Below are 45,968 nucleotides of genomic sequence, written 5' to 3' on the forward strand. Positions count from 1 at the left end.
AGCGCCTGAGCGCCAGGCCCTACCAGTTCGACCTGATGCACAGCCTGCGCTACCTGCAGGCGCGCCACCCCGGCCTGCCGCGCCTGGGCCAGGCCACGCGCCCCAAGGACGAACCGCTGCGCCTGGGCCAGGACCCGTCGCTGGCCTTCGCGCCCGCCACCATCGCCGAGATCCTGCCCTCGCGCGCCGGCGAGCCCGAGCGCATGACGGTCTGGAACTTCGGCCTCTACGGCCCCAACGGACCGCTGCCCACGCACATCACCGAATACGTGCGCGAGCGCCTGCGCCAGCATGACGACGCCACGCTGGCGCGTTTTTCCGACATCTTTCACCACCGCATGCTGCTGCTGCTGTTCCGCGCCTGGTCGGACGCCCAGCCCACGGCATCGCTGGACCGCCCCGGCGAGGACCCCTTCGGCCGCTACATAGACAGCTTCATCGGCACCGGCCTGCCCAGCCAGCGCGCACGCGACGACGTGCCCGACCACGCCAAGCGCTTCATGGCCGGCCACCTGACCCGCTGGACACGCAATCCCGAAGGCCTGTGCCAAGCCCTGTCGCACTACTTCCAGATCCCCGTGCGGCTGGAAGAAAACTGCCTGCACCACCTGGAGCTGGAACCCGGGCAGCAGACCCGGCTGCAAAGCCGCCCCTGCAACTCGCGCCTGGGCGTGGATGCCGTCGTGGGCTCGCGCGTGCCCGATGCGCAAAGCAAGTTCCGCCTGGTGCTCGGCCCGCTGGGCCTGGAGCAATACCGTCAGCTGCTGCCCCAGGCCGCACTGTTCCAGACCCTGGTGGACTGGGTGCGCAACTACCTGGGCATCGAATACGCCTGGGACTATGTGCTGGTGCTGCGCCGCCAGGAAGTGCCTGCCGCCCGGCTGGGCAGCAGCACCCAGCTCGGCTGGACCACCTGGCTCACCCACGCCGAGCCCGCCCAGGACGCGCGCGACTTCCGCCTGGACCCCGAAGCCTGGCTGCGCCAGCGCCGCCAGCCCGTGCGGGGCCGGCGCCCCGGCCCCGGCACCGGCCCCTGCCCCAGTCCTCGAGCCACTGAATCACCGAACCACTGAATCACCACTTCCCTGCTCGCACACATGCCCACCGTACAGATCAAGTTCCCGCACAACGCACCGGTTCCTTCCACGCTGACGCTGGTCGAAGGCAACCGCCTGCGCGTCAAGATCGAGGCCGTCGCCAAGACCTACAAGCTGGGCGCCAGGATCGATGCGCCCAGCATTCTTGCGGCCCAGCCCCCCGTACACAACGCCCGCGCCGACAGCTGGCAATTCGACTTCGTGGCGCAGCAGCCCGGGCTCACCAAGCTCAGCATCGTGGCGGTGCAGGGAAGCGGGCTCAGCGTCATGCCCGCAGCCATCACCGTGCAGGTGGAGAAAAGCATTTCGCTGCCTGCAGAGAGCACGACGGAGGGGATGCTGGCAAGGCTGTTCCTGGCGGAGAACACCTCGCCCGCACTCGGTGGCTCAAGCTGGCGAATTGAAGACATTCGGACTTCCATGCAATGGATGCGGCGCGTGATCGAAAACCGCCTCAAGAGCCCGAATCCCGGGGATTTCATGGCACGTGGCGCCACCAGCGAAAAAGACATCGTCATGGCAAACGACCGTGGATCGGTCCAGTTCCACGGGTTCAACCTGTATCCCACGCTGCCATCCGAAATGGCAGGAAACCTTCAAAAGTATCTCCAGAACGCCAACAACGGCCTTCACCCGCAGCGCAAGGCCTATCTGGATTTTGTGCAGGCCGCCATCGACATCGCCCAGGCGCCAGTGCCCCCGGACCCCACATCCACAGGGCTCTTCGGTTGGAAAACCACTGAAGCCCCCCAGCCAGGCCCCGAATTCCGCGAACACAAGACCCTGTCCGGCAACACGTTCTACACCCATACCCGCTTGCGCAAGAAGGACTGAAGCCCATGCCTGAACTTCAACAAGCCCTCCAGCGACTGGGCTCCCCCAGCCACCACGGCCATTGCGCAATGCCTGCCCTTGCCAAGCCGGCCAGCGTCTCGGTCGGTCTCGCACGGGCAGCGTGCCTGACCCTCCTCGCAGTCGCAAGTTGGCACGCTGTCGCTGCAGCACCGGCAGACACAGCCGATGCCGCACCAAAACACGCCGCGGCCGCCGACTTCTCGCGCCCGGCCTCTCACTACGTGGCATCGGTTGCGGCCCTTCGCAACTATCTGCAAGCCAAGGACGAAGCCAACAACACCCAGAAAGCCCAGAGCAGGCAGCACTTTTGCTTCGTGCAGCAGCACAACCGCACCGTAACCCCTGCGCGCTCATCGGTCTGGATGGTCTGGCTGGAAGGCGGCCAGATCGCCAATCTGGGGCAGCGCCGCTTCACCGCCAAACCATCGCCGGATGAAGCGCAATGGGACGGAGATGCCTTGGCCGAAGCCAAGGCCATCCACCTCGCGACCGACGTTCGTGAAACGGCGCAGGAAACGACCGGCAGCAGCATCCTCGTCGAGCGTGCCTGGGTGGACCTGCTGCTGGCGCAGTGCAAGGCCAAGGGCCGCACCATCAAAGTGGCTCCTGCCCGATAGCCGAATGCCGCATCTCCACCAATCCTGGTTGCCGCCCAGCCGGATGTGCCGGATGGCCTGTCTGGTGGCTGCGCTGGCCCTGCCCGCAACAGTCCTGGCTCAGGCCAATGCTGCGGCAGACAACGGCAGCCCTGCGCCAGCAACCTCCCAGGGTCTCCCTCCTGACGACTTCTCACGTCCCGTCAAGGCCAGCATCCCTTCGCCTGCCGTACTGCGCGCCTACCTTCGACTCAAGCTGCAGTACGCAGACACCTCCTTGGCGGGAAGGCGTCAGCACTTTTGCTTTGTCCAGCAGCGCTCCGCGCCGCCCGAAGATCCAAGCCCCTTCGTCTGGATGATCTGGCAAGACGGCGGCGAGATTCTCAGCCTGGGCTCGCTGTTGGCCCCGGCACATGCAACGCCGCAGGAGGCCGAGGAGCACGGCGAAGGCATGGCGCGCAACAAATCCATCCGCCTGGCCACTGGCGTCCGTGAAACGGCGCAGGAAATCACCGGCAGCAGCTTCCTCGTCGAACGCGCCTGGGTCGACCGGCTGCTGGCGCAGTGCCAGGCCAAGGGCCGCAAGGTCGAAGTCCGCCCCCAACGCTAGCCGGCAATTCCTACCGCCCATTGATCCCTTCTTTTTAAGCACCCAAGACCCATGACAGAAATCAGCCGCCAATCCCTCTTCGGCAAGCTCAACCCGCTGCTGTTCAAGTCGCTGGAAGGCGCCACCGTGTTCTGCAAGCTGCGCGGCAATCCCTATGTGGAGCTGGTGCACTGGCTGCACCAGCTGCTGCAGGAAAACGATTGCGACCTGATCCGCATCCTGCGCCACTTCGACATCGCCTCCGACCGCCTGGCCGCCGATGTGCTGCGCCGCCTGGACCAGCTGCCGCGCGGCGCCACCTCGATCAGCGACTTCTCCGAGCACATAGAGACCGCCATCGAGCGCGGCTGGGTCTATGCCACGCTGATGTTCAACGACAGCCAGATCCGCAGCGCCTATCTGCTGTCGGGCATGGTGCGCACGCGCTCGCTGGCCAATGAGCTGCGCTCCATCTCGCGCGAATTCGACAAGATCTCCGAGCCCGCGCTCAGCGATGCCTTCGCCCGCCTGCTGCCCGACTCGCCCGAGGCACGCATGCGCGCGGCCGATGGCAGCGGGCTGGAAGGCACGCCGGGCGAAGCGAGCCAGGCCACGGGCGCCGCACCCGGCCAGGGCGGTGCGCTGCAGCAGTACACGGTGGACCTGACGGCCCGCGCCAAGGCGGGCGAACTGGACCCCGTCACCGGCCGCGACGACGAAGTGCGCCAGATGGTGGACATCCTGCTGCGCCGCCGCCAGAACAACCCCATCCTGGTGGGCGAGGCCGGCGTGGGCAAGACCGCCGTGGTCGAAGGCCTGGCCCTGCGCATCGCCCAGGGCGATGTGCCGCCGCCGCTGCAGGGCGTGGAGCTGCGCGTGCTGGACGTGGGCCTGCTGCAGGCCGGCGCCAGCATGAAGGGCGAGTTTGAGAACCGCCTGCGCGGCCTGCTGGACGCCGTGCAGTCCAGCACCACGCCCATCGTGCTCTTCATCGACGAAGTCCACACCCTGGTGGGCGCGGGCGGCCAGGCCGGCACCGGCGATGCCGCCAACCTGCTCAAGCCCGCCCTGGCGCGCGGCACGCTGCGCACCATCGGCGCCACCACCTGGGCCGAGTACAAGAAATACATCGAAAAAGACCCGGCCCTGACCCGCCGCTTCCAGCTGGTGCAGGTGCACGAGCCCGACGAGCCCCGCGCCGTGGACATGCTGCGCGGCGTGGCCGCCAAGCTGGAAAACCACCATCAGGTGCGCATTGCCGCAGACGCGGTGGCCGCGGCCGTCAGCCTGTCGCACCGCTACATTCCCTCTCGCCAGCTGCCCGACAAGGCCGTCAGCCTGCTGGACACGGCCTGCTCGCGCGTGGCCATGGCCCTGCATGCCACGCCCGCCCAGCTGGAAGCCGTGCAGCGCCGCATCGAGGCCCTGGGCGTGGAGCAGGAAGTGCTGCTGCGGGAGGCCGCCCTCGGCCTGCCCACGGCCGAGCGCCTGCAGGCGCTGGAAACCGACCTGGCCAGCCTGCGCGACCGCCAGGCCACGCTGGCCGAGCGCTTTGGCCAGGAAAGCGCGCTGGCCCGCCGCATCCTGGAAACCGAGGCCGCCCTCATGGGACTGAAGCCGCCCGTCTTCTCCACCGGTGCCGCCGCAGACCCGTCCGCTGCGGCGCCGGAAACGGCCGCCGAAGCCACCGCAACCGAACCTGCCGAGCCCCCCAGCGTGGCCTCGCTGGAAGCGCTGCGCCGCCAGCTCGCCGAGCTGCAGGGCGATTCCCCGCTGCTGCAGCCCGTGGTCGATGCCGGCGTGGTCGCCGCCGTCGTGGCCGAGTGGACCGGCATTCCCGTGGGCCGCATGGTGCGCGACGAGGTGCAGTCCGTGCTCTCGCTGGCAGACACGCTGGAGAAGCGCGTCATCGGCCAGCGCCACGGCCTGGAGGCCATCACGCGCCGCATCCAGACCTCCCGCGCGCGGCTGGACGATCCGGGCAAGCCCATCGGCGTCTTCCTGCTCGCCGGTCCCTCAGGCGTGGGCAAGACGGAAACCGCCCTCTCCCTGGCCGAAGCCCTGTATGGCGGCGAGCAAAACCTCATCACCATCAACATGAGCGAGTTCCAGGAGGCGCACACCGTCTCCACCCTCAAGGGCGCGCCGCCCGGCTACGTGGGCTACGGCGAAGGCGGCGTGCTCACCGAGGCCGTGCGCCGCCGCCCCTACAGCGTGGTCCTGCTCGACGAAATCGAGAAGGCCCACTCCGACGTGCACGAGATGTTCTTCCAGGTCTTCGACAAGGGCTGGATGGAAGACGGCGAGGGCCGCTACATCGACTTCAAGAACACCGTCATCATCCTGACCTCCAACGTGGGCTCGGACCTGATCGCCAGCATGTGCCGCGACCCGGACCTGGCGCCCACGCCCGAAGGCCTGGCCCAGGCCGTGCGCCAGCCGCTGCTGCAGACCTTCCCTGCCGCGCTGCTGGGCCGCCTGACGGTGGTGCCCTACTACCCCATCTCCGACGCCATGCTGGAGCAGATCATCCGGCTGCAGATGCTGCGCATCCAGCGGCGCATCGAGGAACGCCACGGCGCGCAGTTCAGCTTCGATGAAGCCGCCGTGGACCTGGTGCGCCGCCGCTGCAGCGAGGTCGAATCGGGCGCGCGCATGGTGGACGGCATCCTCACCCAGAACCTGCTGCCGCGCATGGCTGCCCACTTCCTGCAGGCCACCGTGCAAGGCCAGGAACTGCAAAGCCTGCATGCCGGCGCCAGCGGCGACGACTTCACGCTGGACGTGCGCACCCGCGCTGCGGAGCCGGCATGAGAAGGCACCGCCTGCCACGCGCCGCCACGGCAGTGATCGCAGCCGCGCTGCTGGCCGCCCCGGCTGCGCAGGCGCTGGACCTGGGCGCCATCGGCCAGGCGGCCGACACCGTGCAGCGGGCCTCGGGCGCCGCCACGGCCGGCCAACAGGCGCTGGAGGCCGGCCGCAGCGCGGCCAGCACGGCCACCAACGCGGCCACCGGTGCCGCCAACGAGGCCCGTGCCTGGTGGGACCGCAACCAGGCCCAGCCCGAGGCGGCACAGTCGCCGCCCTCCGGCGCCGCCCCCGTGCAGGACGACCAGGGCGGCCCACGCCGCGTCATGGCCGTGCTGGGCGACGCCTGGACGGACAGCGCCCGGCGCGGCCAGGCCGTGGTCGCGCTCATGGACCAGGGGCCGTACCTCGTGCAGCGCCAGGCCGCCCATGTGGCGCCGGCCAAGTCGCAATGGCTGGCCCTGCCGCGCGGCGACAGCACCGGCGTGGCCATCGAACTGCCCGGCGACCCCGACGGCACGACCTATGACCTGTCCACCGGCCGAGCCCGCCCCGGGGGCCGGGGCGTGCGCATCTTCGCCCTGTCCGTCCATGCCGACGTGCCCCAGCGCTCGGGCCGGCGCAGCCTGGACGCCATAGAGCAGCACGCCATGCTGCGCGCCAGCTCGGTGCGCACCGAATGGCCGCGCCAAAGCGGCGACATCCTGGAGCCCACGGGCGGCAAGCTGCTGGTCTGGGCCAGCGATGCCACGCAGCGCTTCCCTTCCGGCTTTGGCGCCGACGGACGCCTGTTCACCGCCGACGATCCCATGGTCACCCTGCCGCGCGGCTACACCGTGGTCACGCTGGAGCCGCAGGGCCTGCGCTTCGACCGTGCCCGGGAAATCGCCCTGGCCTTCCATGCCGTCCAGCCCGCGCAGGACATCGACCTGTCCCGCCTGGGCGCAGGCGATGCGGCCCAGGCCCTCATCGGCCTCATTGCCGAGCGCCACCCGCTGGCCGCTGCCAGCGGCTTTGATGCCGGCAAGCTGCGTGCCGACTACGGCCAGCGCCTGCAGACCGCCGCCGAGCGCGGCGACAGCGCCGCGCAGGCCCAGGCCCTGGCAGAAATGGGCCAGCGCCTGGGCGATGGCCAGTACCGCGTTCTGCTGCCCGGCGGCCAGGCCTGGCCTGCCCGCTCAGACCGGGGCCTGTCCCCGCAGCTGCTGGCACGCGGCAGCGTCAACCTGCCCATGCCACGCACCTGGCTGCGCGAGGACGGCCGCATCGCCATCACCAGCGTGGCGCCAGGCTCTGCCGCCGCCAAGGCGGGCCTGCAGCCCGGAAGCGACATCCTCGCCATCGAAGGGGAAAGCCCGGCACGCTACCTGGACCGCATTGCCCCCGCCTCGCTGCGCGCCGGTGCCGACGCCCGCCGCGCCGACCTGCTGGCGCTGGACCTGGGCACGCCCGCCACGCTGAGCCTGCGCACCGCAGCCGGCGCGCCTCCGGCCAGCCAGGAGCAGACCCTGCGCCTGGACGCCGCCCCCGCCGCAACCACGGCCCTGCCTGCGGCCGAGCCCGCCCTCGCCTCCTTCCTGCTGCGCAGCGCCCAGGGCGGCAACCTGGCCTACATCGCCCTCGACAGCTTTGCCGACGGCGCCACCGGCCAGCTCAGCCGCTGGGAGGGCGCCCTGGCCGCAGCCACCCAGGCCAGGGTCACGGGCCTGGTCATCGACCTGCGCGCCCACCGGGGCGACGACGCCTACCAGTTGCTGCCCCACATGCTGGCCTCGCTCTACACACGCGACAAGCCGCTGCGCATGAAGGACGCCGCCCAGCGCCTGTTCGACCCCGCCGCCCGCGTCTGGCGCAGCCGTGGCGGCCTGGGCCTGCCGGCCCAGCTGCCGCTGGCCGCCTCGGGCACGCCCTTCACGGCCCCCATCGCCGTGCTCACCGGCCCGGGCTGCGCAGGCCCCTGCGAACTGTTCGCCGCCTGGCTGCAGCACAGCCAGCGTGCCGACATCGTCGCCACCAGCGCCACGGCTGGCGCCACCGGCCCCGCCACGCGCGTGCACCTGCCGGCCGGCTTCATCGTGCAAGTCCCCCTGCTCGCAGAAACCGGCCCCTCTGGCGGCAACAACCCCGCCGCACAGGCCCAAGGCGTGACCCCGCGCCTGCGCGTGCCCGTGGACGCGGCCTTCACCGCCTCCATCCAGGCCGGCGGCGACCCGCTGCTGGACGCCGCCGTGCTCCACCTGGATCGCAGCCGCACCGCGCAGGCGTCGCGCTAGACCCACAAGCCCTTGCCGCCATGCCACCGCACCTGACCCCCGCCCGTTTCGTGACTTGTGCAGTCATGGCTGCCAGCGCGCTGGCAGCGGGCTGCTCGTCCAGCACCGACCAGATGCGGGTTGCCCTCGCTACGCCAGTTAAGGTCGAAGCCACCGGGGAGCTGCGGCTGTATGGCGCGGATGGCCGGCAGCCCCGGGCGTTGAACCAGGCGAGCCTGGCCGGCAGCGTGCTGGCCCGGAGCTGGCCAGGCTCGCTGGACCCGGACCAGCCCAGAACCGACAACGACTGGTTCAACGTAGCCCTGACGCCGGGCGGCCTGGCGGTTTTCACCGACCGGCGCGGCAACTACCAGTTCGTTGCGCTGGGCCAGTCCTTCGACAGCGCCCCTGTCATGGATGGCGCCCAGGATGACGCCGACGGCGCCCGTCCGGGACTGGTGTACGCAGCCCTATAGCAGCAAAGGACCTTCCAGCCACCCCATGCAAGCCCTTCATCGACCGGCGCACCCAGGCCCTGCCATCCAGGCCTGAAGCCCCGACCCCTCTTCCACCCCAAGCACCGCGAGATCCGACACCATGACACGCAGAGTCACCATCAACACCCCCCTGGCAGACCAGCTGCAGCTGCGCCGGCTGCAGGGTCGCGAGGAAATCAGCCATCTGTTCGCCCTGGAGATCGACCTGCTCAGCGAGGACGACAGCATCGACCCCAAGGCCCTGCTGGGCAAGGGCGCCACCGTGGTGGTGGAGACCCAGGACGGCGGCAAGCGCTACATCGACGGCCTGGTCACTGCCTTTGGCATGCGCGGCCAGGACGAGCACCGCAACTTCCTGTACCGCGCACGCCTGTCGCCCTGGCTGTGGCTGGCCACGCGCCGCAGCGACTTCCGCATCTTCCAGAACAAGACGGTGCCGGACATCATCAACGAGGTCCTGGGCATCTACGGCCACCCCATGCAGCAGCGCCTGACGCGCTCCTACCGCACCTGGGAGTACTGCGTGCAGTACAACGAGACGGACTTCCAGTTCGTCTCGCGCCTCATGGAGCACGAGGGCATCTGCTACTACCACCAGCACAGCGCGGGCCAGCATGTGCTGACATTGGGCGACGATGTCATCGCCTCGCACGACCCGCTGCAGGGCGGCGCCGTCATCCCCTTCCACCCGCCGGGCAAGGCCGCCGTGGCGCGCGAGGAATGCATACACGCCTGGGAACTGCACCAGCGCGTCAAGCCTGGCCGGCACTACAACGACGACTACGACTTCAAGAAGCCCCGCGCCGAGCTGTCCAACATGCGCCGCAACCCGCCCGGCCACGCGCACGACGCCTACGAGATCTACGAATGGCCGGGCGGCTACACCGAGACCGGCGACGGCGAGGACTACATCCGCGTGCGCCTGCAGCAAAGCCTCACGCGCCAGAGCACGGTGCAGGGCCGCTCCAACCACCGCGCCATGGCGCCGGGCTACACCTTCACGCTGGACAACTATCCGCGCGGCGACCAGAACCAGACCTACCTGGTCACGGCGGTCGACTATGCCTTCGAGGAGAACCCGCGCGTCAGCGACGGCGGCAGCGGCGAAGGCTCGGTGCAGAAATTCGTGCTCCAGGCCCAGCCCACCAGCCTTCCCTTCAAGCCCCAGCGCATCACCGCCAAACCGCGCACCACGGGCCCGCAGACCGCCGTCGTTGTCGGCCCCGCAGGCGAAGAGATCTGGTGCGACCAGTACGGCCGCGTCAAGGTGCAGTTCCACTGGGACCGCATCGGCGGCATGAACGAGAACTCCAGCTGCTGGATGCGCGTGGCCACCAGCTGGGCCGGGCCGGGCTTTGGCGCCGTGCACATCCCGCGCATCGGCATGGAAGTCATCGTGGACTTCCTCAACGGGGATCCTGACCACCCCATCGTCATGGGCTGCGTCTACAACGCGGCCAACATGCCGCCCTGGGCACTGCCGGCCAACGCCACGCAATCGGGCATCAAGACCCGGTCGAGCAAGGGCGGCGCCCCGGGCGCGGGCACGAAGAACGGCCAGGGCGACGCCAACGCCATCCGCTTCGAGGACAAGGCTGGGCAAGAGCAGCTTTGGCTGCACGCGCAGAAGGACCAGCTCACCGAAGTGGAGAACGACGAGGACAAATGGGTGGGCAACGACCGGCGCAAGACCATCGACCGGGACGAGACCAACGTCATCCACCGGGACCGCACCGAGACCGTGGACCGCGACGAGACCATCACCGTGCACAACAACCGCACGGAGCGTGTGGACCACAACGAGAAGATCAGCATCGGCGACAACCGCAATGAAGACGTTGGCATCGACGAGAACATCTCCATCGGCAAGAACCGCAGCAAGACCATAGGCCGCAACGAGAAGGACAAGATCGGCAACAACTGGTCGATCAAGGTGGGCAGCTTCAAGACAGAGACCATCGGACTGGCCTACATGCAGAACGTGGGCCTGGCCAAGATGGTGAACATCGGCGCCGCCTACAACGTCAACGTGGGCGCGGCCATGGTGGTGAATGTGGGGCTGAGCCAGAGCACGACGGTGCTCATGAACCGCAGTGTTTCAGTGGGTCAGAACCAGTCCACCAGCGTGGGCAAGAACCGCACCGACGACACGGCCGACAACCATACGGCGACGGTCGGCAAGAACTCCGCCACCACCGTGGGCGAGGTGCAGACGATCACGGTAGGCAAGGAAATGGCCATCACCGTGGGTGACGCCATCGAAATCAAGTGCGGCAAGGCCGTGTTGCGCATGACCAGCGACGGCACCGTGCAGGTCAACGGACAGACGATCTCCATCAGCGGCAGCTCCAAGGTGACCGTTTCCTCCCCTGACAGCCACATCAACCCCGCTTGAAGGAAATCCCATGGCAATCGCACAAAAACGCCTTCCTGCCAAGCCATCCGACGTCGATGAGGCGCAACGCCTGCCGTCCAACGTACAGCTCCTGGCCGGGCAGGTCGTCGAGGTACTGGGGCAAGACCTCTATCTGGTGGCGTACACGCACGATCCCGCACTTTCGGTGCAAGCGCCTGCGGGCGTGCTGCTGCCGGTTCTGGTTCCGGGAGATGAGGTTTTGCTGGCAGTCCAGCCGACGGGGCGTGCCACGATCACCGCAGTGCTCTCACCCGCACCCACGGCGCCATGGGGACAAAGGAGCATCCACCTACAGTCGCAGGACTGCATCACGCTGGCCTGCGGGCAGGCCACGCTGAAACTCACGGCCCAGGGGCTTGCTCGCCTGGTGGCATTAACGATTGAGCAAGATGCGCGGGATCTGCTTGATCTGGACGCGGCCGAAGTCCGCATCAATTGAAGGCTGGCTCAGAGATGGATCTGAACACTTTCAAGACCACTGAGCACATGCGCGGCAAGCGTGTGTCGCCATATGAGGATCAGGTGCCCATGCTCGGGCTCGATGATCAGCGTGTCGAATTCCGGGCGTGCAGTGCCACGTTCACCGCGGAGCACCCAGCTCAGTTGCGGCCGGATCGCAGGCACGACGGTAGTGCCCATGCCCTGCGCGCTCAGGTTCATCCAGGCGATCTTCGTTCCTGGCTGCACCTGCTCGCGCCTGAACTGCATCCGGGGATGGGCGCAATTCCACGCGGCGGGATCAAACGAAGCCGGCATGCGCGTGAGAAGGCCTGGCGATGCGTCAACCTCCTTGCCCGTATAGCTGCCCCAGAGGGCGCGACGCGGCAACCAACTACGGCCTATGCAGCCGAAGCCGGCCGGCGAAACCCGGTCGACTGCAGAGCGAACCGGATCGTCAGGCCATTCGAGCTGATGCATGGGCTCGCCTTCCCGGGGCAGTCCTGCACTGAAGCCTGCTCCGATCGGATTGGCTCCGTGGAATACCTCCGGCTTTTCGGCATCCGCTCCCCCGAAGGCAAGGTTATAGGTAACAGGGACTTTCAAGGCGGGCTCCACCTCCTGTGCCAGGGGCAGCACTCCCAGGCGTCGGCGCCAGACCCGCTTGCCAAAGACTCTTATGACGCGGCTTTCACCGCCCACGGCCAGACCCGCATCGAAGTGGGCAGCGGGCTTGCCACCAGGAGCGTAGGCATAGCCGTTGAACAGCACATCCACCCGAGACTTGTGCGGAGCGATATCGGCCTCGTGGCGTACCACACCAATGGGTCCCTCCGCGCCAAAGAACTCATCGCCGCGAAACACAGGTACTGCATTGCCCTGGGCCACCGCGCGCCCTTCGAAATCCAGCGTGGCCTTGATCACCACGGTGGAGCACAGGGTGCCGTCGGCCCCATGTCCCGGCAGTATTTCCGCAGCAAACGGCGTCAGATTGTCCAGCATCGCTTGGGTTCCTCCTGGGGCGCATTGTCCCCCATGCATTCTCTTTCCGAGGGGGCTGCCAGGCTCTTTTCATCATGACCGTCATCGACCTTCCCATTCCCAGAGCCATCGACATTCCTGTGTCGGCCCAGCCGGCAGCGCGCATGGCCCGGACCCTGGTAACCCAGTACTGGCGCCGCTCCCATTTGCTGCAGCGTCCCGCGTCGCGCCCCGACGCATTTGCCGTGTTCGACGACAGCATCGTGCAGGCGCTGAGCGGCCTGAAGCAGCACCTGATGCACGCACCCGAGCTGGACCATGCCTGCCAGCAGGCCATCGAAACAGCTGGCGCTGAAATCCTGGATGAGCCCTCCCGCATCTTCGCGCTGGCCTGCCTGCAAGCCCTGCACCTGCAACGCAAGCACATTCACGATGGGCTGGAGCGAACGCTGGGAGCCCATCTCCAGGCCCAGCCGAACGCGGTATTCAACGCCATGCGGTTTTGCTTCGACAACACCGTCGCCGAATACTTCACCTGGCTGCTCTCCCAGGGACAGCACAGGCAGAGCGCGCCATTGGCACAGTTGCTCCAGCGCCTCGCAATTTCCCGGCCGGCTGTCAGCGACGAATTCGCACAAGCCATCTCTGCATGGACATCCGGTCTACCGGGCGGCCTGGCGGCCCTGTGTGATTGGCGATGCACCGGGCGTGGCGATGAAACCAAGGCCATCGCAGCCACGCAACAAGACAGCGATGCGCAGGCCGCCTTGCTGGCGCTGGCGCTCATGGGCAGCCGGCAGGAAACGCCTGTGGCACGCACTCTTTTGGCCCGGATGCCGCATTCCACCGTGGCCTTGGCCCTGCTGGCCGCCAGGGATGGACATGCGCTGGCAAGCGCCTTGCGGGAAGGCCGGCATCCCCAAATGCCCTGGGGCCTGCAGGTATATGCGGCCTCACTTGTGGGAGACGTTCCCCTGCTTCGCCAGCTCGCTGCCCATACGGCCTGGGACGACGAAGAGGCATGCCGCACCCTGGCTGACGCCACGGCCCTGCTCACAGGAGAACCCGCCGACATTGCCTTTGACTTGGGTCACGAGGCATCGGGCCGCTCCGCCACCATCGACGCCGCTTTGGCCGCACTTCCTCTGTCAGGGCCGGCCCTGCGTCTCGGACGCCCCCGCACGCAAGTGGTTCTGCAGGAGGCCGTGGCCATGGTAGGCGCGCCCTTGCGCCACCTGCTCTATCTGGAACACCTCTCACGCGTGGGCGCAGCGCTGTGGATCGAGGCCGACGATCTGGCCGTCGTTCAGGCCCTGGCCTGCAGCACGGCCTCCGTGATCGAACGTGCGGCATTCAACATCGGCAGGGCACAACCATGAACCCTCTCGTCATCGCGGCCACTGGTGCATGCACCCCCATCGGGACCCGGGCCTGGCAGACCGGCTGCGGCTTCACTGCACGCCAGTCGAGCTTTACCCGGCAGGCCATCACCGGTCAGGCCGAGCACCGTGCCACCGTATCCCGGGTGCAAGCCATTGATGCAGCCTGCAAAGGAACGGAACGCCTGATCCGGCTCGCAGCCCCTGCCCTGCACGAAGCCTTGCGCGGCCAGCCGGCGCCTGCCGCAGGCTGGCCGCTGCAACGCCCCATCCCCCTCTTCGTGGCACTGCCCGACTCCTTGCCTGAACTGCCGGGCTGGATAGACGCCGGCCGATTCGCACTGGAGCTTCCCCGCGCACTGGACCTCGCCGCAGAGTTCCTGCCCATCAAGGTCTACCCGGGCGGCGCAGTGGCAGGCGCCGATGCGCTGTCGCAGGCCTATCGTTTCATGCACGACAACCCCTCGGTGCCCGAAGTGATCATCGGCGGAGTGGACAGCTTCGTGGACACGGAGATCGCGGACGTGCTCTACCAGCGTCGCTGGGCCAAGGTCAACGGCGTCTGCGAAGGCTTCATTGCCTCGGAAGGCGCAGCATTTGTACGGCTGTCCCGCAAGCCGGCCACTGCAGATTTCGTCACGGTCTATCCACCATTCTTTGCAGACGAGCCACGCTCACGCCTGGACAGCGACACCCTGCCCGATGGCCGCGCACTGATCGAGGCCAGCCACGGTGCGCTGAAGGCAGCGCACATGCCGGTCAACGCCCTGCACTCCTATTGGTCCGACATGGATGGCTCGGCATGGCGGGGCGCAGAGCTGGCCAGCCTCTCCGCGGCGCTGGCGTCACAGGGCGGCCTGCCGCAAGCCCAGGACCCGGCAGCATTGCTTGGTCAAATGGGCGCGGCCTGGGCGCCTCTCATGCTCAGCCTGTTCCATGAGATGCGCCAGTGGCTGACGCACCCCGTCATGCCGTCGCCCCTGGCAGGCCACGCAGGCCTGCTCACGGTCACCGGGCTGAACACCCGCGTGGCCGCCTGGAGCGCCACCTGGAATCGCCATGCCCGCACGGCAGGAAGATCTTCCGCAGCCGGGCGGCGCCAATCCTCCATTTCCCAAGAGTCCTGAGTCCATCCATGGCCACCTACGTCAACGACCGCCGCGCCATCCACGAAGGCCGCAATCCGGCCATGATTCCTGGCCCGATCAACCCCGTCTTTCCCAAGCCCCAGGGACCACCGGTTCCCATCCTCAACATGGCCCATGGCCCGGGCCTGAAGAACGGCACGGCCACGCTCAAGATCGATGGGCACCCCGTGGCCGTTGCCGGCAGCCGCTTCGAGTCCATACCCGCCACGCCCGACAAGCTCGGTGGTATCGCGGGCGTGCGTTCTGGCGTTGTCGGCGGCGCGGCCGAGCCCACCAGCTACAGCAGCGATACCAAGTTCGAGAGCCGGGGCAGCGTGCGGTCCTTCGACACGACCAAAAGCAACGCCATGGTCATCAATCCTGGCTGGGCCATGCGCCTTGCCATGAAGGCGCTGCCCGGTCCCTATGACCAATTGGCGCAGAAGGTGATCGAAAAGCTGCCGGGCGCCTTCTCCGGCCAGTTGTCGGCCCTTGGAGAAAGCCTGACCGATCCCAGCGCGCTGATCGGGCCCGCCCTCAAGCTCGTGGGCAAGCTCATTCCCGGCGTCAACCTCGTCGTCGGAGGGGCCGCCATGGCCCAGGCGGCCGAGCAAGTCGCCGAACTCGCCCAGGAAATCCAGGAGCTGCTGACACCGCCCCTGACCGACGAGAAAATCGACCAGATCGCCGAAGTGATCGCCGATGGCGTGGCCGCCATCACCATCGGCTTTGTCCTGGGCAAGATCGCCCAGCGCGCCAAGTCGCGCCGCAACCCCGTGGCACAGCGCACGGACAACAGCGTCAATCCCAACACGCAGGGCAATATCATCGATAACGCCTCCAAGGGAAGCATTGCCACGCCACCGACCTGCGAGCTGGGCACATGCCATCCCGTGATCTTTGCCACAGGCACCAAGATCCTGCGCGACACGGATTTCGAATTGCCCGGCCCCATGGCCCTGACCTGGCAGCGGTACTACCGCTCCAGCGACCGCCGTCCCGGCTGGCTTGGATGGGGATGGAGCACGCCCCTGTCCACCGAACTGGTGCTGGTCCACGATGCGGTGCACTACTACGACGCCCGCGGGCGCCGCATACAGCTGCCCGTGATTGCCGCAGGTACCAGCCACTTCGACCCGCGCGAAAAAATCACCGTCACCCACCACCAGCAAGGCGGCTGGAGCGTTGAAAGCGCCGATGGCACCCGGCACCTGTTCGCCCCCCCGGCCACCGGTCAATGGCGTCTGCCACTGGTGCACCTGGTGGACCGCAATGGCAACACCATCAGCCTTCACTACCCGGCCTACACTGCCACAGGCATCGATGGCCGCGCGCCCCGCCCGCTGGGACTGACCGACAGCGCTGGCCGCAAGCTGCGCTTCACCTGGAGTGAAGACCTGGGCCCCTCCGGCCCGCTCCTGCAGGAAATCCACCTGGAATCCCGTGTGATCGACGGCGTGGAACAGGTCGGCGGCCTGCTGGCACGCTATGCCTATGGGACGGATGGCAACGTCCCGGATGACGCCCACGCCAACCTCCAGTCCGCCACGGATGCCATGGGCGGCGTGGCGCACTATCGCTATCGCCAGCACCTGATGGTGGCCTACAGCAGCCGCACCGGCTTCACCTACCACCAGGAATGGAGCCGGCTTGACGCGGGCGGCCGCGTCGTGCGGACCTGGACCGACGAGCCCGGCACGCTGGACACCCGCTTCGATTACGACCTGGGCCGCCGCACCACCCATGTCACCGACGCCCTGGGCCGGCGCAGCAGTTACGAATACAACGCCCGGCATGAGGTCGTCGCCATCGTCGAACCCGGGCCGGATGGCCAGCCCGTCCGATCCGAGACGCGCATGGACGCCGCCGGCAACCCGCAACAGGCGCGGGACGCCATGGGCCGCACCACCCGCTGGCAATTCGACGGCCAGGGCAACCTGCTGGCCGTCACGGACGCATCGGGCGCCACCACCCGCCTCAAGTACAACCAGCTCAACCTGCCCGAAGAAGTCACCGACGCGCTGGGCCATGTCTGGCGGCAGGCCTACGACGCCCAGGGCAACCTGGTCGAGCGCCTGGACCCGCTCGGCCACGCCACGCGCTGGAAATACGACACGCGCGGCCTGCCCGTCGCCATAGAAGACGCGCTGGGCAAAACCCGCCATCTGCAGTGGGACGAAGCCGGACAGCTCGTGGCCTACACCGACTGCTCGGGCCAGGTCACGCGCTATGCGTGGGACATCCTGGGCAACCTCGTGGCCTCCACCGACGCCCTGGGCCAGACCACCCGCTACCTTCACGACGCGCTTGGACGCCTGCGCCGGATGTGGGGCGCCGATGGTTCCGAACATCACTATGCCTACGACCCCCAGAGCAACCTGCTTTCCTACACCGACCCGCAAGGCGCCATCACCCGCTACACCTACAACGGCCTGGACCAGCCCGTGGAGCGCCGCGATGCGCTGGGCGGCACGCTGCGCTACCGCTATGACGCCGTGGGCAGGCTCATCGCCCTGCAGAACGAAAACGGCGCCGTCACCAGCTTCACCTACGACGCCGCAGACAACCTGATCGAGGAAACCGGTTTTGACGGCCGCATACAGCGCTACCGCTACAACGCCGCCAGCGAACTGACCGAACTGCACGAGCGCGATGCCCACCAGCCCCCGGACACGCCCTACGATCCACGGCCCGACGCAGCCCTGCCCAAGCGCACGCTGTTTCGCAGGGATGTGCTGGGCCGCCTTGTCGCCAAGATCCACGTGGGCAGCGACGCGGCAGGTAATGGAGACGGAGGAACCACCACCTATGGCTACGACCTGCTGGGCCGCATGCTGCATGCCAGCAACCCCGATGCGCACGTGCGCTTCGCCTACGACGCTCTATCGCGGCTGGTGGAAGAGACCCAGGTGCACATGGCGCCCAGTGCAGACGAGCAGGCGCTGGCGACCTACAGCTATCGGCACGCCTACGACGCGCTGAGCAACCGCACGGACTGCTGGCTGCCCGGGGGCCGCCACGTCCAATGGCTCTACTACGGCTCGGGCCACCTGCACCAGATCCTCGCCGACGGCCAGGTGCTCAGCGACATCGAACGCGACGCCCTGCACCAGGAAATCGAACGCACCCAAGGCACGCTGACCAGCCGCTATGGCTGGGACCCCATGGGCCGCCTCACCTCGCACAAGGTCAGCCAGCAAGGCGCACTCCAGGGTCAGCCCGGCAGGCCTTCACCCCAGGCCCTCTGGGACCGGGACACTCCCCTGCCCTCCGGCCAGCGCATCGCCCGCCTGTACCAGTACGACCCCACAGGCAACCTCGTCGCCACGCGCGACGGCCTGCGCGGCGACAGCCAGTACCGTTACGACGCCCTGGGCCGCATCCTTGCCGCCCAGAAAAATGCTGCAGGTGGATTGCCCACCTCGGGCCGGAACCTGGAAACCTTCACATTCGACCCCGCAGGCAACCTGCTCAACCCCAACCGTGGTGGAGACCTCAGCAGCGGCGGCACCAGCAACGAACGCGAACAGGTGCCCACCAACCGGCTCGCCGTCTACCAGGACCTGCGTTTCCAGTACGACCTGCACGGCAACATCGTGGAGCGCCGCATCGGCTGGCACACCGTGCAGCGCTTTCGCTACAGCGCCGAGCACCAGATGCTCGAATCCACGGTCACGCGCTACCACGACAGGCCCGAACCGAAGATCGCCGGATCGAATGCGCAGCCAGAGCCTGCCGCCACCGTCCAGACCACGCGCTACCGCTACGACGCGCTGGGCCGGCGCATCGACAAGCACGATGCCTTCGGGCGCACCACCTTCCTCTACGACGGCGACCTGCTCGCCGGGGAAATCCGTGGCTCACGCCTGAGCGAATACCTCTACGAGCCTGACAGCTTCGTGCCCCTGGCCAAGCTGGAGTCGGAATGGAAGAGCGAGGAAAACCGCAACGCACAGGCAGAAGCGGACAAAGCCAGCTTTGCCACCTACTACTACCACTGCGACCAGATCGGCGCCCCCCAGGAGCTCACCGACGAAACCGGCCGCATCGTCTGGGCCGCCAGCTACAAGGTCTGGGGCCAGACCCAGCAGTTGCAGTACCTGCGCACCGGCACGGACGATGCAGCGGTGTTCACCCACGACCAGCGCCCGCTGGCCCTGGCCGCCCAGGGTGAGGTACAAAGCCTTGCGCTGGTGGAGCAACCGCTACGGTTCCAGGGACAGTACTTTGACGGCGAGACGGGGCTGCACTACAACCGGTTCAGGTATTACGATCCTGTGGTTGGAAGGTTTGTGCATCAGGATCCGATTGGGTTGTTTGGCGGTGAAAATTTCTATGCATACGGTGTCAATCCAACTGAATGGATTGACCCAAATGGTTTAAGCACTCATAGAAATAGAATGAATAAGGCCGCAGGGTTGGCACCCAAACATCAAACTCATCACAAAATTCCACAAGCATTGTTCAAAAAACGCCCAATATTAAAGTGCATAGATCAAGATTCTCTTGAAAATCTTATTAATCTACCTAAATATGCCGGAAAATTTGACGGTAAAAAAGGAAAATATTATGGCAAATCAACTCACAGAGGAAGTCACAACGAATATAGTGATGCGCTGCTAGATGCCATTGATAGAGAAATATCTTCTGCCGGCGGCTGTCCAAAGAAACTATCCAAAAGACTTGGTGATATGCAAAAACTTCTGCACAAAGAATTGAAGAAGGGCACTCCAATAAGAAAATCTGAAGGATCTAATTTCAAGTTGTGGGATGATATATTAAAGAAAGGCGGTTTCTAATGATTTCAGAAAATGATTTCCCCATTAATGTCCAAGAGATTTTTCAACTCATGAAAGATGGGCCATTACTTCAAACAACAGATAGAATTTCAGAAGAGCGAATATTAGATATTCATAAAGCGATGTATATGCAGCAAGATGAAGACATAAAAAAACCTTATCGCTTCATCATTGACATTACCGAAGATGCATCCGGAGAAATAGAGTCCCCGCCTTTTGATGAGAAAAGGAAAAAATTAATAGAATTAATTGGAAACACCAATTATTTTGACCATCTCAGGGAATATTTCTCAAAACATGCCATTAGCGAAATTTTGGATCCCCAAGAAATCACTGACATATCAGAAGCCATTTATGAAGATCTGATATTATGTGCGAAAGCGAGATTGATGATGCCTAACTCTCATCCATATTTCGAAAAAATGCTAGATGTTTATATAAGGCAAGGATTCCCGTGCGCATGGATTGGTGGTAAAAATTGGAAGAAGGGAGATTTTGTAGTTTACTCACGAGAAGTATTAGTGTAATAAAATCTATCAAAATGATCAGACTGATACGCGGGGCTGCTGCCTGATTAAATCAGGCAACGCAGCCTGTCACACGGCTACGACGAACTGAGCAACCGCACGGACTGCTGGCTGCCCGGGGACCGACACGTCCAATGGCTGTACTACGGCTCGGGCCACCTGCACCAGATCCTCGCCGACGGCCAGGTGCTCAGTGACATCGAACGCGACGCCCTGCACCAGGAAATCGAACGCACCCAAGGCACGCTGACCAGCCGCTATGGGCCTCCTCACCTCCCACAAGGTCAGCCAGCAAGGCGCACTCCAAGGCCAGCCCGGCAGGCCTTCACCTCAGACCCTCTTGGAGTCGGAATGGTGGGATGAAGAACACCGTAACGGAAGCAGCTCAGGCCAGCTTTGCCACCTACTATTACCAATGCGACCAGGTCGGAGCCCCCCAGGAACTCACTGACGAAACCTGCCGCATCGTCTGGGCTGCCAGCTACAAGTTCTGGGGCCAGACCCAGCAGTTGCAGTATCTGCGCACCGGCACGGACGATGCGGCGGTGTTCACCCACGACCAGCGCCCGGTGGCCCTGGCCGCCCAGGGTGAGATACAAAGCCTGGCGCTGGTGGAGCAACCGCTACGGTTCCAGGGACAGTACTTTGACGGCGAGACGGGGCTGCACTACAACCGGTTCAGGTATTACGATCCTGTGGTTGGGAGGTTTGTGCATCAGGATCCGATTGGGTTGGAGGGGGGGTCCAATTTTTATATATTTGCCGTAAACCCACAAATATGGGCGGACATACTTGGCTTAACAGCAGCAAAATTGGGACGAAACCTTAGAAACTCTGGTCGCCCACTTCAACCAGGTCAAACCCCGCATCATATTGTTCAGGAAAATTGCAAAAAAAATAGGCACGTCCAGAATTCCAGAGATATTTTAGGCCGAAATAATATTGGAATAGACAGCGCATCCAATGGCGCCAGATTATGGGGAACAAATCCATCTCAGACTGCGATGGCCAACCATCCAGGCAAAGCGGCGAGCATCAGCACGGGAAACTATCATGCCGGGCCTCACGTGCACAGTGATATGAACGATAAACTGATATACCAGATACTGAAAGGTGTTGAAAAGCGAGGAGGCAATGTTGAGGCTGCCCTAGAGGATATAGGGCGACGACTTGAAAATGGTAGTTGGAAAGCAGCCTTTTCCTGCTGTTGCTTATAAGGAAATTTAAATGATAAATGAACGCGCAGATATAAAGAAAATCCTAGATACATTATTGATCAATTTTAAAGACGCATCTAATAATATTTCACAAAATGCACATATTGAATCATTTCCAAAAGTCGATGAATGGCGTTATTCAAAAGGTGATTTTTTTAATCCGATTCCTTATCGTTCAGAAATAGACGGGTTCAATTCACCAAAGCTTCTGAAGAAAAAATATGATTCTCCTTTTGAAGCCATCGAAAAAGGCAATTTCTCAACAGCATTTAATAATAATCATCCAACAATAATCATTGCCCCGAAGGAAAAGTCTTGCAACTTCATATCCACAAGTTTATATGGGGAATATTTATCATCAGATATCGCCAATGTACATCACATTGATCTTCCATATAAAGATTCTGTAAAGAATCTTCCACGACTTAATGGTTACGGGTATTCATCCAAAGAAAAAGACGGAAGCTTAGTCAGTATAATTGTTGGAAGAAATAATAATTATTCCATAAATATAATAGAAGCCATTGATAATCTGCCATCTAAAGAAACAGCCTATGCATCAGGATGGGCAGATGATATAGAATACCATTATCACCACGATAATAATGGTCTTTTCAAGATAACGACCCATGCAAAAAATGGTGGCCTTGCAGAAATATGGAGCAGATCTTAATTATATTTTATTGAAAAAGTAATTTTATTTTCAGTAAAATATGTCGCCACAATGAAATTTTGAAATATATTTCACATTAAAGAATAGCTTTCATTTTACAATAAAAATGACCTTATTTTTATTCTTCAGAAGAATTACATAAATCCCTGGCCATGCACTGTTATTTCAGTGCATAAATGAATTGACAAGCTCGGTCCGGCCAGCGCATCGCCCGCCTGTACCAGTACGACCCCACAGGCAACCTCGTCGCCACGCGCGACGGCCTGCGCGGCGACAGCCAGTACCGTTACGACGCCCTGGGCCGCATCCTTGCCGCCCAGAAAAATGCTGCCGGCGGATCGCCTACCTCGGGCCGGAACCTGGAAACCTTCGCGTTCGACCCCGCAGGCAACCTGCTCAACCCCAACCGTGGTGGAGACCTCAGCAGCGGCGGCACCAGCAACGAACGCGAACAGGTGCCCACCAACCGGCTCGCCGTCTACCAGGACCTGCGCTTCCAGTACGACCTGCACGGCAACATCGTGGAGCGCCGCATCGGCTGGCACACCGTGCAGCGCTTTCGCTACAGCGCCGAGCACCAGATTGAAGAGCATGTGGAGCTGTGCGATGGGCTGGAGCGGCCTGATTTCTCCAGCGGGGACGCAGTTCCCCAGCGCGATCTGTCCGGTGATGTGTGCCTGACGCAGTTTGGCGATGGGCAGCTCAACCGCGCGGCCTCCAATCCCTGGGGAGTGGCGGCGTTGGCGGTTGCCACGTTCACCCGGCTGCAGGCCAGTCCGCACGAGTGGCGCATCCGTGGCGGTGCGGCGGCGTTCTATCCGTTTCAGCATCCCATGCAGCAGGCCATGCTGCTGACGGAGCTTCAGCTGCCGCTGGCCAACATGCCCGGGCAGATGGCGGGTCTGCGTCTGTGCCTCGATGTGCCAGCCATATAAGGGCATATAGGGCCATATGGGCCATATGGGGGAAATCCGTGCACAGCCGTTGTTGTGGCGCTCCTGGCACAACAATGTTCTGGTGGCGTCATTTTTCGGCTTTAGGATGGCGGGCCATGCGCAATTCCCACTCCCTTTGGACGGCGGCAGCCCTGGGCCTGGCAGCCTGTCTCGACACCAGCCCGGCCCATGCAGCCCGGCCCATGATCACGGATGATGCCCGCATCGTCGATGCCAAGTCCTGCCAGCTGGAAAGCTGGGTCAAGTCCAAGAAGGACAGCACGGAGTTCTGGGCCCAGCCGGCCTGCAATTTCACGGGCAATCTGGAGCTGACGCTGGGCGCGGCACGCACGCGAGAGGACGGCAGCAGCCGGACCACGGATGTGGTGATCCAGGGCAAGACCCTGTTCAAGGAACTGCAGCCCAATGGCTGGGGCTGGGGCCTGGCCGTGGGCAATGCCCGGCATCCGAATGACGAGGGCCAGGGCCGGGGGGATCTGTACGCCTATGTGCCCGTCACGTTCTCGCTGCGCGATGACCGGCTGTTCTTCCACACCAACGTGGGCTGGCTGCGCACGGCGCAGACGCATCGCAACCTCATGACCTGGGGCCTGGCCACCGAGGCCCAATTGAGCCAGAGCACCTGGCTGATTGCCGAGACATTCGGCCAGAACCAGGGCAAGCCCTTCTACCAGATGGGCCTGCGCTACTGGCTGGTTCCCAATCATGTGCAGGTCGATGCCACCTACGGCAACCGCGCGGGCAGCAGCACGCAGGAGCGGTGGTTTTCCATCGGCTTGCGGCTGCTGTCGTCACCGTTCCTGCCCTGAGCACTGCCTGGTGGCTGGCGTCGCGCCCGTATGCCTGCAGGCCCGGACGCCATGGAAACCGGTGCCCCGCACCGGCCGGTGCGGACCGTGCAGGACCGCAGTGCCTGCCGCAGTGCCTATTTGTTGGGCTTGGCTGCAGGGCCGGCCGGGATGGCGGCGACGCCATCAGGCTTGACGTAGGTGACCGAGGTCACATAGTGCACGCCGTCGTATTTTTCTGCACCGTTCGGGCCGGTGCGCTCGCCGCCGCTGCGCTCGTCGTGCGTGGCTTCGGCCACGTAGGTGCCCTTCCAGGGCATGTCGAACTGCACCAGGCCCTGCTCGTCGGCATGGGCTTCCTTGCTCCAGCCCGATTGCACGGTCAGCACCACCTTGGCCTTGGGCAGGGGCTGGCCCTTGTAGATGACCTTGAATTCGCCGGCCTTGCCCGAGGGCACCACATCCAGCGTCAGGCGCGGGGCCTGGGCGGCAAAGCCGGTGATCAGGCGCGCGGCCGGGTGGTACCAGTTGCGCAGTTCCTGCTCGCCCTTCTTGCTGGTGTACAGCGGATAGCCGGCATCCTCGGCCACGATGCTTTCGCCCTGGCCGGCCTTGAAGGGCAGCGCAAAGCCGGTGCCGGTCTTGCGGCCGTCGGCGGCCTTCTCGCCCTGGGCAGACACCAGGGTGGCCACGGGCTTGCCGAACTTGTCGAGCAGGCCCGGCGATGTCTCGCGCAGGTTGTCGCCAAACTCGCCAAAGCGGATCACGGCGGTTTCGCCGGCCGGCTGTTCCAGCCAGATCTGGTGGGCCTGGCTGGCGCCGCTGGCGGCCAGGAGTGCGGAGACAAGAATCCAGTGTTTCTTCATTGCAGCTTCCTCAAAGGACAAAAAAACAGCCATCGGCGCCACAACGGGCCGACGGCATGAACGTGCTTGGGGAGTGGGGTGCGGCCGCATGTCGCCGCATCGATTATTGAATGCGAATGGTTTGCATTCTATGCGCATTGCACACCGCCCCGGCGCAGTTCACCAGGTGGCTGCAATGGGGTCCGGCCCAGCGCTCAGGCGGCATCCTCGATGCGCACCGGCTCGCCCGTGAAGGCCAGCGCCTCAGCGGCCTGCTCCCAAGGGCTCCGGTCAGCCGCCCTGGCCGGGCGCAGCACAAAGCCCTCGCCTTCCGCATGCGTGGTGCTGTCGGCGGGCGGCAGCGGCAGGCCCATGCGCTCATGCGCCTGGGCCACCAGGGTGCGGGCGTAGATTTCCGCAGCCATGCTGCGCAGGCGTGGCTTGTAGACCTTGCCCACGTTGGTGGTGGGCAGCGCATCGATGATGCGCACATAGCGCGGGCGCGCAGGCGCTTCGTCCACGCCGGCTGCGGCAAAGGCCAGCAGTTCGGTCTCATCGGCCTGGGCGCCGGGGTGGAGCGCGACAAAGGCCACAGGCACCTCGCCCGCATAGGCATCGGGTGCGCCCACGGCGGCGCAGGCCTTGACGGCGGGATGGCGCTCCAGCGCCTGCTCTATCACCTGCGGATCGATGTTGTGGCCGCTGCGGATGATGACGTCCTTGGAACGCCCGCGCAGCCGCAGCAGGCCATCGTCGCCGACCGAGCCCAGGTCGCCCGTGATCAGCCAGCCGTCATCGGTGAGGTAGCTGGACGGCGCGATGCCGCCCAGGTAGCCGGAAAACAGATTGGGCGACCGGAACACCACCATGCCGGTTTCGCCGGCCGCCGCTTCCTGGTCCGATGGCCTGCCGTCAGGCCCCATGCGGCGCACGGCAAGGCGCGCAAACGGCAGGCGCAGGCCCACATGGCCCGCTGCCGCGTGCAGGCCGGGCGGCGTGATGGTGGAGATGCCCGTCATCTCGGTCATGCCCAGGCTCTCGTGCACATGGAAGCCGCTGTGCGCCTTGAAGCGCGCCGCCACCTCCGGCGACAGCGGCGCGGCGCCCGTGCGGAAGTAGCGGATGGAGGACACATCGGCCCCCAGCAGCGGCACCTCCACCAGCGCGGCCAGCACCGTGGGCACGGCCGACATCAGCGTGGGCTTCCACTGTGCCGCCATGCGCCAGAAGCCGGCAATCACGGCCTTGTTGCGAAACAGCCCCGTGGTCGGAATGATGACGTGGGCCCCGGCCGAGAAGCAGGCCAGCGAGCCCGGCAGCACTCCGGCCACATGGAACAGCGGGTAGCCGTTGATGGTGCGGTCGGCCGTGTTCAGGCCCTGCATCTGCACGCTGGCCCAGGCGGTGTAGACCTGGGCGCCATGCGTTTGCACGGCGATCTTGGGCGCACCCGTGGTGCCCCCGGTATGAAAGTAGGCCGCCACGTCGCCGGCCTGGGGCTGGCGCCCGCTCACCAACCGGTCGGAGGGCTGGGCGGCCAGGGCGGCGTTCAGATCGCTGGCGGGCCAGCGCTGTCCATCCCCCTGGGGAACCCGGCCTTCATGCGAGACCCAGAGCACATGCGCCAGGTCCGCATCCAGCGCCGTGACTTTCTCGCGGATGCCGGCATCGTCCTCGTCCGCCCAGGCGATCAGAAAGCGCGCGCCCGTGGTCCGCATCAGGGCAGAGATCTTCTCGGCACTCAGCAAAGGATTGATGGGCTGCACGATGCCCGCCGCCTCGCCGCCCCACAGCGCAAAGTGGTACTCCATGCAGCCGGGCAGCAGGATGGCCACCGTGTCGCTGGCGCCCATGCCCAGCGCATGCAGGGCGTTGGCCGTCTGGTGGATCTTGCCCAGCAGTTCGGCATAGCTCAGGTGCCGGGCATCATCCACGCTGCCGGCCTGGGGCAGAAAGCTCAGCGCCCTGCCCTGGCCGTGCTCACGCGCGGAGTTGCAAAACAGGTCGTAGACCGTTTGCGCCGTGATCAGCCCGGCCATGGGCTGGCTTTCGATGGCCTCCACATCGGCCAGGGAACGCACGGCCCGCAGGGGCCGGAACATGGATTGCGCAGGAATAGGACTCATTGCCATGGGCTCACTCCGCGCCCAGGCCGTTGGTGCGCACCACCTCGCCCCAGCGCGTGTAGTCGCTGCGGATCAGGCCCTCGGTGTCCTGGGGGTTGAGGTAGGCGGCCGTCACGCCGATCTTCTCGAAACGGTCGCGCACCTCGTCGGTGGCCAGCAGCTGGCGCGAGGTGGCGCTGAGCTTGTCGATGATGGCGCGCGGCGTGTCCCTGGGTGCCACCAGGCCGCCCCAGGACGACGCCTCATAGCCGCCAAAGCCCTGCTCGGCCATGGTCTGCACGCCGTCCAGCGCCTTCACGCGCTGCGTCGTTCCCACGGCCAGTGCCCTCAGCCGCCCGCTGCGGATATGGGGCAGCGCAGACACCATGTCCGCATAGATCACCGGCACCACGCCGCCCAGCGTGTCGTTCATGGCGGGCGCGCTGCCCTTGTAGGCCACGTGCTGCATGGTGTGCAGCCTGGCGGATTTCATCAGCTCCATGCTCAGGTGGCCCGAGCTGCCCGCCCCGGAACTGGTGTAGTCCAGCGTGGCGGGCTGCGCCTTGGCGTACTGGAACAGCGATTTGAGGTCCGTCACCTTGGGCAAGGACTGCGCATTGACCGCAATCACATTGGGCAAGTCATAGATCTTGGTGACCGGGGCGAAATCCGTGGCCGGGTGGAACTTGACGTTCTTGAAGAAATGCGGCGCCATGATGGTGGGCGTGACCATCATCATCAGCGTATAGCCGTCAGGCGCTGCCGTGCGGAACTGGCCTGCCGCCACCGCGCCCGATGCGCCGGGCTTGTTCTCTATCACCACGGGCTGGCCCAGCTGGCGCGCCAGCGCCTCGGCGTAGACGCGCGCCGCGCCATCGGTGGGTCCGCCCGGCGGGAAGGGAACGACCAGGCGAATCGGCCTGTCGGGCCAGGCCCCGGTATCGGTATTGGCCTGCGCCGCGCCGCACAGCGATGCGAACGCAGCCACGCCGATGGCGCCCAGCGCCATGCCCTTGGCCAGCGCCTGTCTTTTTGTGATGCCTGCCATCTTGTCTCCTTGAATGCTTATGTGTTCTGGCTGGCCCATTCTGCCCAGCGCACCCTCTTTGACAATGGCGGCGGCGGTTGACATCATGTCAAACAATATTGACACCCCCCTTGGACTGCAGCGCATGGATCTCCTGGCATTCAACATCCTTGTCCAGATCATCGAACACGGAAACCTGAGCCAGGCGGCAAAGTTCTTGAACATGTCGCGGGCCAACGTGAGCTACCACCTGGCCCGGCTGGAGAAGTCCCTGGGCGCATCGCTGCTGCGCAGAACGCCCCAGGGCGTGGAGGCCACCGAGGTCGGCCAGCGCATCTACCGCCATGCGCGCAACATCCTCAACGAGACCGAGCTGGTGCGCGAACTGGCCCAAAGCAGCACGGACGACATCTCGGGAAAGATCGGGCTGAGCGTGCCCACCGGCTACGGCCACCTGGTCATGGCGCCGTGGCTGATCGAGTTCAAGCGCGCCCATCCGCAGGTGGTGCTGGACATCCGCCTGGAGAACTTCATCGACAACCTGCTCAAGGACAGCGTGGACATCGCGATCCGCGTCATGTCCGACCCGCCGCCCATGCTGGTGGCGCGCGACATGGGGCCGGTGCGCTACAGCCTGTGCGCCTCCAGCGACTGGCTGCGCAGCCACCGCCTGCCGGAGACCCCGTCCGAGCTGTCGCGCACGCCGCTCATCACATCGGGCGGCGAAAGCGGCAAGGTGCGCCTGCAGATTGCGCGGAACGGCCAGCCGCTGGAGGAGCTGGACATCACGCCCACGCTGATGTCGCGCAGCTACCCTTTCCTGTGCGACTGCATCACCGGCGGCCTGGGCGTGGGGCTGGTGCCCGACTACATGGTGCGCCGCCAGGTGGAAGATGGCCGCGTCGTGCTGGCCATGCAGGACTACGAATTCAGCATCAACCAGGGCCGCATGTTCATGCTGTACATGCCCAACCGCTTCCAGTCCGGCGCCGCCCGGGCCTTGATCGACTTTCTGAGCGACAGGATGGGCCTTGCGCGCATCATCCGGCCGGGTGACTTGCCCGACGGCACAGGCGTTGCGACCGCCGGAGTGACGCTGGAACAAAGTTTGTAGACGACTGGTCGGTTTTTCGTTAGACTTCGATCCCATGAAGAAACCCGCACAGGAAACACGCCAGCACATCCTTGATGTGGCCAAGGCGTTGATGACCCAGAAAGGCTACACGGCCGTCGGCCTGGCCGAGGTCGTCGCGGCCGCGGGCGTGCCCAAGGGCTCCTTCTACTACTACTTCAAGTCCAAGGAAGAGTTCGGCCAGGCCCTGCTGCAGGAGTACTTCGACGAGTACCTGGCCAAGATCGATGCGCTCATGGAGACGCCCGATCCGGCCATCTCCCGGCTGATGACCTACTTCCGCCATTGGACACAGAAACAATGCTCGGCCCATGCAGGAGGCCAGTGCCTGGTGGTCAAGCTGGGCCCCGAGGTCTGCGACCTGTCCGACGACATGCGCTCGGTGCTGCGCACCGGCACCGACGCCATCATCACCCGCCTGACCGACTGCGTGCGCGCAGGCCAGGCCGACGGCTCCATCACCTCCACCATGGATGCCCCCACGCTGGCCGAATCGCTGTACCAGCTGTGGCTGGGTGCCTCCCTGCTGTCCAAGCTGGGCCGGCATGAGGAGCCCTTTGCCGCAGCCCTTGTTTCCACGAAGCGGCTGCTGGGCTGAGCAGGCCTGGCCGCTGCTTTTTATTTGTCTTGTTTGTAGACGACTGGTCAACTTCAAACCCTTCACCTCTTACCCATCCCTCTTCCTTTTTGTTCAACCACCACCACTGCACACCATGACCGACCACAGCCTTCACACCGATCTGTTCTCTCCCACCCAACTGGGCGGCCTGTCGCTCGCCAACCGCTTCGTCATGGCCCCGCTGACCCGCAGCCGCGCCGGCGACGACGGCGTGCCCACCGAACTGCACGCCACCTACTACGCCCAGCGTGCCAGCGCAGGCCTGTTGATCAGCGAAGCCGTCAACATCTCGGCCCAGGGCCGCGGCTACAACCTGACCCCCGGCATCTGGACCGAGGAGCAGGTCGCCGGCTGGAAGAAGGTCACCGACGCCGTACATGCGGCCGGCGGCAAGATCGTGGCCCAGCTGTGGCACGTGGGCCGCTACTCGCACGTGGACCTGCAGCCCGGTGGCGTGGCCCCTGTCGCCCCCTCTGCCATCAAGGCCGAAGGCGTCACCTTCACGCCCAACGGCGTGGCCGAGGTGTCCATGCCCCGCGCCCTGGAAACCAGCGAAATCCCCGGCATCGTCGAGCAATACCGCCATGCGGCCGAATGCGCCAAGCGTGCAGGCTTTGACGGCGTGGAAGTGCACTCGGCCAACGGCTACCTGCTCGACCAGTTCCTGCGCGACTCCACCAACCACCGCACCGACGCCTATGGCGGCAGCATCGAAAACCGCGCCCGCCTGACGCTGGAAGTCACCGACACCGTGGCCAAGGTCTGGGGCGCCGACCGCGTGGGCATCCGCCTGTCGCCCGTCACGCCCAACGCCGGCAACACGCCGCTGGACAGCGACGTGATGGCCCTCTACAGCTACCTCATCCCCCAGCTCAACCGCTTCGGCCTGGCCTACCTGCACGTCGTGGAAGGCGCCACCGGCGGCTCGCGCGAACTGCCGCCCGGCGTGGACCTGGACGCGCTGCGCAAGCTCTTTGACGGCGCCTACATGGGCAACAACGGCTATGACCTGGAACTGGCCATGGACCGCCGCGCCAAGGGCTTGGTCGATACCGTGGCCATCGGCCGCCCCTTCATCGCCAACCCCGATCTGGTGGCCCGCCTGCGCCACGGCAAGGAGCTGGCCGTGGCCCCGCACGAGGCCTACTACGGCGGCGGCGCCCAGGGCTACATCGACTGGCCTGCATTGGCGTAACTCCCCCTGAGCGGCTTACGCCGCTTCCCCCGTTGCACGGCGCCCCCTCTCGCTTCGCGGGAGGGGGCGTCCGGGCAGCCGGCGACACCCTCGGTACGGGGCGGCGCGGCCGGCGTAGGCCCTTCCTCGGTGTCCCTTGCCTTGGGCTGCACCAGTTTTATGCGCCACGCCATCTACGGCACACTGGCTGATCCGTGTCCCCATCGAAAGACCAAGCCATGCAACTGCTGATCGTAGGCGCCACGGGGCTGGTGGGCAGCCAGGTGCTGCAACAGGCCCTGGCCGACAGCCGCATCACCCGTGTCGTGGCCCCGGTACGCCGGGCGCTGCCGGCGCATCCCAGGCTGCTCGCCCCCATCGTCGATTTCGAGCACCTGCCCGAAGGCGCCGACTGGTGGCGGGCCGATGCCCTGGTCTGCACCCTGGGCACCACCATCAAGACAGCCGGCAGCCAGCCGGCTTTTCGGCGCGTGGACCATGACTACCCGCTGCTGGCCGCCCGCCTGGCCCATCGGCACGGCACGCCCACCTATGTGCTGAACTCGGCCATGGGCGCCGACGCCGGCTCGCGCATCTTCTACAACCGCGTCAAGGGCGAGCTGGAGCGCGACCTGCAAAGCCAAGGCTTCGCATCGCTCACCTTCGTGCGCCCCGGCCTGATCAGCGGCCCGCGCACCGAGCACCGGGCGGGCGAGCGCTTCATGGTCAGCCTTCTTGGCGCCCTGGGCCCGCTGCTGCCCCGGCGCTGGCGGCTCAACCCCGCACACCGCATCGCCCATGCCTTGATAGAGGCAGCTGTCAACGCCAGGCCCGGTGTCCATATCGTGGGTTCCGAGGCGCTGGCCGAATGAGCCCGGCGCCTGCACGCGCAAAAACAGAACCCTTCAGGAACCCTTGCATGAACCCGCATATCGCCCCGGTCGATCTCGCCAAGTCCTACCGACTGATCAACCACGGCCCCACCGTCCTGGTCTCGGCACGCCACGGCGGCGTGGACAACGTCATGGCCGCAGCCTGGTGCTGCGCGCTGGACTTTGCGCCCCCGAAGCTCACCGTGGTGCTTGACAAGGCCACGGCCACGCGCGCCCTGGTCGAGCACAGCGGCATGTTCGTGATCCAGGTGCCTACGGCCGCCCAGTTGCAGCTCACGCACCAGGTCGGCACGCTTAGCCTGTCCACCGATGCCGGCAAGCTCGCCACCAGCGGCGTTCAGCTGTTCGGCATGGACGGGTTCGACCTGCCCTTCGTGGACGGCTGCGCCGGCTGGCTGGCCTGCAGGCTGATCCCCGAGCCCCACAACCAGCAGGCCTACGACCTGTTCATCGGCGAGATCGTGGGCGCGTGGTCCGACACCCGCGTGTTCCGCAACGGCCACTGGCACTTCGAGGACGCCGACCCCGCGCTGCGCAGCCTGCACTACGTGGCGGGTGGGCAGTTCTATGCGATTGGGCAGGCGTTGAGGGTGCAGGAAAGCAAAGAATAGTTTCTTTTTCCATTTCAGAAATCTGGCAGTACTTCTACTGCAATGCTTGCTGCGTCCTGAAGATCAATACCGCATCTGCGGTATATTTTCACTGGGACAAACAATTCATTATTCCTTCCCGTGGGTGTTATTTTTCACATCAACTGAAGGGAATCAAAATGGAATGGAACTCAACAAGAAACCAGTGGACGCGTCAGCTTGTCTTTTCCTTGATCGCGTGTCCCATCGCGGTCTTGATGACAGGGTGCAGTGGTGCAGAGGAAGTCTTGGATGCCATCGCAGTCGCCACAGGAGATGGTGGCAAGCGTGTCAAGCTCACCGGTCCTATCATGGGCGATCAGCGCATGATCTGCATTGATAGTCCACCACGCGTGGCACCGGCCGAATTGCAAAGAGAAATTGACAAATACCTGTTCAAGTCCATCCGTTGGGATAGTGGCACACCCGACAAGAAAACGACTGTCAACAAGGAAATCGAGGACAACCGGTCATGCAGCTATCGGATATCACCTTACGAAACCATTTCCTGGGACCAGTTCGTTTCTGACGCCATCAATCAGCAATTGGCAGATTGGGGGAATTTCAGCGCAAATACAAATATGGCAGGCCAAAAATATATCGATGTCTGCATGAAAGACAATGAATGCGAGGATGGAGATATTCTAGCCATCACATTGAATGAAAGGGAAGTTGCTCGTTCCGAACTTTTCAACCAGCCAAGTTGTTTTGAGGTGCCCGTCAGCTCAGGAGTCAGCTATCTTGGCATACGGGCCATCAATGGCAGCGGCAACAAGGGAGCGTGCTCCTATGCGGATCGAAATACAGGGGAAGTGACGGTAAGCGGGGCCACAGGCGCGGGACGCACGCAGCTCTATAGCGTGCGTGGCGGCCAGGGCTCCTATGGATCACTCACCATCGTCAATTAGTTTTCGCATCCTGGAAGAGGATATGACCGCATATTGACCAGCTCAATAAAAAATTCGTTCGATAAACTCCTGGGTGCTGCAACAGTCCTGCGAGCTTTGATGTTTACAAAGGGCCAATCGCAAAATAAAGCGAATAGTGCCTGCAGCTCCTGAAAACTCCGCTCAAAAAATATTTCATCCCAGAGCCGGTGCCGAAGCCATCCCGCAAATGCGGTATGGCCTTGCGCACCATGGCTGGGAAGACTGCTGTCTAGGCGGATGAGGGAAACCATCGAATCCTTGCGCCGCCCATTCCCAATCGTTTGAAAGGCAGATACCCAATGACCAAGCAGACCCCCAAATTGCGCCCCACCCTCATCGCCGGTGCCGTGCTCGCGCTTACGGCTTGCGGAGGTGGCAGTGGCGGTGGCGGAGACAACGAAGTGACGCCCCCGGTTGCACCACCAACACAAACGACCCAGGAGTTGGTGCAGAAGTACATGGATACCAGACAGGCTCTGACCGCCACCCAGTTGCCCGCCAAAGGCACCGAGCGCTTTGCGCACCTCGACGACTGCTACCTGGGCAACGGCAGCAGCAAGGAGCGCCTGATCACCCATTGGGATGAAAACCAGACCCAGGTCCAGGCCTCCAATGCCTACCAGATTGGGCGGAGCTTCGAAAATCTGCAAATCCTGGCAGAGCGCAAAGCCACCAATGCCGACGGATCCGCACGGCATGAGGTGGATATCAGCTACGACGAAAAATTCACGGACGGGACCAGCACAAGGGACCAGCGTGAAACGCTGATCGCAGGAAGCAGCAGCGGCACCTGCGCCACTCCCCGCAATGCAGCCGAGATGCGCAGCCTGGGCAATCAGCGCGTGGTAAGCGTGGGACTGGTGTCGCGCAACCGCGCCAATGTGATACGCCAGCTGTCCGACGGCGAACCGTCCTCCAGTCCGTTCCACTTGCGGCGCGAGGTGCAGTTTGGCATTTCCGATCCTGCTCGGCTGGCAACTTACGCCATTGTCAGTTGGCCGTCGGCGAAAGCAGGCGGCGCGCGCAACTCGCTCAAGCTGCTGTCGCCACGCATCATGCGCGATGCACCCGAAATGCAAGGCGTGCGGGGCAACGCCAGCTATGCGGACACCAACAACTTCCGGCAGTGTCGATCGAACGCCAGCAACGACGTGGCCAACGCCGGCACGGCAGATTGCACCAACGCGCAACTGGGTGTGGCCAACGACTCGTGGGGCTCCACCGTGCGCAGCGGGTTCGATGCTGCCGCCATGGCAGACGGTGACAACCGTTTCGCAGCGCTGGGCCTGGCAGCGGGAACCGAGGTGCGCTTCGATATCCATGCCGACGATGGCTGGAAAGCCGTCAACGGACAGCAAGGCAAAACACCCATCGCCACCTATCAGGTCACGCTGAAGAGCGGGTCTTATCCGTTTGCGCAGATACCTGTCAATGCCTATCCCCAGTTCAACACCATCTCGCCCTCAGAGGGCGAGATCGTGGCCGGCTTCAAGGCCGGCGGCGGCAGCGCGCAGGTTGTCTGGTCGGCTGCGCAACCGCCAGCGGGCAGCATGCCCATAGCACTTTCAGTACTCAGTTCCTACCGGCAGGGCGCTGCGGCGGGGTCTGCCTCCGGCCTGCCCACGGTACGCACGTCCAACCTGACCGTGCCTGTGCCCAAAGGAGCCACCTCGGCCACCATACCTTTTGGAGGCAAGCCGGACGGTGCATCGGCCACGAACTATGCCGAGTTCCTCCTCGTCTACGCTGACCGCAACGGCAGGGAGATGTACTACAACCTGCAATACACCCCCTGAAGCAAGGGCTGCGTGACCAGCGCCCAATCCATCGCCCAGCCCGCAAGGCGCTGCGCGATGGGCAGGGACTGTTCACACCATTCCCCACCCCTGCAGCAGTTGCACCAATTCCACCTGCCGATGGCAGCCCGTCTTGCGCATCAGGTTCTTCATGTGGGTGCGCGCCGTATGCCAACTGCATCCTTCCATCAAGGCATAGTCCTTCACGGTCTTTCCGCCTGCCAGAAGCAACAGAAGGCGGGTCTCGCTGGGTGACAGGCCCAGCATCTCGCCCACCAGGCCTTGATTCTGCAAAACCATGGAGCCGGGCAACGTCAGAAAGATCAGGGCCAGGGGCTGTTGCCACGGCGCGGCAAACGCATGGTTGGCCGCCAGAGGCAACGCAGTCAGCCTGAGCCGGGACTGGCTGGGCCGGCTGCCTTGGAGCACCAAGGCAGCCGCCTTTGCGGGATTGGCGCAAGCGGCGGAGACCAAGCCTTGCAAGCGTGCATGCGCCTCGCCCGATGTGCATCGCAGCCCGCCGTGCACACATTGCAACGTGCCGAATGTTGCGAGCAGGCGCTCTGCCGCCGGATTGGAATGCTGCAGCCGGCACCGAGCATCCACGACGAGCAGTGCCTGCGCCAGCGCATCCAGTGCCGCGAGTCCCCATGCTGCCTGGCCGCATAGCTGGCCCATGCGCGCGCGCAAGCGGCCGGCCCGCTCGATGTGCGGCATCAAATGCTCTAGGAATGCCTTGTCCTGTGCACCATAGACGCCGGCATCCCTGGGGCGCATGAAACTGATGAAATCACGCGCATTGCCTTCCACGCGAACGGTGGCAGCGGCGGTATGCCGCAGTCCCAGCGGAACCAGCCAATCCGTATAGACGCTATTCTGTGACGCCTGCCTGGCACTGATGTGCTCATGGTCCAGCATGACCTGGGCCACGGGCAGCCGCTGCACGGTTGCCATCCGCAGGTCGTTGTGCGCGTGGTGTGTCTCGTACTCCTGCATCAAGCCGTGATGCAGACCGAAGCTTTCCAGATTGCTTGCGCTTTGCGGAACGGCTGCCTCGCCAGCATTCAGCGTGAAATAGTGAAAGACGCCCGCCTGCAATTGCGCGCACATTCCCGCGAGCGCCTCGCTCCAGGCCTGGGTAGCGAGCACCCCCTCATACAGCTGACCGGCGATGGCATCAATGCGTTGTTGCACGGACTCACCTCGGCTGCAGGGATTGCAGCAGCCCCACCAATTCCACCTGCCGGTGGCAACCTGTCTTGCGCATCAGGTTCTTCATGTGGGTGCGCGCCGTATGCCAGCTGCACCCCTCTATCCGGGCGTAGTCCTTGACGGTCCTGCCCGTGGCAAGCAGCACCGCCAGACGCGCTTCCGAGGGCGACAAACCCAGCGCTTCCTGCACGAGTCCGGGACTCGGGCCAGAAAATGGCGTACCGGCATCCGCCATTACCAGCAAAGCCATGGGCCGCTGGCGGAACGCAGCGGCATGGCTGGGCTTGAGCGGCAGGACCGTCACCATCAACCGCAACGCAGAGCCTGCCGTCAGGCACAGCGCCCCGGCCAGGCCCTGTGCATGATGGCCGCAAGCCTGGGCCACAAGATGCAGCAGTTGCGCCTGGGCCTGCCCGTCAACGCAGCGCAGCAGGCCGTGGCGCACAGACAAGGCTTCGCAAAAAGCTGCCAGCAGGCAGTCGGCCGAGGGGTTGCAGTAGTGGATGCGGCAATTTGAATCCACAAGTGCAATGCCTTGCGGCAAGTTGTCCAGGGCTGTGAATCCCAAAGCCGCCTGCCGCGCCAGTCCTCCCATGTGCATGCGCAGGCGGGCGGCACGCGCCAGATCGGGCATCCACTGCTGCATGAAGACCCGCTCCTGTGCGCCATAGATTCCACGATCCGTAGGACGCATGAAACCCAGGAAGTCCTGCGTCCCCCCTTCGTCGCGCACCTTGACACCCAGCGTGTTGCGAAGTCCGTGGGGCGCCAGCACATCGACGTAGACCGCATTGCGCGACATCTCCCATGCGCTGAAGTGCTCATGGTCGAGCATGAACTGGCCCTGGGGCAGGCTCGCCACGACGGACATGCGCAGGTCCTCGCCAACGTAGTGGGTTTCGTATTCACGCAATTTATCGGCATCGATGCCCGCCAGGTCGTGGTTGTGCACGCTCTCGACCACCCCGCCACCAGTGCTGCCCAGCGTGAAGAAATGGAAAACGGACGCGCCCAGCGCCTGCCGCATGGCGTCCAGCGCAGACTGCCAATCCTCAGCGGAAAGTACTCCGTCGTACAGCAGTCCCGGTATTTGGCAACTGGCACCCTGTCGATCAATAAATTTCATGGAAATGAATTATTGATTCTTTATAGCTATTTTCAATCAGACAGCTCTGAATTTCGATACCGGTCTTGCCACGTCGATTTGGGGCAATGTTCACACGGTTGTATTGCACAATCCATCAATGCCCGCCGCCCCCGTCCGCTCCGCTCCCACGCGCGAAACCTATTCCGAACTGCAGCAGGCCTACGAGCACTTCAACCAGCGCCTTTTTGACGATGCCCTGCCCCACTGCCTGATCACGCTGCAGCGCGAGAAACGCACCTGCGGTTATTTCTCTGCCGCGCGCTTTGCCTCGCTGGACGGCAGCACCACCGACGAGATTGCGCTCAACCCCGCCTACTTCGCGGCGGTGCCCATCATCGAGACGCTGCAGACCCTGGTGCATGAGATGACGCACCTGTGGCAGCACCACTTCGGCAAGCCGGGCCGTGCGCGCTATCACAACGAGGAATGGGCGGACAAGCTGGAATCGCTGGGCCTCATGCCCTCGTCCACGGGCCGGCCCGGCGGGCGGCGCACGGGCGACATGATGGCCGACTACGCCGTGGCGGGCGGCCCCTTCCTGGCGGCCTGCGATGCCTTGCTGACCACGCGCTTCCAGCTGAGCTGGTACGACCGCTTCCCGGCCATCGAGCATGTGGTCACGGGCCAGTGGAGCATGGCCACGCAGCTCCAGGGCATGCAGGGCACCCAGCCGCCCATGTCCTCCGTGCCCGCCCTGGCCGAAGCCGTGCGGCCCGTGGGCACCTCGGTGGCGGTGCCGGGCTCCACCACCGGCGAGACCACCGTGCAGCCCGTCAACAAGTCCCTGCGCATCAAGTACCGGTGCGGCGGTTGCGCCGCGCCTGTCAATGTCTGGGGCAAGCCGGGGCTGAACCTGATCTGCGGCGATTGCGGCAAAGGCTTCACAGCCCAGGATTGAGCACTCGGCAAGCCAGAGTGCTTCACCTGCCCCGCCCCACCTCCCGGCACAAGCGCCTGTGCGGACTCAATGCAGCAGCGTGGCCACCAGGGTCACCTCGGGCACGCCTGCCAGTGCCTTGGACAGCGGGCACTGGGACTTGGCCTCCTGCGCGATCTTCTGGAACTGCGCATCGTCGATACCAGGCACCTTGGCCTGCAGCGTGAGCGCGATGCGGTCGATCTTGAAGCCCTCGCCATCCTTGGCAAGCCGGACCTTGGCCGTGGTGTCCAGCATCTCGGTGGCGATGCCCGCCTTCTCGCAGGCAAAGGCAAAGGCCATCGTGAAACACGCCGCATGTGCGGCGCCCACGATCTCCTCGGGATTCGTTCCCTTGCGGTCATCCCCGAAGCGGCTGCCGAACCCGTAGGGATGGTCCTTGAGCGCGCCGGTCTCCGTGCTGATGCGGCCCTGGCCGGTCTTGCCTGCACCTTCCCAATGGACGGAAGCGGTTTTCTCGGACATGTGTTTCTCCTGTGCGTTGGTTGGACAAGCCGCCATCACAGCACATGCGCCACAGGGCAAGGCGTGGTCCCGGGGCGCGCCAGCCCCTGCGCGCACGTCCTACAGAGCCAGGCTTAAACACTCATCCAGCGATCTTTGTGATGGCAAAGCCGGCCTCCTCACCCCACAAACACCTGCCGCGTATCCGTTCGCCCCACGATCACCGCCGCCAGCACCGCCGCCCCCGCCGCAACCCCAAAATTCGCCAGATAGGCCGCCTGGGCCGAAGTCTCCAGCAAGGCCGCGAACAGCGATCCGCCAATGGCCAGGGTGGCCGCCACGGCAATGGCCTCGCACAGCTGCAGGGCCGAGCTGTTGGCGCCCTGCTCGCCGGGCGCGGACATGGACAGCGTGAGCACCGACAGGCTTGCCGACAGCAGGCCCATGCCCAGCCCCGACACGATCCAGCCCACTACCGCCATCCACACGGGCACGGCCGGCCAGGCCACGGATGCCGTCAGCAGCACGCCCGCCAGCACCGCGCTGGTGCCCACACGCAGGAAGCGGTGGCGGCTCCAGCCGTTGCGGCTGTGTCCCTGGTACCAGGAGGCCGAACACCAGCCCAGCGCACCCGCGCTCAGCACCAGCCCCGCCATGGGCGCTGACAGCCCGTGCTCGCGCGCCAGCACCAGCGGCAGGAACGCCTCGGCCCCGAAGAACGCTGCAAACACCAGCCCGCGCAAGGCGATCACGCTGGGCAGCCCGCGCCCGGCGCGCAGCGTGCCGGCCGGCAAGAGCTTCCAGGTGCAGACCAGCGACAAGGCCGCGGCCACCGCCACCGCACCCAAGGCGCCCGCCGATTGCCTTTGCCCGCCCACATACAGAAGGCAGATGCCCGTGGCCGCGCCCAGGGCCCACAGCCCGCGCCGCACACCGCCCTGCATGCCCTGGCCATGGCCGCCCAGGCCTTGGAGCGCCGGGCGCAGCATCGCCCCGGCCGGCAAGGCCAGCAGGGGCACGCCCAGGAACACCCAGCGCCAGCCCAGGTGCTCCACCACCAGGCCGCTCAACGCCGGCCCCACCAGCGCGGGCACCACCCAGGCCGTGGCAAACGCCGCAAAAATGCGCCGCCGCAGTGCCTCGGGATACCGCCGGCCCACCAGCACGTACAGCGCCACCGACATGCCACCGGCCCCCAGCCCCTGAACCAGCCGCCCCGCCAGAAACACCGGCATGGAAGGCGCAAAGCCCGCCAGCAGCAACCCCGCCACAAAACACGCCATGCCAGACCACAGCGGCGCCGCCGGCCCGCGCGCGTCGCACCAGCCGCCGGCCACCGTCATGCCCACCACGCTGGTGGCCAGGGTCACGCCAAAGGCAACCGCATACAGCGGCACCCCATCGAGCGCGCGGGCCACCGCTGGCATGGCGGTGGCCACGGCCAGGGCCTCAAAGGCAATCAAGGCCACCAGCGAGACGATGCCGATCGTCGTCAGGCGGTAGGGGGAGGACAGGATGGACCCGCTCTCGGTGGTCGTCGGCCGGACCTGATCGTCCAGCGTGAGGGAATCTTGATGGGGCATGGATGCTTCTTGGTTGCAGGGTCTGCGCCGGCCATGGCGCAGTGCCATGGCGACGAGAAGCCTGGAGCATGCAACCTCAAGTGCGGTTGAGATCAAGGGGGTCCTGCCCCCAAGTACCTCTTACCGCTCGATCACACGCCAATACTGGCCAGACGAGCGGCTGGTGGCCGGCAGCATGACTGCAATGCCATTGTCATTGGCCGTGTCCAGCACGATGGCATCCGACAGGAAGCGGTTGTAGAGATGGAACTGGCCCGGCAGGTCACTGGGCGCACAGCGCCATTGCTGGCCGCTGAAGCGTGGGGAGTCTCCCGCCGACGCCGTCATCTTCAGCTCAAGATGCGGTTTCCCGGCCACGCTGGTGACATCGAGCGCCGTGGTGCCCGGTCCGAAAGCCGCATTCTGGACCAGCCAATAGCCCTTGCCGGTGCGCATGAACCTCCATCTGTCGGCGCCCAGAATCATGGCCGGGACGGAAATCTGCCATGGCTCGAAGTTGTACAGCCCGGGGGGAGACACAAGCCCCGAGCCCTGCAGCAGCGCTACCGCGTTGCGCCTTTCGCTCCAATACAGGTTCTGCAGCCCGACCCATTGGCGGTCCTTGAGCATGGGGCATTGGTCGTACAGGTAGTCGCCCGTCTCGTAGCGCCGAAAATCCGCATCGCTGAGCCGCTGGGCCGAGAGTGCGTGTGCCTCGGCGGAGATCCGTGCCAGTTCCCGCATGGCGGCCGTCATGGCGATCAAGGGCACGGATGAACCACGCACCGGCCTTACCGGCAAGATGCGGCGAGCATTTGCAAGGTCGGAGGCCACGGCCCGCCAGCGCAATGCCAGGGTGCTGAATTCCGTTGCCATCGCCTGGGCGCGGGCCCAAGGCGGACCACCGCGTTTGCCGGTGGCGGCTGCCTGGCATGGTGCGCGGCGGCCACGCGAAGCAGCGTGGCATGACTTTCCAGCTGCGCCACGACGGGTGCAGCCGCCGCAATAGCCGCATCCATCTCCGTCTCGACGGCTGCGACACCCGCATTCCATCGGGCCTCGTCCAGCGGTGCGTCGGGAGCCAGCGAAACGGCATCCAGCTGGTCGCACAGCTGCTGCAAACGCCCGACGGCCTGCCCCAGCTTTTGCACCGTATCGGCCAGCCCGTCGATACGGGTACGCAGCGTGCCCCAAGCGGCCGATGCCGCCTTCAGCGAAGGGAACGACTGCATGCTCTCCAGGCTCCTTACCAGCGTCATGCGGCCGCTGGCATCGTCCAGATCAAGCCCGGTCACGAACGAGAACTCGGCGATATCGGTCCATACCTGCCTTGCGACTGGCTCACGCGCCGGCTCGGCTTCGACGCGGCAGCTCGCTGCCATGGCGCCACCGCAGCACAGCGCCGTGGCAGCGGCGGGCAGCCACAAAAGCCGGCTCATCTGGCGGCAGTGCCGGCCATCAACAGGCGCAGGGCCCGAGGCGCTGCCGGCATCTGTCGGGGCTCCAGCACTTCGATCAGCCACGTCGTGAACGGCGTCGGGCAGACATCTCCCAGATGCTGCGAGAACTCGATCTGGTCGCCGGCGTAGGTGAAGTTGATCTTCAGGGGCGAGCAGAAAAGCCTCTCGTCCCCGTTGCCCGTGCTGTCGTGAAAGTCGCTGCCGGTCACCATGTCGATATCGATGCGCTGGGCCGAGGCATCGGCAAACTCCAGCCAGGCCTGCACCGACGAAAGGCGGATGCGGCGGTAGCTGGCCAGTGCCGGATGGCTGGTGGCAATGGACAGGCTGATGGGCTGCCCATGCGCCAGCTGCTGCAGCAGCGCGGCGTCAGTGACCCGCAATTCCCGCCGCAGATCCCCTTGGGTCCTGGCATTGGCCGCCTGCGCGCTGGCGTGGTCTGCCAGCAGGGTGGCGTGTGCATCTGCCATGGCGGCGGCCGTGCCCGGCATCGACAGACGGTGGCCGGGCTGCTTGCCTGTCTCGTAGGCCTGTGCGGCACGGACCCCGAAGCAGTCCACGAAGAAGCCGCGGCGCGCACTTTCTGCCCTGAGGGTGATTTCCCCCTGCAGCCGCGAGCTGCGCTCCAGCTCTGTCAGCACCTGCTGCTCCAGCGCCTGCAGGCGCTTGCGCTTGCCGATCACCGCAACGTACTCCAGCTTGAGCGTGGCAAGCTCACGGGCAATGGCATTCTTGGATGCGCTTTGCTCAGCCAGCAGGCGGCCATAGACGGCCACTTTCTGCACCTGTGTCTTGAGGGTGTTGGCAGCGTTGCGCACGGCCGCCTCGGTGCCTTCCGTGGCAAGCACCAGATCCAGCCGGTTGACTGCATCGTTTTCCAGCACCGTCCAGGCGGCCTTGGCTTCATTGGCATCCGGCATGAGCGCAAGTGCACGCATGGTGTCGCCCAGCTCCCGGGAAATCCCCTCGACATCCAGCCCGCCCAGCGGCCCGCGGATCACCGGCAGCACCGCATTCAATGCGCCCTTGGCGGGATCCACCAGATTCTTGAGCGTGCTGGAGTTGTGCCTGGCCCATTGCAGCGGAATGGCAAACGACTGGCCCAGGGCCTTCAGCGCCTTGAGCGGGCCGTCTATGCTGCCGCCAAGCGTCTTGGCCTGCCCGTACAAGTCCTTCAGGCCGAGCACGCCTTTCTGACCGGTCTCGGTCAGCGCCTTCGGGTCGGGCGGCACGCCCACGCACAGGGCGGCCACACTGCCCGCGACTGCGATGACGCCAAAGGCGATTTCCAGGCTCATCTTCACGGTGCGCACGATCTGGGCAACGTCGCTCGCCAGCTTCAGCCGCATGGCGGCAAGTTCCGCTTCAAGCTCCTCCTGGCGCACCGTGCGTGCGGCGCGGTCAAGGGCCTCGATCTGCTGAATCAGCCGCTGCTCCAGCTCGGTGCAACGTGCCTCCAGCGTCTTGAGGTCCAATGTGTCCCGGTCGGCAAACGCCTGCGCGACGCTGCCCACGGCACCTGCCAGCTCGCCGCTGGCGCGCAGGCTGCGCAGGTGGGCCTCCATGGCCGCCATCACCTCCTGCCGGGCCTTGGCCAGCGACAGGTAGCTTCCGGCGCTCAGATCAGGAATCGGCTTGGCCAGCCCGTCAACGCCCATGACCGGCAGCAGACGCTGCAGCGAACCCGCCGCCTGGATCAACTCGCCAAACCCGGACTCGACCCCTGACCAGCGCGTGATCCAGCCCAGCGCCTCATGGCACAACGCCAGTTCGGCCTCGCTGTGGCCGGGCCTGCCCGCCATGCCGGCGCTCAGGGCAAACAGCGCGGCCAGCACCCTGTGCATCGGCTCGCCATGCTCCAGCAGGCCGGGCGGCACGGGGGTGTGCTTCACCACAGCCCGGTTGTCCTGCCACAGGAAATTGCTGAACCGCGGCCGCGCCACCGTGTCCCAAGCCTCCTCCAGCGCATAAGGGGTGTCGCGCGTGGGGCCGCCGTACAGCGTGAACCGGCCCTCCACGGCTTCCACGAAAATGCGCACCCTGCTGAGCTCGTTGCCCTCGTCATGCAGCATGCGCAGCACCGTCGTGCCTTCGGAAACAATGCGGCGGGCAACCACCGTCAGCCGCCGCACCGCGCCGTCAAGCCGCCTGTCGAACCCCTCGGGCACCACCACGGTATCGGCATGGATGTCCAGCGCCTGCAGGCCAGCCGCGTCGGCCTCGTCCAGCGACACCTTCAGGTCCACCACCAGATCGGCCACGGTGCCGAAGGGATTGAAGCTGCCGTCCGGCGCGCGGCCACCGCTGCAGACCAGCGGCCCTGGCGGCACCAGGCCCTCGGCACGGTAGCGATCGATCAGGGTGCGCAATTCAATGGGAGTCATCGCGGCAGTGAGCGCGGGAGTCATTGCTGAAGTCATGGCGGGTGATTCCAGGTAAGGCACTGCACCTGTGCAGCGGTTGGACAAAGGCCGGAGCAGATCGCTCAGGCTGCCTTCTTGCTGGCAAGCTCCACCAGTTGGTCCACGCTCTGCGCCTTCTTCGGCGTGCCGCCAAAGCGGCGGAAATGGTCTGCCTGTCCGGCGACACGCGCCCAGCCCTTCTTGGCCGTGCCCAGCACCACCGTCAGGCTGAACCAGTTTTCCCCTTGCAGGGACTTGCGTCCGGTGGTGCTCAAGACCTTGTGTAGGTTGCCCAGATCGGCAGAAATCGCGCGCCATGCCTCGCCCAGCGTCTTGAGCTTGGGACCCAGGTCTTCGATGCTCTTGCTGATGCTGTCAAAGCGATCATTGCTTCGGTTGTAGTAGCCGATGAATCGCTCGTTCGTGGCCATCGTGGCCTGGATGGTTCTCACCTCATCCACCTTCTCGGCAATCTTCCTGCGCGTGACCGCAAGGTCCGCACCCACACCGATATCCACCCCCGCCAGAATCAGCGGCCCGAAAAGCGGAATCGCCAGATAGGCCGGAGACGTGGACAGCACGATGACTTCATCCTTTTCCTTGCGGCGCAGAGCCTTCAAGTCGTTCTCCAGCTTCTCCACGGCGGCCTTCAGCTTCTGGTTGGCAGCACCCTCGGCGCCCAGAGTGGTCGTGAACTTCTGCTTTTGTCCATTGAATGCGGTCTTGCAGGCATTCAGGCGCATCAGTATTCCGTTGCCGTTGTCAAGAATGGAGTTCTGCAGCGCGAAGGCACGTACCGAACGCGCATTGGCGTCTTCAATCAACTGCTCCAGCGCGCTGCTGAAATTGCGCTTGATCTGCTCCGAACGCCCGCTGGGCGTATCGCTTTCCCAAACCTTGACCAGGGCCTTCCATTTCGCTTCCACCGCCGGCTCCGCCGATGGGGTGGGCGCCCCCTCCAGATCGAAACGGTCCACCAGCTCGATCAGCCGTTCATAGGTGGTTGCCGCCACATCGTTGTACTGAACGACATCGTCGGCCAGCGTCAGCATCTTGTCCTGCACATCGGCCTTGAACTTCTGGCCGACACCCTTGAGCGTGACGAACAGCTCCACCGCTTCGGAAAACTCCGGCCTGAAATCATCCTGCTTCTGCATGCCCAGCATGGCGCGCATCAGCTCCGTAGTGGTCGGGTTGTCGGTGACTGCAGACTCGAAGAACGTCGTCAGCCCGATCCAGTCCTCTGAACTGAGAACGGAAATTCCCTTGTAGATATCGGCAGACGGAGTGAAGGCATTCGTTGAGTTTGCAGGGTCGGACATGGCGAAGGCTCCTGATGGTGAAAGGCCGGATTCGGCCTCGAATCGGTGTGCAAACAAGCGGCGGCGTTGAAGAAATGACCGCACCGCAGTCATCGCCCGTCCTCCTTTTGCGCTCCAGTCAACCGGATGCTAGGTAGCCGCCATGGCCCTGTATGCCCCCCAAACAAGTGACACAAATTCATACAGCACTGGGGATAAGGACAGCAGCCGGACAGCTCTCTCACGCTCCGAGGAGCCTGTCCCTTGCGCGACCCATGGCAATGAGCACGGTACGACTCACACTCATAGGTGACACATCAGTACAAGGACATGGGTAACAGATCCAAGCTTGGCAGCTG

At 64.7% G+C, this 45,968-nt stretch carries 36 protein-coding genes and 2 pseudogenes (1 of these 38 only partly in view); 26 read left to right on the plus strand and 12 right to left on the minus strand.

What is annotated here, in order from left to right; translation table 11 throughout:
* The 9 genes from tssG to ACF8NF_RS12705 all read left to right on the plus strand — a co-directional run.
* Nucleotides 1–1,073, plus strand: partial view of a type VI secretion system baseplate subunit TssG gene (gene tssG / locus ACF8NF_RS12665; RefSeq protein WP_392450680.1) — the 3' portion only. The gene continues 112 nt to the left of window position 1, outside the view; only the last 1,073 of its 1,185 coding nucleotides appear in the window; the start codon falls outside the window, past its left edge; its stop codon occupies nt 1,071–1,073.
* A 24-nt stretch (nt 1,074–1,097) separates the two neighbouring features.
* Nucleotides 1,098–1,931: a hypothetical protein gene (locus ACF8NF_RS12670; protein ID WP_016446995.1), complete on the plus strand. Its 834-nt coding sequence runs from the start codon at nt 1,098–1,100 to the stop codon at nt 1,929–1,931.
* Between the two features lie 5 nt (nt 1,932–1,936).
* Nucleotides 1,937–2,569, plus strand: coding sequence for a hypothetical protein (locus ACF8NF_RS12675; RefSeq protein ID WP_016446996.1), 633 nt, complete (start codon nt 1,937–1,939; stop codon nt 2,567–2,569).
* 52 nt (nt 2,570–2,621) lie between these two features.
* Nucleotides 2,622–3,158 (plus strand): hypothetical protein, encoded by a 537-nt coding sequence (locus tag ACF8NF_RS12680; RefSeq protein WP_392450681.1) that lies wholly within the window; start codon nt 2,622–2,624, stop codon nt 3,156–3,158.
* A gap of 51 nt (nt 3,159–3,209) precedes the next feature.
* Nucleotides 3,210–5,951 (plus strand): type VI secretion system ATPase TssH, encoded by a 2,742-nt coding sequence (gene tssH, locus ACF8NF_RS12685; protein WP_392450682.1) that lies wholly within the window; start codon nt 3,210–3,212, stop codon nt 5,949–5,951.
* Entirely contained in the window at nt 5,948–8,218 is a 2,271-nt protein-coding gene (locus ACF8NF_RS12690; RefSeq protein WP_392450683.1) for a S41 family peptidase, read from the plus strand. Before tssH ends, ACF8NF_RS12690 begins: the two co-directional genes overlap by 4 nt.
* 65 nt (nt 8,219–8,283) lie before the next feature.
* Nucleotides 8,284–8,673, plus strand: coding sequence for a hypothetical protein (locus tag ACF8NF_RS12695; protein ID WP_392450685.1), 390 nt, complete (start codon nt 8,284–8,286; stop codon nt 8,671–8,673).
* 121 nt (nt 8,674–8,794) lie between these two features.
* A complete protein-coding gene (locus ACF8NF_RS12700) occupies nt 8,795–11,089 on the plus strand; it encodes a type VI secretion system Vgr family protein (RefSeq protein ID WP_074923208.1) in 2,295 nt (764 codons plus the stop codon).
* 10 nt (nt 11,090–11,099) lie between these two features.
* On the plus strand, nt 11,100–11,549 hold the full coding sequence (locus ACF8NF_RS12705; protein ID WP_017405412.1) for a hypothetical protein: 450 nt from the start codon (nt 11,100–11,102) through the stop codon (nt 11,547–11,549).
* Between the two features lie 8 nt (nt 11,550–11,557).
* Here the strand turns inward: ACF8NF_RS12705 and ACF8NF_RS12710 are convergent, their stop codons facing one another.
* Nucleotides 11,558–12,550 carry a DUF2169 domain-containing protein gene (locus ACF8NF_RS12710; RefSeq protein ID WP_043790639.1) on the minus strand — a complete coding sequence of 331 codons (993 nt, stop codon included), beginning with the start codon at nt 12,548–12,550 and terminating at the stop codon, nt 11,558–11,560.
* A gap of 74 nt (nt 12,551–12,624) precedes the next feature.
* On the opposite strand from ACF8NF_RS12710, the gene ACF8NF_RS12715 reads away from it, so the two are divergent.
* The 9 genes and pseudogenes from ACF8NF_RS12715 (at nt 12,625) to ACF8NF_RS12755 (ending at nt 24,016) form a co-directional block, all read left to right on the plus strand.
* Nucleotides 12,625–13,908 carry a hypothetical protein gene (locus tag ACF8NF_RS12715; RefSeq protein WP_277848409.1) on the plus strand — a complete coding sequence of 428 codons (1,284 nt, stop codon included), beginning with the start codon at nt 12,625–12,627 and terminating at the stop codon, nt 13,906–13,908.
* Entirely contained in the window at nt 13,905–15,035 is a 1,131-nt protein-coding gene (locus ACF8NF_RS12720; RefSeq protein WP_353176360.1) for a 3-oxoacyl-ACP synthase, read from the plus strand. The genes ACF8NF_RS12715 and ACF8NF_RS12720 overlap by 4 nt, the downstream gene beginning before the upstream one ends.
* 8 nt (nt 15,036–15,043) lie before the next feature.
* Nucleotides 15,044–19,834 (plus strand): RHS repeat-associated core domain-containing protein, encoded by a 4,791-nt coding sequence (locus tag ACF8NF_RS12725; protein ID WP_392450686.1) that lies wholly within the window; start codon nt 15,044–15,046, stop codon nt 19,832–19,834.
* Nucleotides 19,834–20,361: a hypothetical protein gene (locus ACF8NF_RS12730; RefSeq protein ID WP_392412011.1), complete on the plus strand. Its 528-nt coding sequence runs from the start codon at nt 19,834–19,836 to the stop codon at nt 20,359–20,361. Before ACF8NF_RS12725 ends, ACF8NF_RS12730 begins: the two co-directional genes overlap by 1 nt.
* A 404-nt stretch (nt 20,362–20,765) precedes the next feature.
* Nucleotides 20,766–21,578, plus strand: a pseudogene (locus tag ACF8NF_RS12735) (RHS repeat-associated core domain-containing protein); the annotation flags it as partial.
* A 10-nt stretch (nt 21,579–21,588) separates the two neighbouring features.
* Nucleotides 21,589–22,251, plus strand: a complete 663-nt coding sequence (locus ACF8NF_RS12740) for a hypothetical protein (RefSeq protein ID WP_392412016.1) — start codon at nt 21,589–21,591, stop codon at nt 22,249–22,251.
* 215 nt (nt 22,252–22,466) lie between these two features.
* Nucleotides 22,467–22,574, plus strand: a pseudogene (locus tag ACF8NF_RS12745) (hypothetical protein); the annotation flags it as partial.
* Between the two features lie 132 nt (nt 22,575–22,706).
* A complete protein-coding gene (locus ACF8NF_RS12750) occupies nt 22,707–23,186 on the plus strand; it encodes a hypothetical protein (protein ID WP_061287880.1) in 480 nt (159 codons plus the stop codon).
* 116 nt (nt 23,187–23,302) lie between these two features.
* Entirely contained in the window at nt 23,303–24,016 is a 714-nt protein-coding gene (locus ACF8NF_RS12755) for a hypothetical protein (protein WP_016447012.1), read from the plus strand.
* Nucleotides 24,017–24,132: 116 nt separating this feature from the next.
* Here ACF8NF_RS12755 and ACF8NF_RS12760 read toward each other — a convergent pair whose 3' ends face one another.
* The 3 genes from ACF8NF_RS12760 to ACF8NF_RS12770 form a co-directional block, all read right to left on the minus strand.
* Nucleotides 24,133–24,861: a DUF4198 domain-containing protein gene (locus ACF8NF_RS12760; protein WP_016447013.1), complete on the minus strand. Its 729-nt coding sequence runs from the start codon at nt 24,859–24,861 to the stop codon at nt 24,133–24,135.
* A 194-nt stretch (nt 24,862–25,055) separates the two neighbouring features.
* Nucleotides 25,056–26,972, minus strand: coding sequence for an AMP-binding protein (locus ACF8NF_RS12765; RefSeq protein WP_392450687.1), 1,917 nt, complete (start codon nt 26,970–26,972; stop codon nt 25,056–25,058).
* Between the two features lie 4 nt (nt 26,973–26,976).
* Nucleotides 26,977–27,993 (minus strand): tripartite tricarboxylate transporter substrate binding protein, encoded by a 1,017-nt coding sequence (locus ACF8NF_RS12770; protein WP_203400959.1) that lies wholly within the window; start codon nt 27,991–27,993, stop codon nt 26,977–26,979.
* Between the two features lie 124 nt (nt 27,994–28,117).
* Here ACF8NF_RS12770 and ACF8NF_RS12775 point away from each other — a divergent pair, with 124 nt between their 5' ends.
* The 7 genes from ACF8NF_RS12775 to ACF8NF_RS12805 all read left to right on the plus strand — a co-directional run bounded on the left by ACF8NF_RS12775 (nt 28,118) and on the right by ACF8NF_RS12805 (nt 35,144).
* A complete protein-coding gene (locus tag ACF8NF_RS12775; protein WP_154834248.1) occupies nt 28,118–29,086 on the plus strand; it encodes a LysR family transcriptional regulator in 969 nt (322 codons plus the stop codon).
* A 34-nt stretch (nt 29,087–29,120) separates the two neighbouring features.
* Nucleotides 29,121–29,702 (plus strand): TetR/AcrR family transcriptional regulator, encoded by a 582-nt coding sequence (locus ACF8NF_RS12780; RefSeq protein ID WP_016447017.1) that lies wholly within the window; start codon nt 29,121–29,123, stop codon nt 29,700–29,702.
* A gap of 115 nt (nt 29,703–29,817) precedes the next feature.
* Nucleotides 29,818–30,918 (plus strand): alkene reductase, encoded by a 1,101-nt coding sequence (locus ACF8NF_RS12785; RefSeq protein WP_392450688.1) that lies wholly within the window; start codon nt 29,818–29,820, stop codon nt 30,916–30,918.
* Between the two features lie 218 nt (nt 30,919–31,136).
* Entirely contained in the window at nt 31,137–31,769 is a 633-nt protein-coding gene (locus ACF8NF_RS12790) for an NAD-dependent dehydratase (protein WP_034367090.1), read from the plus strand.
* A 47-nt stretch (nt 31,770–31,816) separates the two neighbouring features.
* A complete protein-coding gene (locus ACF8NF_RS12795; RefSeq protein ID WP_034367088.1) occupies nt 31,817–32,401 on the plus strand; it encodes a flavin reductase family protein in 585 nt (194 codons plus the stop codon).
* A gap of 266 nt (nt 32,402–32,667) precedes the next feature.
* A complete protein-coding gene (locus ACF8NF_RS12800; RefSeq protein ID WP_392450689.1) occupies nt 32,668–33,327 on the plus strand; it encodes a hypothetical protein in 660 nt (219 codons plus the stop codon).
* A 320-nt stretch (nt 33,328–33,647) separates the two neighbouring features.
* Nucleotides 33,648–35,144 (plus strand): hypothetical protein, encoded by a 1,497-nt coding sequence (locus ACF8NF_RS12805; protein ID WP_392450690.1) that lies wholly within the window; start codon nt 33,648–33,650, stop codon nt 35,142–35,144.
* A 72-nt stretch (nt 35,145–35,216) separates the two neighbouring features.
* Here the strand turns inward: ACF8NF_RS12805 and ACF8NF_RS12810 are convergent, their stop codons facing one another.
* Both ACF8NF_RS12810 and ACF8NF_RS12815 read right to left on the minus strand, forming a co-directional pair.
* Nucleotides 35,217–36,338, minus strand: coding sequence for a helix-turn-helix transcriptional regulator (locus ACF8NF_RS12810; protein WP_392450691.1), 1,122 nt, complete (start codon nt 36,336–36,338; stop codon nt 35,217–35,219).
* 4 nt (nt 36,339–36,342) lie between these two features.
* Nucleotides 36,343–37,482: a helix-turn-helix transcriptional regulator gene (locus ACF8NF_RS12815; RefSeq protein WP_126311388.1), complete on the minus strand. Its 1,140-nt coding sequence runs from the start codon at nt 37,480–37,482 to the stop codon at nt 36,343–36,345.
* A gap of 118 nt (nt 37,483–37,600) precedes the next feature.
* Between ACF8NF_RS12815 and ACF8NF_RS12820 the strand changes: the two genes are divergently transcribed.
* Entirely contained in the window at nt 37,601–38,401 is an 801-nt protein-coding gene (locus tag ACF8NF_RS12820; RefSeq protein WP_154834241.1) for a SprT-like domain-containing protein, read from the plus strand.
* Between the two features lie 66 nt (nt 38,402–38,467).
* On the opposite strand, the gene ACF8NF_RS12825 is transcribed toward ACF8NF_RS12820, so the two are convergent.
* The 6 genes from ACF8NF_RS12825 to ACF8NF_RS12850 all read right to left on the minus strand — a co-directional run bounded on the left by ACF8NF_RS12825 (nt 38,468) and on the right by ACF8NF_RS12850 (nt 45,630).
* On the minus strand, nt 38,468–38,905 hold the full coding sequence (locus ACF8NF_RS12825; RefSeq protein WP_016447025.1) for an OsmC family protein: 438 nt from the start codon (nt 38,903–38,905) through the stop codon (nt 38,468–38,470).
* Nucleotides 38,906–39,063: 158 nt separating this feature from the next.
* The gene (locus ACF8NF_RS12830) at nt 39,064–40,467 is read right to left on the minus strand and encodes an MFS transporter (protein WP_392450692.1); all 1,404 of its coding nucleotides are present in this window, start codon (nt 40,465–40,467) and stop codon (nt 39,064–39,066) included.
* 120 nt (nt 40,468–40,587) lie between these two features.
* Nucleotides 40,588–41,211: a hypothetical protein gene (locus tag ACF8NF_RS12835; RefSeq protein ID WP_392450693.1), complete on the minus strand. Its 624-nt coding sequence runs from the start codon at nt 41,209–41,211 to the stop codon at nt 40,588–40,590.
* Between the two features lie 26 nt (nt 41,212–41,237).
* Entirely contained in the window at nt 41,238–41,873 is a 636-nt protein-coding gene (locus tag ACF8NF_RS12840; RefSeq protein WP_392450694.1) for a hypothetical protein, read from the minus strand.
* 8 nt (nt 41,874–41,881) lie between these two features.
* A complete protein-coding gene (locus ACF8NF_RS12845; protein WP_392450695.1) occupies nt 41,882–44,326 on the minus strand; it encodes a hypothetical protein in 2,445 nt (814 codons plus the stop codon).
* Between the two features lie 65 nt (nt 44,327–44,391).
* Nucleotides 44,392–45,630, minus strand: a complete 1,239-nt coding sequence (locus ACF8NF_RS12850) for an alpha-xenorhabdolysin family binary toxin subunit A (protein WP_392450696.1) — start codon at nt 45,628–45,630, stop codon at nt 44,392–44,394.
* Nucleotides 45,631–45,968: the final 338 nt, after the last annotated feature.

This window comes from Delftia sp. WSY_22 (assembly GCF_043104185.1).
Classification (GTDB): domain Bacteria; phylum Pseudomonadota; class Gammaproteobacteria; order Burkholderiales; family Burkholderiaceae_C; genus Comamonas; species Comamonas tsuruhatensis.

What these genes read in the sequence shown, in the direction of transcription:
- ACF8NF_RS12680 (WP_392450681.1), top strand. Translation starts at nt 2,622, where the DNA reads ATGGCCTGTCTGGTGGCTGCGCTGGCCCTGCCCGCAACAGTCCTGGCT.
- tssH (WP_392450682.1), top strand. Translation starts at nt 3,210, where the DNA reads ATGACAGAAATCAGCCGCCAATCCCTCTTCGGCAAGCTCAACCCGCTG.
- ACF8NF_RS12765 (WP_392450687.1), bottom strand. Translation starts at nt 26,972, where the DNA reads ATGGCAATGAGTCCTATTCCTGCGCAATCCATGTTCCGGCCCCTGCGG.
- ACF8NF_RS12845 (WP_392450695.1), bottom strand. Translation starts at nt 44,326, where the DNA reads ATGACTTCAGCAATGACTCCCGCGCTCACTGCCGCGATGACTCCCATT.
- ACF8NF_RS12805 (WP_392450690.1), top strand. Translation starts at nt 33,648, where the DNA reads ATGACCAAGCAGACCCCCAAATTGCGCCCCACCCTCATCGCCGGTGCC.
- ACF8NF_RS12820 (WP_154834241.1), top strand. Translation starts at nt 37,601, where the DNA reads ATGCCCGCCGCCCCCGTCCGCTCCGCTCCCACGCGCGAAACCTATTCC.
- ACF8NF_RS12755 (WP_016447012.1), top strand. Translation starts at nt 23,303, where the DNA reads ATGCGCAATTCCCACTCCCTTTGGACGGCGGCAGCCCTGGGCCTGGCA.
- ACF8NF_RS12690 (WP_392450683.1), top strand. Translation starts at nt 5,948, where the DNA reads ATGAGAAGGCACCGCCTGCCACGCGCCGCCACGGCAGTGATCGCAGCC.
- ACF8NF_RS12740 (WP_392412016.1), top strand. Translation starts at nt 21,589, where the DNA reads ATGATAAATGAACGCGCAGATATAAAGAAAATCCTAGATACATTATTG.
- ACF8NF_RS12720 (WP_353176360.1), top strand. Translation starts at nt 13,905, where the DNA reads ATGAACCCTCTCGTCATCGCGGCCACTGGTGCATGCACCCCCATCGGG.
- ACF8NF_RS12760 (WP_016447013.1), bottom strand. Translation starts at nt 24,861, where the DNA reads ATGAAGAAACACTGGATTCTTGTCTCCGCACTCCTGGCCGCCAGCGGC.
- ACF8NF_RS12705 (WP_017405412.1), top strand. Translation starts at nt 11,100, where the DNA reads ATGGCAATCGCACAAAAACGCCTTCCTGCCAAGCCATCCGACGTCGAT.
- ACF8NF_RS12700 (WP_074923208.1), top strand. Translation starts at nt 8,795, where the DNA reads ATGACACGCAGAGTCACCATCAACACCCCCCTGGCAGACCAGCTGCAG.
- ACF8NF_RS12710 (WP_043790639.1), bottom strand. Translation starts at nt 12,550, where the DNA reads ATGCTGGACAATCTGACGCCGTTTGCTGCGGAAATACTGCCGGGACAT.
- ACF8NF_RS12780 (WP_016447017.1), top strand. Translation starts at nt 29,121, where the DNA reads ATGAAGAAACCCGCACAGGAAACACGCCAGCACATCCTTGATGTGGCC.
- ACF8NF_RS12785 (WP_392450688.1), top strand. Translation starts at nt 29,818, where the DNA reads ATGACCGACCACAGCCTTCACACCGATCTGTTCTCTCCCACCCAACTG.
- ACF8NF_RS12725 (WP_392450686.1), top strand. Translation starts at nt 15,044, where the DNA reads ATGGCCACCTACGTCAACGACCGCCGCGCCATCCACGAAGGCCGCAAT.
- ACF8NF_RS12770 (WP_203400959.1), bottom strand. Translation starts at nt 27,993, where the DNA reads ATGGCAGGCATCACAAAAAGACAGGCGCTGGCCAAGGGCATGGCGCTG.
- ACF8NF_RS12670 (WP_016446995.1), top strand. Translation starts at nt 1,098, where the DNA reads ATGCCCACCGTACAGATCAAGTTCCCGCACAACGCACCGGTTCCTTCC.
- ACF8NF_RS12825 (WP_016447025.1), bottom strand. Translation starts at nt 38,905, where the DNA reads ATGTCCGAGAAAACCGCTTCCGTCCATTGGGAAGGTGCAGGCAAGACC.
- ACF8NF_RS12790 (WP_034367090.1), top strand. Translation starts at nt 31,137, where the DNA reads ATGCAACTGCTGATCGTAGGCGCCACGGGGCTGGTGGGCAGCCAGGTG.
- ACF8NF_RS12850 (WP_392450696.1), bottom strand. Translation starts at nt 45,630, where the DNA reads ATGTCCGACCCTGCAAACTCAACGAATGCCTTCACTCCGTCTGCCGAT.
- ACF8NF_RS12730 (WP_392412011.1), top strand. Translation starts at nt 19,834, where the DNA reads ATGATTTCAGAAAATGATTTCCCCATTAATGTCCAAGAGATTTTTCAA.
- ACF8NF_RS12815 (WP_126311388.1), bottom strand. Translation starts at nt 37,482, where the DNA reads ATGAAATTTATTGATCGACAGGGTGCCAGTTGCCAAATACCGGGACTG.
- ACF8NF_RS12715 (WP_277848409.1), top strand. Translation starts at nt 12,625, where the DNA reads ATGACCGTCATCGACCTTCCCATTCCCAGAGCCATCGACATTCCTGTG.
- ACF8NF_RS12775 (WP_154834248.1), top strand. Translation starts at nt 28,118, where the DNA reads ATGGATCTCCTGGCATTCAACATCCTTGTCCAGATCATCGAACACGGA.
- ACF8NF_RS12675 (WP_016446996.1), top strand. Translation starts at nt 1,937, where the DNA reads ATGCCTGAACTTCAACAAGCCCTCCAGCGACTGGGCTCCCCCAGCCAC.
- ACF8NF_RS12830 (WP_392450692.1), bottom strand. Translation starts at nt 40,467, where the DNA reads ATGCCCCATCAAGATTCCCTCACGCTGGACGATCAGGTCCGGCCGACG.
- ACF8NF_RS12695 (WP_392450685.1), top strand. Translation starts at nt 8,284, where the DNA reads ATGGCTGCCAGCGCGCTGGCAGCGGGCTGCTCGTCCAGCACCGACCAG.
- ACF8NF_RS12795 (WP_034367088.1), top strand. Translation starts at nt 31,817, where the DNA reads ATGAACCCGCATATCGCCCCGGTCGATCTCGCCAAGTCCTACCGACTG.